Genomic DNA, 52,756 nt, shown 5'->3' with positions numbered 1-52,756 from the left:
GTTCAAGCGCGCTGACCAAAGAGCGGGAGACCTGGCGGCAGATGCTGATCAAGGCCGGGGTAGGGGGGTGACGTGTGAGCAGGCGTACCACGGACTTGGGATATAGGGATTGCGTTCGGTCGGCAGGACGCCGGAGGAGGGTGGTACAGCCACGAGGATGTGGACCAAGTGAAGTCCGTGCATAACGCCGGAGAACGCTTTAAAGGGCTCGCACTATTTTGAGTAATGGCAACTTGATATCACCTTGCCAGCATCTACTCTGATACAACCACAGACAGTGAGGTGACTCCCATGCATAAGGCTCTAGCGATTTTCCCGTCCTGCTTGCCGCTGGCTGTGCCAGCGTTTTCTCGGTAACGAGTGCCGGCTAGGAGCAATAGGGGCTCGAGGTGCTGGAAGCAAAGCCGTGAAGGTTCTCGCCCACTTCCGCCGAACAAGCTGATGAGCACCTCTTCGATGACATAATTCAAAACATGGAGTGTTTATGTTTGACTGGATTCGCAACATTCGCGTCAGCGCAAAACTTGCCTTGGGCTTTGGCCTAGTGTTGGGCTTAACGTCTTTGATTGCTATCACGGGCTGGATAGCGATCAACGCTCTCACCGACCGTAGCGATAAATTAGCGAGTATTTCTAGTGTCGGTGATCTGACAAGAGACCTACGAATTAATCGTCTGACAATTGAGCTACACCCAGATGGCGCAGCTGGGAAATCGGTAATCGTTGTTCTCAACGAACTCGATAAAGTCTTGGAAATCGCTCGAAATCAGCTGGTAGAGCTTGGTGATATCGCGCTGGTTGAACAACAGCGATCTGCCGCGCGCGACTATCGCGATGCTTTTAGCGATATGGCTAGTGAAAAGAGCATGAGTAAGGACGGAGCTATTTCGACTCAGGTACTTGCGCGCTTGCAAAAACAGGGTGATGTCCTGCTTGAGGCAGGTGATCAGCTGATGTCTTCGCAAATCGCCAAGCGCAATGCGGACTCGTCTCGAGCAAAATCCATGCTCGGTATCGTTACGGCGCTGGCTCTGCTGTTAGGCACTATTGCTGCCTGGTCCATCACCCGGCAGATCGTTATACCGTTGCAGCAGGCTCTTAAGGATGTTGATCGTATTGCCGCCGGTGACCTTAGTCAGGATGTTGACGTGGGGCGCAGCGATGAGCTGGGTAAACTGCAGGCGAGCATGCAGCAAATGACCATTAGCTTGCGTGAGCTGATTGGCGGTCTTGGCGCTAGTATCACTCAGATAGCCAGCGCCGCTGAAGAATTGTCGGCGGTGACCGAGCAAACCAGCGTCGGCGTCCACAGTCAGAAGGTCGAGACCGATCAGGTAGCTACCGCTATGAATGAGATGGCCGCAACCGTGCAGGAGGTCGCGCGTAATGCCGAAGAAGCCTCAGTAGCTGCTGTTGCTGCGGATCAGCAAGCCCGCGAAGGAGACCAGGTGGTCTGTGAGGCGATTGCTCAGATCGACCGTTTGGCTGCCGAAATCGGCAACTCCACTGAAGCCATGAACCACCTGAAAGATGAAAGTGACAAAATCGGGGGTGTGCTCGATGTGATCAAATCGGTCGCGCAACAAACTAATCTATTGGCCCTCAACGCGGCTATTGAAGCTGCTCGCGCCGGCGAGGCAGGTCGTGGTTTCGCCGTGGTCGCCGATGAAGTCCGCAACTTGGCCCTGCGTACTCAGAAATCTACTGAAGAAATCGAAGGCTTAATTGTCGGCCTGCAAAACGGTACTCAACAAGTGTCCGAGGCGATGGAAAATAGCCGCACCCTGACGGACAGTAGCGTTGAGTTGACACGTCGCGCCGGGGCATCACTGACAAGTATTACTCGCACAGTGTCGACCATCCAATTGATGAACCAGCAGATTGCGACCGCCGCCGAACAGCAGAGCGCAGTTGCTGAGGAAATCAATCGCAGCGTGCTAAACGTACGCGATATTTCTGAGCAAACTGCCGGCGCCAGTGATGAAACGGCCGCCTCTAGCGTAGAGCTGGCTCGCTTGGGCAACGAGCTTCAAGTCATGGTCAGCCGCTTTCGAATGTAAAGCGCCCCTGATCGTGCGCCAGAAACCTAACCATTCCTTCCAGGCGCCGGCTTATGGCTGCGCCTGTCATTCGTTATGAGTGCCTGCAAAGGGTCGTTTACTGTCCTTTCAGGGCAAGCACTGACGCTGAAGATCGGCAGGACGCCAGGGAAGGCGTGCGACCCTGCCTGTACTCCCTGATTAAATAGTCGGCAACGGAGGCTGGCATGGGAGATCTTGACGAGAAGATAGCTGCAGGGGAGCCGCTAATGCAGCAGGCCCTGCAGGCGTTGCGCCGGTACAACGACGCAAGAGGCGTTAAGCCGGCCGAGGAGATCGAACGCCTGCGCCTCGAAGCGGAAGCACTCATGACGGCGATGTCGGAGTATGTATCTCGGTCGCTGGTCGGTCCGGATCGGATACTTCATTGAGGTGCTTTTTTGAACTGCTCCCATCCTGGCTGGTCAACCTCGAGAGGGCTCATAGACAGGATGGTAGTGTGGAAGACGTAGTGTTGGGGCCAAAAACGAAGCTGGAAGCTGACCGGTTGCTGGCGCAGATCGGGTGGGCTGATTCCATGATTGTCGCGGTGAAGGCCGGTGTGCGAGCCGAGGGCTTTGTGCTGGGGCTTGAGGCGGCTGGCGCGCTGAGGGCTGGTGATGCCGAGAACCTCTATGTGGTGTTCGAGTCGGCGCTTGAGGAACGATTGAAGATTCTGGCTTCCTGAGTGCCGGCAATCATTTCACCCAAGCTCTGGTCTTCCTCGCTATCCCTACCCCTATCCCTATCCTTACTCATCGAATCCACCATTTCCTTTCAAGTTTTCAGCTAACCCTTCCAATCACGCCCGTCTTGAATCCCGGCGTGCCATTAGGATGGCATCATGAGGTACGCATTGTCGTTGCGCTGCTCATATCGAATGACGGCTTCTGGCCAGACAGCGACGGTCTAGCATCGACCGTCGCAGAGGGTGATCAGACTTCCGTCTGTTCCGCTATTTCCAGGGCGTCATCGACCTCGATTCCCAGGTATCTGACGGTGCTTTCAAGTTTTGTATGACCAAGCAGGAGTTGGACAGCTCTCAGGTTCTTCGTCCTACGATAGATCAACGATGCCTTCGTTCGCCGTAGCGTGTGAGTACCGTACATGGTTGGGTCAAGGCCAATGGCTGTCACCCACGCTTTGACTATTCGAGCGTATTGCCTGGTGGAGAGATGATCTGAACCATGCAACCGGGTCGGAAACAAGAAGTCCTCACCATAGAGGTGGGCCTGATGCATCCAAGCCTCCAGAACCGTTCGGGTTTGCTCAGTGATTTCAAATTGCACTGGGTGCTGAGTTTTCTGCTGCATCACGATGGCCCGTGACGACATAAGTTCTCCATGGGCTATATCTCGTCCTCGCAGCTTGGTTAAGTCACAGGCACGCAGCTTACTGTCGATAACCAAGTTGAAGAGAGCCAGATCCCGTGTCTTCTCCGCGAGTTGAAGTCTGACCCGGATGGCCCAGATATCTCTGACTCGGAGCGGGGCTTTCTGCCCGACAAGCTTTCCCTTGTTCCAAGGTTGATGGCTGTATGTAGCAGTAGTGTTCATGGCTTGTCCTCCACGTTGAGGGAGGACAAGGGTGGATCAGGCACCGTGCGTGGTGGTCGCGATCCCGACCCAAAGCGGACAGAGCTGTCCATCAGGCGGTGTCGAGAGTCTTCGGAGGCTGCTTGCTGTGGCAGCTCATACAGCGGCTTCCGAGGATTAATGTTGAAAGCCTACCGGCTAGGTTGATGCCGAAGACTGAATGAAGCTTAACCGCCTTGCGGTACCACTCGGGCATCATTACCTGAGCCTTGGATATATACGTTCATGCCTTTACCCAAGGAGGGATTGATCGGCTGGGTAACCGATACCAGCACGCCACTTTTGACCCTCACGATGATCTGTTGCGCTTCTACCGGTTGGTCGTACTTTTTCTTTTCTACGTAATTACCACCTACCGCACCGGCGAGCGCACCGGCAACCATGGCGACATCGCGTCCCGTGCCCTTGCCGATCAGGCTGCCGATACCGAGACCGCCAAGGCCTCCGAGTACGGCACCGACGCCACTGTCGTGATTAGTCTGCATCTGCGTCAGCGATATCTGCTCGATCTTCCCGGAGCGAATCTCGGTTTCACCAGCACCGCCATCGGTCGATCCCACAGCGGAGCAGGCACTGATCAACACAGTCGCCAACGTGAGGGTCATCCAGGACAGAATAGCTTTCATGCTGTGTACCTCTTTATTGGTAGTTGATTACTGGTACTTGATGGCAATGCCTTTGAGCTTGCGCCCCTGGATTGTTTCTATGTCACGGCTCCATCGTGGGCCGGACACGTAGGCCGCTACGGGCTGGATATGGTCGTAAACCACGACGACTGCGTCTGCGCCAAGCTTGGCGCCTTCTTCACGCAGTTTCTGTTCGACCTGGGTGATGGGGGGCGCCGGGTCGACACTGGCATCGATCAGGATTTCACCCAACCGCACATGGGCGCGCGTCGGCTCTGTGCGTAACACCTGGACTTCGCTGGGCAGCGTCGGCGCAGGATGCTCGACCCCGACGTAAGCGGTCGTCTGGGCATCGACCGTCGCGCAGGCACCTAGCGCTAGCACACTGGCGATGAGCGCGGCGGTGAGTAACGGCCTCAGCAATCTTGAAAATAGAAACGAACAAGCCCACATAGCAGCGGTCCTCTTTTGAGGTTTATTCAACCGACAACCTGGGTTGGCGGTTGAGACGGAGCTCAACTGCGGATGAACGCCCAGAGATCAGCATTCAATTTATCGATTGCGGCTTTGAAGTCCTGCGTGGTGATTGTCTGGCTCTCGTTCGACAGTTGGGTGCCAAACACCTTGCGTACCACTTTGGCCACGGTCTGATTGGTCTTCGCGTCGATGAACTCGGCTTCGATGAACAGATTAGTGTCCTGATCACGGTGACCGGTCGCGGCTTGCGTCGCCCCGACCACGGCCGCGATCGGCACTACTTCCTACCACTTCATGCCTTCGTTGGAAGCACTCACCCCGGTGATCGCTGCGCGAAGGATCAGGGGTTTTGACCCGGCTGGTACGGCGGTCGTATTGGACACTACCCGATATTTCTGACCCAGCACGCCTTTGGCTTTGCTGGTCATGTAGTTCTGCAACTCATTCAGCGTCTGCTGGTTGACCCGTTCGTTGGGTTTGGGCGCCGGATAGAGTTCCAGCTTGTTGAACACCACCGTGTCATAGGCATTTGCGTTCCACGACGGACTCACCCAGCGCATGGCCTTCTCGCCACTGGTGGTCGTTACTTCTTCCAGGTTCTTGTAGTTGGGCAGGAAGCCTGAATATTGGTCCTGTTCAGTGATTTTCGAGGTACAACCGCCAAGCAACAGACCGGCCAGTGTGGCGCCGACGAGCAATTTTCGGGGCAAGTTCATAGTGGTTGGTGCTCCTTGGTTGAAGTTTCTATTTCGTAGGCTGGACATCAGAATCGCCATGTCATGTTTCCGGTCAAGGCTTGAATCCAGGCGTTGTCGAACTGGCCGGAAGTTCGATTTCCCGACAGGGACTTGGTCTGGTCCACTGGCATTTCGCCGAGCCAAATCATGGCCCAGCTGACGTTGACATCAGTATCCTTGTTCACAGCGTAGGTGGCTCCCGTCGCAATGCGCCAGGATTCGCCCATCGGCACGGTGAAGGTGCGATTGCTGTCCGAAACGGCGCTGCTGTCGTAAGCCACGCCGACATTCCACAGCAGTTGTTCGGTGGCCTGGTATTGCGCGCCAAGGGAGAGATGCCAGGTGTCTTTGAAGCCAGCGTCGACTGTTCTCGATTGCGATCCGAACGCCGTGGTATCGACCTCTACGGCGATGTCACCGAACTCCGACCAGTCCTGCCAGTTGACCGACGCCAGTAACGCCCATTGCCGGTCGAGTTGCTGGAACAGACTCAGGGTCACGGTTTGCGGCACCGTTATATCGAGCTGGGTGTTGGTGCCGTTGACTCGCTCCAGCAACCGGCCATCGCCCTTGACGTCCAGCCCGTCTTCGAATTCCAGGTCGACCTTGCTGGTGTAGGTCAGGCCAATGCGAGTTCCGGTTTGCGGGACGTAAATCACCCCGACGTTCGCGCCAAAACCCCAATCCTGGTCTTTGTACTTGAACTGGCCGTCGCTGCGGTCAGTGAAGCCGAAAGGCGAGCGGTCGATGGCAGTCTGCGCTTCCAGCATGCCGTACATGGCTCTCACGCCCAGGCCGACCGACCATTGCTCATTGAAGCGGTAAGCCACGCTGGGTACCAGGGACACACCGAGGAGGCTGGCGTTCTGCGCGAAGTAGCGCCCGGACCAGTCGTTGTCGTAATTGACCGCCAGCCCGAAGTCGCCGTACTGGCCGAAGCCGACACTCCAGTGGTCATCCAGTTCATGGCTGATGAAGAAGCTGCCGCCGGGAATCGGGTCCAGCGCATTGCCACTACCGCTGCCCGTGCCGTTGGTATCGGAATCGCGGTCGAAGGTCAGGTCGCCATAAAGCACCTGTAAACCACCGGTGATTTGCGTGCCCGGCAGATAGCTCATGCCCGCCGGATTACTGGCGATGGTCGATGGGCCCTGGGCGCGGGCGGCTGCACCGGCATTGGCTAGGCCGGCGTTATCGGTGCCGATTTCGTAGAGCATGATACCGCCGGCCCAGGCTTGCTGGCAGCACAGCGCGAGGAGTGTAAAGGCGGGCAGGGCAGTGGTTCTGGTTGGCATGGTTAACCTCGGTACTATCCATTTTCGAATTAGCGTAGCGGGTCATCAACCCATGAGCCTGCAAGCAGGCCCGCGCTACTGGGTTGATAGCCCGAAAGATGGCGCGGAGGGCTGGGGATTTCGGGTAGCATTTACGCTGTTGTTTCCCAAGTGATTCCAACCCCGCTTCTCCATCTCCACACAGTCCATTACTTCGCCACGATCGTGACTCGTGAAATTGTGTAAAGAACCGCCAAAGCCCATGCCTCAGTGGCGATATAGAGGCGCTGGTTTCAAGGTGCCGCACTATCAAAAGGGTAGATTTTGCGCCACTCCTTGGCCATATCCACCACCGTCCAGTTCTGCGCCCGGGCTTCATCCAGGGCTTTGTCCAGCTTGCCGATCTTCGACTCCCGGTCATAGGCCCATTCACGCTGTGCATCGGTATGATGCACGAGGCCCATGAAGCGCTTGCCGTCGCCCGAAGCGGTCCACTGCAACATTTGCTGATCGCCATCGGAGTTACCAAAAGCGAGGATCGGTCGACGGCCTATCACGCCTTCAATACTGACGGGTTTGCCTGGGCCATCGTCGTAATGGGCGAGCTTGGGCAGGCGCATGATCACCGGCTTGCCCGCGTTATATTGATACTCACCGGTGAACGTGGTGCCGATTACCTGCTCCGGTGGAACGCCATACACTTCCTCCGTCCAGGCGCGCATGAACTCCACTTCGCCTCCAGACACGATGTAGGTTTTGAATCCATTGGCGCGCAAATAGGCGAGCAGTTCGAGCATCGGCTGATAAATCATCTCGGTGTACGGCTTATGGGTTTTGGGATGAACGGCCTTGGCCAACCATGCCCGGACATTGGCCAAAAAGGCTTGAGTACTGATCTCGGTATGGGTGGCATCGATGATCTTCATCAGCCCCTCCATACCGCTGCTTGCCAAGGTTTTGTGGTCGTTGTCCAGCACTGCCTTGAATGGCTGCTGCTGTTGCCATTCTGGATGCTGTGGCGCCAGGCGCTTGACCTCCTCAAGGGCGAACATCATTTGAAAATACAGGGGCTGTTCGCTCCACAACGTTCCGTCGTTATCGAACACTGCAATGCGTTCTGCCGGCGGCACAAAGTCTTTGGAACTCTCAGTCGTCACTGCCTGGACGAATTCTACAATGGCGTGTCTGGAAGTGCCCTCTTGCCAGGAGGGTAAGGGTTCGGCTGCTTGCAGCAGCAGCGGCCACAACAGGATAAGCCAAAGCCAACGCATTGACGGACGAACCAACGAGATGTCGTTCATAGATTTACTCCCCTTAAAAATCGGGCGAGAAGTTGGACCATTAAATATTCACGGCCTTGCTGGTCACGAGTGGTGGATACCCGCCCACCTCAAATTGCGAAGTGGCGACCTCTGATGAGACCGCCTTTTTTCGGCTGATCAGTTGCCGGCTGGCATCGGCAGGTTAATGCCTTCTTTTTTCAGGACATCACGCACGTATTGGAATTTCTGGTACTGCGACAGCTCGATCGGCCCGTCATAACCCATGCTTTGCAATTTGCGCGGTGGGTAATCGACGTAGGTTTTCATCAGCTTCATGATCGCGCCCGTGATCGGCACCATTGTCCAGGTACGCTCGGTAAAGTTGTTCATGAAGAGGTCATAGCGCTCTTGCGGGTCTTGCCACAAGTCAAAGACTTGCGGCACGGTGGCCACGTATTTTTCTGCGCCTTTCCATCCCAGGTTGGTGTCCACGGCCAGACCACCGGTTTGCGCGCCATCATCGCCCCGCAGGTTGAACACGGCCTTATAGTTTCCAACACGGGCCGCACCCGGGGACAATTCGTTTTCGGTAAAGTAGAACCACTCTTTGCGCGGAGAAGGGCCACTGCCGGTGAGCACGGGCGTCATGTCGTAACTGTCGAAGATGATCGGCTGACCCTCGCGATCTTTCTCGGGCAGCTTCACGCCAGCAACAGAGGCGAACGTCGCCATCAAATCCAGGCCACCGAGAATCTCGTGATTTTTCGTGTCCGCCTTGATCTTGTCTGGCCAGACGGCAATTGCCGGTACCCGGTTACCGCCTTCACGGACGGTGCCCTTGGTCCCGCGGAACGGCGTATAGCCCGCATCCGGATAAACATCCTGCCAAGCCCCGTTGTCAGTGGTGTAAACCACCAGGGTGTTCTTATCCAGGCCGAGTGCCTTGAGTTTGTCCATGATGCGACCGATGTGGGTGTCGAGTTCGACCACCGAGTCGGCGTACTTGGACTTGGACATGGACTTATGAATGAACTCCGGTGCCGGCATGTTCGGCTGGTGGACTTTCATGAAATTGACGTTGATGAAAAATGGCTTGTCCGATTTGGCCGCTGTGTCGAGAAACTCCAGTGCGGCTTTCTCGACATAGTTGTCAAAGAATGGAATGCCGACCACGCCGGGTTTGCCATTTACGACAGGCGTGTCCACGTACTGGCCATTGACCTTGAATTCTTCGACCGGTTTTTCGCCCGCCTTGCCGGACAAAGCGCCCTTGGTCACGCTTTGAAACATCGCGCGGGTCTCCGGGTCCATGTCCGGGAACCACTCTGGGTCCGCATAGGTGTAGGCATTGAGGTGGTAAAGACCGACGTATTTCATCACGTCATAACCTTGCGCATTGGGAAGCGCATAATCAGCTTCGCCCAAATGCCATTTGCCAGTGAAGTAGGTATCGTACCCACCGGTTTTCAACATCGATGCCAGCGTCCACTCAGCTGCCGGCAAGCCACCGCCCTGGCCCTGGAATGCCACGGTGGTCATGCCGCTACGATTGGGGATCCGACCGGTTTGCATGGCCGCCCGACCAGGCGTGCAGCTTGGCTGGGCATAAAAAGAGTAAAAAGTGACCCCTTCTGCCGCCAGCTCATCGATGCTGGGCGTGGGCATGCCTCGACCGATCCCACCTCCATAGGGGCCGAGGTCGCCATAGCCAGTATCGTCGGAGACGATAAACAGAATATTGGTCTTTTCCGTTTGAGCCGCGTGGGCAAGTCCGTTCAATGACAAAAGTGCAGCAAACACTATAGATAGCCTGAAACGATCCGATAGCTGTTCCATACCAGGAATCCTCGTTGTTTCATGGTGTTAGCAACCAGGTGATGAGTGCACATCAACATTGTCCCTTGGTGCATTGACCACCGAGTCATTAGCCTAAGGTACTGCGTACAGAATCACTTCCCCTTACTGCATGACCATGCACGGGTTAAGGCGCAGGAAAGAGTCTAGTGCGGTTTTGTCAAGTGAGCGTGGCGATTGTAATGTTTTCGCTGGTGTATGTAACGCCAGGATTACAAACTGTATGTGCACCCATCATCAATACGATAAACAGCAAGGCAATCGCCAGATATGGTGCTTCTCGATTCACATATAATCAGGGCCATTCATCGAGTCGCTTGCGCGATATCGCCGCAGAAAATATCGACGTTGCCATCCTCGGGTGAGGTACGCACGACAACGGAGTACTTGCCGGAGAGCAGGTCTGACATGGGCATCGGCGCGCTTCTGTAAAAGGTCCAGCCACCGGTACCCGCATTGGGTTCAGTGTTGACCTTGTCGTTCATTGCGTAGGCGTCTGGTCCGGGTTGCTGGCAGCTGCCTTTATTGATGAACGTGAATAAACGCGGGGGTAAGATAGTCCCGGTTGGAACCCCGCTAATGTAGAAGTCAAAGTTGGTCTGATTGCCCGCGCCGGTCAACGTGGTATTGGCAATTCGACCCGGATTTTTGTGGGTCGCTGCCAAAGGAAAGTTCATTGATTGGTTTGATGAGTTGGTGCAGCCAAAGAGACTCGCGGTGATCAATAGCGTTGCCATGGGGATACAGGGTTTCATTGCCAACCTCCAATAATGGAAGAAGTGCGGTGGGGGACTATTGGGTATAGCTTATTAACACGGCGTTGCGCATCCTTAATGATGACGCTGTAACCCTTCTTGGTCGCTAAGGCATCGATTTCCTTTCGATGAAATGGTGGCACTGACTTGTATCACTGCTTGGTGGACAATGAGCGAGTCCAGTTCAGTATGAGTTCTGCCCAGTATCACCAGAACATCGACTCACTGATTGGCTCAATCAGCTCCGACCCAAGATTTCGCACATTACCCACCGCCCGATCAACCTTAAACCACTCGAAAGCCTCGGCCGACTCGCCCTAGAGAAGTACCATTTGTTCAGCGCGCTCCTTCGGTGTAGCGGGGGCCAGCCATTCCCGGGCCAGTTCCGGTGACAACGCCACTGGACGACGGTCGTGGATGTCGACCATGCCGCCGACGCTGTATGACTCGATCCCGATTAGCTGGCCTGGCATGCGAGGCTGCTTGCTGACTGCACAGGGCACACAGGGTAATGGCGGGCAGGGCGGATGTTTTTATCTGCATGGGGTCACCTCAGCAAATGTCCGTCATGAACGCGGGTGGCGAGCGCTGGCCACCCGCGAATTCAACTGCTTACTTGCCCATGGCCGCCCGGGCCGCTTCGATCTTGGCTTTGACTGCTTCGAGGTTGAAGCTCGCGCCTTTTTGCATGGGCGGGAACTCAACCGCGGTTTCAGCCAGTTTGACCACCTGCTGCTGCACAAACACAAATCGCCAGAACTGGAATTTGAACCACTCGAAATACTCCAACGAGCCATTGGCCGCCATGTTTTCCGGCCATCCGGCGCGTTCGAACGGGTCGAGACGCAGGTTGGTCAGGATCGGCATGTCCAGCGTGGTTTTTGCCCCTAGCCAGCCACCAGGCTGGTCAATGAAGCGGTACTTGAAGTCATCGATACGGATTGCGCCCAGCGTGCTTTCGCCGAAGTAGAAGATCTCATGGCGGTTCGACGGACCTTTGCCAGTGATCATTGGTGTTTGGTCATAGCCGTCCAGGTGCACTTTGTAAGTGGTATCGCCCAGTTGTTTACCCTTGAGCAGTTCGGCGCTGATGTTCGGGTTGCCGGCCGCCGCGACGAAGGTCGGGAACCAGTCCATTCCGGACATGATGCCATTGGCCACCGTGTTTGCCGGTACTTTGCCCGGCCAACGAACGATCGCCGGCACCCGGAAACCACCTTCCATTACCGTTCCTTTACCCATGGCAAACGGCGTGGTGCCGCCATCCGGCCAGGTGAAGTTTTCCGCGCCATTGTCAGTGGTGAACAACACAATGGTGTTGTCATCCATGCCGTCTTTTTTCAGCTTGGCCATCACGTCGCCGACGATGTCGTCGAGCTGCGCCATGCCGGCTTCCTGCTCCGACCAGCCATTTTGCGCGTTGCGCATGGCTTCGTACTTGTCGGACAGGTGCGTGACGATGTGCATGCGGGTCGGATTGAGCCACAGGAAGAACGGTTTGTTGTCCTGCTTGGCCTTGTCGATGAAGGTGAAAGCTTTGTCGCGAATCTCGTCGTCGACGGTTTTCATCCGCTCCGGATAGAGCGTTCCGGCGTCTTCGATTTTCTGTTTGCCGACCTTGCCCCAGCGGGGCATCACGGTCGTATCGTCAGTCGTCGTGGCCCAGCTGTGAACCATATTCCGCGGGCCGACGGTGGGTAGAAGATCTTGCGGATAATTGGGGTGCGCCGGATCTTCCATGGCGTCGAGGTGATAGAGATAACCGAAGAACTCGTCGAAACCATGCACGGTCGGCAGGAATTCGTTCAAGTCGCCCAAGTGGTTCTTGCCGAACTGACCGGTGGCGTAACCCATGGACTTGAGTGTGGTGGCGATGGTGACCGCTTCGGCGGGAATACCAATGGGAGAGCCGGCCTGCCCGACAGTGGTCATCCCGGTACGGATCGGCAGTTCGCCGGTAATGAAGTTGGCCCGCCCTGCGGTGCAACTGGCCTCGGCGTAGTAGTCGGTGAAACGCATGCCTTCAGCCGCGAGCTGGTCGAGGTTGGGGGTTCGACCGGCCATCATGCCCTGGTTGTAGACACCGATGTTGGACCAGCCAATATCGTCACCCATGATGACCACAATGTTGGGGACTGTTTTGTCGGCTGCTTGAGAGAGGCCGGGGAAAACCATTGCAGACAACAGTACTGATACAACGAACGCCGTTGATAACTTTGTCCGGTTCATGTCGAGCTCCTGCGCACTTGCGTGAGTACCCTGAGACGAGCCCCCGACCGTCCTTAAAAATTGGATCCCCCGCGAAGAGCGTAGGTACAAACTGTAAAATATCCAGTAATTGATGTTCTTATGTAAGCCGTTGTTTCATGGGGTTTACAGCCTGCTCGGCTTTTCAGATGGTGAGTAACATCTCATCCAGATAAGGTCCGCGCGTGTCTAGATTTTGAAATTCCTAGAGTGGCATTGCATTTGAAGAGCTGTGGCGATGGCCGTCTCTAACTGATCCAGCGTGTAAGGCTTATGCAGACAAATCGTCGAGGGCGGGATCACCTGCTCATCGATGAGATAACCAGAGGTGCGTGCGCAAAACCACCGCTGCAGGCCACGGTTTACCGTTTGCATAAGCGCAAAAAAGCGTATGGTTTTCCACCCGGTATAGGATATGTATCCTTTATAAAACAATAGGTTAGGTGTGTTTAGCCCCCAGCATGGGGTGCAACTGCTCTGGCGGGACGGCGGGATGATGTTTTCTAGAGAATATCGCAGCGTGCGCTATGCCGATTATGCATAATAATGAAATATTCCGGAGCTGGGTCAGGCTGCGAATTCGTTGGATTTTTCGTTCCGCAATTATTTTGAGGGTCTTGCAAACAAAGGCTCACATGGAAGCAGAAAAGCAAATATTGCGGAACGCGAACACCAGTCAGAGCCTTCTATTTCCTCGGTTTGTCGGAGGACTTAAAATCCCCCGCTCGTAAGGGCGTGCCGGTTCGATTCCGGCTTCGGGCACCATCTAAAATCAAGGGTTTGCGAGCGAAAGCTAACGCAAACCCTTGTTCGTTTCTGGTCCGCAAAAGTAGAGTCATCTGCCAAGGTAAAAATAACTCGATGACCCCAAGCAACCCGACTGGGAGGCAATCGAACGCGCCTACCGGACTGGATTGCTCTGCGTTAATTGACGCGCAAGCTCGACGGCTGCGGTGATAGCTGCTCTGGCTTGAGGGCTGTTCTTCCAGCACGTCGAACCTAATGCTGCGGATGCTTGGGCCAAGATGTCACCAACATCCGATTTTCTGAGTTCAGTCAGCGATTCGATGCCCATCTGCTCTAACCGAGTAATGACGGTAGGGCCTACACCCTTGAGCGCGAGCAACGCGGTTCTTTCTTCCAATGAGAATGGCATCCGTAAATTCCTTTTTTAAATAGTCCGTGGAAGTGTGCCCGACGCGAGAGGGGGCCTCAATAGACCGGTGTCATCGTTTTTCCAGCGGTCGCAATGGTGGCCACTTGCCTTTATCTGGGCGGGCATGTATTAAGTGCGAATTGTCGACAGTTCGGCTCGCCCTCTCGACGTTCCCTGATTTTTTTGACAAGTATGGGAAAGCAGGGTTGGGCCCCTAATTTATAAAGCAGGCAGGCCTCCCTTGATTCCAATGAATAGCGCACCCAAGTTCGCAACATTGTCGACCACCACCCAAGTCTCCGTTTACAGCCAACCGAATCTCAACGGTTCGGATGCCATACCGGGTGTTGGAACTGAAAACGCCAACCTGGCCAGCATCATTCAGTCGGTCATCAATAAGGGCGGCCACTATAACCTTGATACGTCCATCAAGAGCTTTGCTGATCCGGATTTCGCCACCAAGCTGGCCGCCAGCGGGTTTTTCTTCATGACCGACATGGAGGCTGGTAATCCTTCCAGTCTCACATTCCTGCCGGCAGATGCCAAAGCCGCCCTCGAGAATTGGGTGAGCAAAGGCGGCGTGATCATGATGACAGGCACGAGTGGTTCCCCAGACACCGTCTTCCTGAATTCAGTTTTCGGCTGGGATCTGACCAGCCAGAGCGGTAGCAGTTGGTCGCTCAACATGGCCAATGCATCAGGTACGCCTTTTGCCGGAGGACCGGCCACGTTGGGCAATACGGATGCGACTGACTCTATCGGCAGGGGCACTGTCTCCAACTTCAAGGCCATTTACGGCAAGGACGACAACGCCGTGGTTGCGGTGATTACTCATGGCGCCGGCAGTGTCATTGTCCTCGGCTTCGATTACTACGGTGCCGGCATCGCCGGCACTGGATTCCAGACTGCAGCGCCCCAGTATTTGCAAGATGTGACGACTGGCTCAAGCAGCACGAACGCTTGGGTCACCGACATCATCCCGCGTGCTATGCAGTACTCAACTCAACTGTCATCCGGCTATACCCTCAATCAGGGCAGTACCGGCCTGCAATCGACCAACAAACTGGCGATTTCCGATGCCGACCGCGACATCGTCACCGTTACCGCAACGGCACTGACGATCGAGCAGAAAGACAGCAGCGGCGTGGTAGTGACCTCCAACAGCCGACAGCCGACCAACAGCGATATGCTGGCGATGATCAGCCTGTCGCCGACGCCAGCGCTCGATGGTACGCAAACCCAGGGAAGCCTGACCTGGTCGTTCAATTCGGGCAGCGAAACCTTCAAGTACCTCAAAGCCGGCGAGCAACTGGTCCTGAGCTACACCCTCAATGCCGATGACGGAAACGGCGGCAGCAACCAGACCATCCTGCAGCTGGTCATCAACGGCAGTAATGACTTGCCGACGATTCAGGGCGTGCCGGGTTCGCGTCAGGTCATTACCGCGGGTAGCACGGCGGCCCTGGATAACTTTACCGTGCGGGACGTCGACACCACCGATCTGACGGTTAGCCTCACTGCCGTCAACGGGCAGATTGGTGGCCTCAACGGCTGGACCCACACGGGCAGTGTCTGGTCCAGGATTGCCACTGCCGATGTACTTAACGCGGATTTGGCGGGCGCCACATTCGTCGCGACTAAAGAGGGCAAAGCCAGTATCAAGGTCAGTGTTGCCGACGAAACCAACACGGCGGTCAATACGCTGTACGAACTGACGGTTAACAAGGCGCCAGAGGCTTCCTCGGCAGTCTCGATCGACGGTGTCGCGGTTTCTACCTCGGGTACCGGGTTGCCCGGCGGCGGTCTGGGCCAGCAAATCAACATTCCCGTGGTCAGCGACGGTCGCGTCGAGCAAACCGGGGCTGCCGGGGTTGCCGACATTCCGTTGGCGCAGAACGGCAACACGACGCTGCTTTCCGCTCAGCTACCGATCGGTTTCGGCCTTAAAGCGCAGGGTGGCGCCAATAGCACAGCCGGTAACTCTCTGGCGTCCCTGATCGAGTCCATCAAGGCCGTCAGCGCTGGCAACAACAGCCACGATCAGGCGCACTTGACCGGTAACGGCTTGGCGTTTCTCACCGGTCTGGTGGGCGATGCGGCGCTGATGGTGCAAACCCTCACGCCGGTGACCGCCAGCGGCAGTGCGCCGACGGCCCCTTTGGTGATCAATGGTTCAGCCGATGCTAGCCAGCACACGGCCCTGGTCATCGATGCCAGTTCTTTGCCGGCCGGCAGCGCGCTGCAACTGAACCATGTTGACTTTGCCTCGGTTGTGGGCGCAGTGAAGGTGATTGGCAATCAGTCCGGGCAACTGCTCAGTGGTGATGCCGCGAACCAGACATTCGTCCTGACGGGTAATAGCCACAGCCAGGTTTACGCTGGTGGCGGCAATGACACGATCGAAGTCCACGCCGCTGCGGCTTCCGGCGGCACAGCGGGCCAGCTCAACCTGATTCATGGCGGTACGAATGCCGACACCCTGGTGTTCAGCGGCGCGCGTTCCGACTATGTCATCAAGCAAAAAGACGGTCACACGCTGGTGACGCGGGTCGATGATCCATCGCAACAGACCCGCTTGATCAACGTCGAAACCCTTCAGTTTGGCGACGGCAACGTCAGCGTCGAGTCACGTTCAGAACTGAGCGTACTCGCCGGTCTTTATCAGAACATTCTGGGTCGTCAGGCCGACGTCAGCGGTTTTGAGTACTGGGGGCAACAACAAAGCAGCGGCATCCAGAACCTGGGCCAGATCGCCTTGAACATGATCGCTTCTACGGAAAACACAGCCCATGGCAATGTCATCACCAATGACATCGGCAACAATGTTGAAGTGCTGTACCACGCCATCTTCAATCGCAACGCCGAAGCCGCTGGCAAGGCGTATTGGATCACGCAGATTCAAGACCATGGCATGAGCCTGAAGGATGTGGCGAGCGCGTTCGTTGCCGCCATCGAAATGAGCGCAAACGTACAATCGGCAGCGCAGTGGGATTTCATCGTTTAATCAAAAGCCAGGTTCAGAAGAAAGGTCTCGAAAGAGGCCTTTTTACTGAAGGGAGCAGGTCTGAATTGGGCGCCGCAAATCCTCGGTTATGAGGTCAGCGTAGCAGCGGGAGTTTGAGGTCGGTAGAACGCCGTAGAAGGGGAACTACTGTAGCAATATACAACGCTAAGTTATTGACGGGATTGAGCCCTATTACTTTTCGTCGCCTTCGAAGAGCGTCGTAATCAGCTGTTTGATGTCCTCCTGCACGTCTTTCGGCAGACCATCCAGCTCATGCAACACCTTTGTGTCCATTTCACTGATGCTGTCAGCTGCGAGGACCTTCTTGACTCCTGTCACCACGTACAAAATGTCCACTCCCGCCTTGGCGATTGAGGAAAGGTAGGTGGCATTCGGGAACCGCGTTCCGCGCTCATACATGCCTTGGGCGTTCGCCTCGATTGCCCCAAGAGCCCCTAATTCATGCTGCGAAAGCCCGAGGCGTTTTCGTTCTTCCTTCAATCTGGCACCCATATCGCTCATATAGCCTCCTTTTTTCTGAGGGTTGATTAATTTGAGTGTACAGCCTCATCAAAATGCTGCGCGCCTGTATACCGCGGGCTCTCAACAATGTCGTGGAAGGCTTTAGTGTCTTGGTCTGTCTCTGTGCGGGGCTCTATCGCCGATCAAACCAATCTGCTGGCACTGAACGCCGCTATTGAAGCGGCCCGTGCCGGTGATGCGTGGTGTGGTTTCGCGGTGGTTGCCGATGAAGTGCGTGCTCTGGCCTACCGAACCCAGGAGTCGACCAAAGAGATAGGGCCGATGATCGCGGGCATACAATCGGGTGCGGTGCGTGCGGTCAATGCCATTCATAGCAGCCAAAGCCGGGCCAACAACACTCCAGAGGTGGGGTGTAGCTCTTGGCCCGCGCAGACAAACGCTCTTTTGAGGTAGACACTCTGACCTTGGATCATGCCTGGTTCTGATGGGCTTCGGCGAGAAAGCTCCAGACAGATGGGTTCTCGCCGAAAGCCACGTTGAAACGCAGCCAAGGCGTGGCTTGCAGGGAAGGGCGGAAGATACAGCCGGGTGACAGCAGGATGTTCTGCTTGAGTCCGGCACGCGTCAGAGCCACTGGATCAAAATCGGCCTTGCTACTGCCGATCCACAGGTAAGGAGTGGGGGCGGCGGGCGCCCAGCATTGCCAGCCGAGTTGTTGCAGTTGCAGTCGCGCGGACAATTGCGCGTTGAGCAGCCGAGCGCTCAACTTCTGGCAGCGTTTGCGCTGGGTGCCGTCGTTGAGCATCTGCAGGGCTAATTGTTCACTCAGTTGCGAACTGTACAGCCCGGTGGTCATCTTGTAATGCAGCAGGGCTTCGGCCACCGCCGGTTCCGCAGTGATGAAGCCGACGCGTAGCGAGGCGGCCAGAGTCTTGGAGAAGCTGCCGATGTGGATAACCCGCTGCAGATTGTCCAGGGCCGCCAGCGGTGCCTGATTGTCGCCGACCAACTGACCGGACACATCGTCCTCAACGATCCAGCAGTCATGGGTGTCGGCCAGTTGCAGCACACGATGCGCCACGGCCGGGCTGTAACTGGCCCCGGTTGGGTTCTGCAGCCAGGGATTTGTGAAGAACGCTTTGGGTTGATGCAGCGCCAGTAGCTCGTCGAGTTTTTCCACATCCGGCCCCTGCGGTGTCCAGGGTACACCGATGGCTTTGACCTTGTGATCGCGCAGGTTGGCCAGCAGGTTGATGTAGCCGGGGTCATCCACCAGCACGCAGTCTCCGGGTTGCAGCAGGGCGCGGACCACCAGATTGAGCGCCTGGCTGGCACCGTTGGTGAGCACAATATGGTCTATGTGCGCGGGAACGCCGCGATCACTCAGGTAGCGCTGGATCCAGCTTCGCAAACCAAGGTTGCCACGGGATTCACCATACTCGGTAATTAGCCCGCTGGAGCGGCCCAGGGCGCGCATCGCCAGGTGCAGGCCTGGCTCATCCAGCCATGTGTGCGGCAGACCGCCGCTGCCTGGTTGCAGGGCATCCGCATCTGGGTGAAAGGCGTCATCCAGCAGCCAGTAAACATCGCTGAGCGGCGCTGTGATGCGCTGCTGCTCGACGCTAAGGGTGGTTTGCGCGACAAAGAAACCATCGCCTTTGCGCGCCTCGACATAGCCCAAAGCAACCAGGCGGTCGTATGCCTGAACCACGGTGAAGGTGCTGACATCGAACTCCTTGGCCGCGGAACGGATAGACGGCAGGCGAGTGCCCTGGGCCAGTTGGCCGTGTTCGATGCGCTGGGAAAAGTGCTCTACCAGTTGACCGATGAGTGAGGTTTTACGAGCAAGTTCCATTGGCTGGGGGAGGCTTCCGCTGACTGAGGGGCAATGGCCGCCATTTTAGGAGCGCTGGCCCTGGAAAGGAAGTTGCCGGTGCAGTCGCCAGGGGGGCTACCTGCCTGTGCAGGGTAGTCGTGCGCCCCGATTTTTCGTCGCCCCCTGTACAGGTATTTCAACCGATACAGGTGCGGTCCATTTAGGGTCTGCTGTGTATGGAGCCTGAACGCAGAAGAGATAACGTGGAGGGGTGTTACCAGCACTCATCAGAGGAACACCCCAGATGCGCACAATAAAAAGAATACTCATCGGCTCTTTCATCTTCGCCAGTTGCAGTTTTGCCCAGGCACAAACCCCAATCGTCCGGATTGCCATTGAAGGGGCCTATCCTCCGTACAATTTCGTCAATCCGGACGGCAGCCTCGGTGGCTTCGATGTCGACATCTCCAACGCCCTGTGCGCGCAGATGAAAGTCCAGTGCAAGCTGATCAAGCAAGACTGGGACGGCATCATTCCCGGGTTGATGGCGAAGAAGTACGACACCATTGTCTCCTCCATGGCGATTACCCCGGAGCGCGAGAAAAAAGTCGCATTCTCGGACAAGTATGAGGGCGGCTACTCCATGCTGTTCGGCAACAAGAGTCTGACCGACAGCAGCCCCGCGGCCCTACAGGGCAAGATCATCGCCGTGCAAAAAGGCTCGATTCAGGAGAGCTTCGCCAAGGATTACTACGAGAAGGCCGGCATCCGGGTACAGCGCTACCCGGATACGCAGACCGCGCTGATGGATCTGAACGCCGGGCGGGTGGATGTCGTGGTGCTGGAAGTCGGGATTATCTACGACACCCAGAAAGACCCGAACCTGGGCGCCTACCATGCCTTCGGCGAGAAGTTCAATGATCCCAAGTACTTTGGCACAGGCTCCGGGATTGCCATGCGCAAGGGGGATCAGGCCCTGCTTGGGCAATTCAATCAGGCGCTCAAGACCATTCTCGCCAATGGCACCTACAAGCAGATAAACGACAAATACTTCCCGTACAACCAGTACGAGTGATGCCTCACCTGGCGTCGGCTTTGTCACGCCAGGCGGATTTTCAATTTGGATATCCCCATGCAACAGCAGCAACATGCGCTTGTAGTGCAAACCGTGGGTAGCCCGCGCGAAATCATCAGCCTGCACTTCGGCCCGCAAGGGCAGGGGCGCAAGGCTTACCTGCAGGCTGGCCTGCATGCCGACGAACACCCCGGCATGCTGGTGCTGCATCACTTGAAACTGCGCCTGCTGGAACTCGAGGCCGCTGGCCGGCTAACCGGTGAAGTGGTGCTGGTACCGATCGCCAACCCGATTGGTCTGAGCAACTACGTATTCGGCCGCCAGTTGGGGCGTTTCGAGCTGTCCAGCCGGGAAAACTTCAATCGTCACTACCTTGACCTGGCCGAACTGGTGCGTGAGCAGGTGGCCGACGAGTTAGGAAAGGATGTCGACGCCAACGTGGCACTGATTCGCCAGTGCATACGCAGCAGCCTGCAAGCATTGCAGCCCCTCACCGAGCTTGAATCGATGCGACTGACCCTGCTGCGTCTGGCCTGCGATGCCGACTGCGTGCTCGATTTGCACTGCGACAGCGAGGCCATGATGCATCTCTATGTGCACAGCGAGCAGCAGGCCGATGCCCGCGTGCTGGCGGGACTGACCGGCGCGCATGCGACTCTGCATGCCCTGAAGCAGGGCGGCAGTTCCTTCGACGAAACCTTCACCGCTGCCTGGTATGACCTGCGTCAGGCGTTTGCGCAGCAGCCGATTCCCATGGCCACCTTCGCTGCCACGGTCGAGCTGCGCGGCACCAGTGATGTCAGCCATGAACTGGCTCAGGCCGATGCCGAGGCGCTGCTCGCCTACCTCGGTCACCTGGGTCTGATCGCCGATGCGCAGCCGGTGGTGCCGCCGCCAATGCACGAGCCGACGCCGCTGGCCGGGGTCGAGGTGCTAAATGCGCCGCACTCCGGGCTGGTGGCTTACCGTGCGCCGATCGGCAGCTGGGTCGAGCCGGGCACCGTTTTGGCCGAGGTTATCGATCCGCTGACTGATCGGGTCAGCACCCTCACCAGCAATATCTCCGGCGTGTTCTACGCGCGGGTTCTAGAGCGTTTCACCGAAGCCAATACCGAGCTGACCTTCGTCGCAGGGCAAGTGCCGGTGCGTAATGGATGTTTGCTCGGTGCCTAAGGATTAATCCCTCAGTCAAGCAGGGCAGGTAACAGGAATAACAATAAGATGACCATGAAATTACGTTTCCCGTTGGTACTGATCGGCAAGCACATGCTGGCGGACACCCGCACTGGCGAAGACTTACGCGTCAGCACGCCCCGGAGGAAACATGTTTAACGGATACCTCCCGGCGATTCTCGCTGGCGTGCTTACAACCCTTGAGGTGGCGCTGTTGGCGTTGCTGCTAGCCATTTTGCTGGGGTTGACGGGTGCCTGTCTCAAGCTCTCGCCATTCGCCTGGCTGCGCTGGCCGGCGCATCTGTACACAACCATCATGCGGGGCGTGCCAGACCTGGTGGCTATGCTACTGCTGTTCTACGGCATGCAGATTTTCTGCAACGTCTTCACCGAGACTTACGGTTTGGCGCAATGGGATATCGATCCCTATGTTGCCGGAGTCATTACCTTGGCGCTGATTTACGGCGCGTACTTTTCCGAAACCTTTCGCGGTGCCTTTCTTGCTGTGCCGGCAGGCCAGCTGGAAGCAGGGGTTGCCTATGGCATGAGCCGCGCCCAGGTGTTTCGCCGTGTGCTGTTCCCCCAAATGATGCGCTTTGCCTTGCCCGGTCTGAGCAATAACTGGCTGGTGCTGCTCAAGAGCACTGCAATCGTGACCATGATCGGCCTGCAGGACATGACCTGGATGGCAGATCAGGCGGGTCGGGCCACTCGTCAACCGTTCCTTTTCTACATGCTGGTGTGCCTGCTCTACCTGACCCTGACGGCCTGCTCTCAATATGCTCTCGGCACCTTGAGTAAACGTTATTCCCTTGGCGTTCGGCACGCGGAGATTTGATCATGATCGACCTGCAACCGCAGATCATCCTCGACAACTTGCCACTGTTTTTTGCCGGTTTGCTCATGACCCTCAAACTCACCGGCTGCTCCTTACTGATTGGCCTTCTGTTGGCCATGCCATTGGCGCGCCTGCGAGTGTCGCGCAATCGCTGGTTGAGTCAGTCAGTCTGGGCCTACACCTACTTTTTCCGCGGTACGCCAATGCTGCTGCAATTGCTGGTGCTGTATTACGGTTTGTCACAGTTCGAATGGGTACGGAACAGCCTGTTCTGGCCTTACCTGCGCGAGCCTTACTGGTGTGCCTTGATTGCCTTTGCGCTGAATACCTGCGCTTACACCACTGAAATTTTTGCCGGTTCCATGCGCAACATTCCACAGGGTGAGATCGAGGCCGCGCGTGCCTACGGGATGAGCCCTATGACACTGCTGTGTCGGATAATCCTGCCGTCGGCCTTGCGGCGCGCCATCCCGTCCTACAGCAATGAAGTGATTTTGATGCTGCAGGGGTCATCCATCGCCAGTGCGGTAACCCTCATGGACCTCACAGGGGCAGGCCGCAGTGTCTACTCGGACTACTACGCACCGTTCGAGGCGTTTCTCTTTATCGGCCTGGTTTACATGGTCATGACCTTCGCTCTGGTAGGCCTCTTCAGGTTACTGGAAGTGCGATACCTGGCTTATTTGGCGCCACGCACGGCCAATTGAGTCGTCCTATACCGTTCAAGAGGAATAACAATGACAACCCTCGTCGTAGAAAACATTCACAAGCGATACGGTAACAAGGAAGTCCTCAAGGGTGTTTCGCTGACTGCGCAAAAGGGCGATGTGATCAGCATCATCGGCTCCTCGGGTTCGGGTAAAAGCACCTTCCTGCGTTGCATCAACTTCCTGGAAAAACCCAATGCCGGGGCGATTCGCCTAGGCAGCGAAGACATTCGCCTGGGCACTGATCGCCGCGGTGAGTTGCAGGTGCTCGATCACCCGCAACTGCAACGCATGCGCACCAAGCTGGCCATGGTGTTTCAGCACTTCAATCTGTGGTCGCACCTGACCGTACTTGAGAACGTTATCGAGGCGCCCATCCATGTGCTTGGCCTGAGTCGCGCCGCAGCATTGAACCGTGGTCAGAAGTATCTGCAGCAGGTGGGGCTTGGTGAGTTCGCCAATGTCTATCCGGCGCACTTGTCCGGCGGCCAGCAGCAGCGGGTGGCAATTGCTCGCGCGCTGGCCATGGAGCCGGACATTTTGCTGTTCGACGAGCCGACTTCAGCCCTAGACCCGGAACTGGTCGGCGAGGTGCTCAAGGTTATGCAGGGCCTGGCCGCCGAAGGCCGCACCATGATTGTAGTGACCCATGAGATGGCCTTTGCCCGTGAGGTATCGACTCAGGTGGTCTTCCTGCACAACGGCCTTATAGAGGAGCAAGGTACTCCCCAGCAAGTTTTCGGCCAGACCAAAAGTGAACGCCTGCGCCAATTTCTCTGCGGTGCTCTGAAGTAAGCAAGTGAACAAGAATCAAAGATGAACACCAAAGAAAGAAATCCGCTTGTCCCCTATGCGCTGGATCGTATCGACCAAGCCATTTTAGAGGTGTTACGCCATGACGGTCGGATCACCAATGAAAAGCTATCGACCTTAGTGCATCTGACGCCCCGACCTTGCCTGGAGAGAGTACGCAAGCTTGAGCGGCAAGGGTTTATTCAGGGCTACAGCGCGATCATCAATATGCAGGCGGTCTCGCCAGGGTTATCGCTGCTGGTGCTGGTGGCATTGTCCAATCAAAGCGGACGCAGCGCCCAGAAAGCCTTCGAAAAAACCGTAAAAACGAGTGCACAAGTGCTCGATTGCCAATTGATCACGGGGCCGTTCGACTACAGTCTGCGTATGCGTTGCAAGGATATGGAACACTACCGTGTTGTGACGGAGACTTGGCTGAACAACGACCAATTGCATATTGATAAACTTGTTGCTCACCCTGAACTGGCGATTGTCAAAACCAGTGTAACAAGCCACCTTTAGATCAGTACCTTGGTATCGGTAGCGCAGCTTGGAGCCTGCTGCAACTTCGCGGCGGAGTAATCCAGGGAACGCCTCTTGGCTTCTGTAATCCTCTAAAATCAAGGGTTTGCGGGCAAAAGCTAACGCAAACCCTTATTCGTTTCCGGTCCGAAAAAATAGAGTTGGTCGGCAATTCACTTTGTTGGCGATACTTTTTCGTGACTGATCAAGCCTGTGCCCAGTAGCGAAACCCACAACGCCAGATCAATTCTTGCACTGCGCCAGCACTACCTTGCAGGTATTGGGCGTGCCACCGGATCGGCCTGCATAACGTCGGCAATTATTGATTGAAGAGCTGCGGACCCTTTGCAGATTGGGACCCCATGCCAGGCTTCCCTCTCCGAGAGTGGGCATTGCCTTGGCGAAGCACCTGGAGCCCCCGGTGGGAGTTGAAGAGCGCCCCTCGCCATGTTTATTCGCGCAGCCAGCAATAAACGAAAGACTGACAGCCAAAACGGAGAGAAAAACCAGAAGCCTGGTTTTTCGTGGTGCTTGTCTGGACATTCCATTTCCCCTGTTCATGAGGTTTCTGGCTGTCGTCCATGGCAGTCCTGTTGACAGCAGAGAGCTACACTTTCTTGAGAGTGCCAGATTTATATTAGTAGGGATTGTCCCCTGCGCTGGATGGAATCGTGTTCGGTCGGCAGGATGCCGTGGCAAGTGCTCCAGGTACTAGGTATATCAATAACTTGCAGGGCGAATTTCCTGCTTAACATTATGTTCCTGGTGTGCAGTCATGACGTGTCGATGCCTGCAGGATTGCAGCGCCTACGTCCATTCGTCAGCCGTTTTGCACTCTTGAGCCCGCCCAGGATCTTACATACAAACCCAAACACTTGGGTCGCAGGCAAGAGGTGCATATGGTTAAAACTCCGGATCTCCCAAAAGACCCACGACCCTCTGAACCACCGTCCGCCGCAGAGGAGCTGGGTTTCGATCCTGACTCGCCGGACCTCGCAGATCCGCAAGTCGATCCCATAGGGCCGGCGAAAATCCCCGGCAAGGATCACGGTGCCGATGGGCAGAGACCCGTGCCTAAACCCTATGATCCACTCGCCAATCTGCGAAATGATTAGTCAGCCTGGCCGAGAAGCCCTGCAGGTATATCCATGCAGGGCTTTTTCATTCCAGTCAGGCATGGGTGTGCTCAATACATTGGAAAAAGCTGGTTTTCGATCAACTTGGCAAGGTGAACGGCAATGACTACCGAAGACGAGTTCAGGATCAAGGCGCACAGGCTGCTAGTCGAGCTGGATGCGGCGACGTCAGAGATGATGCAGCTGATATCGGCGCATCAAATGAGTGGGCCGGAGTGGGACGAAACCAGCAAGCGGCAACATGAGGCTTATGAGCGCTGGGTGGAATATTTGAATGAGCGCTCGTAGCTTGCGTGCTGCAATGAATGCGACCTGAGTACATCGAGGCCCTATCAAGGCCAGCCCTTATCGGCGATCCGGCGCTACACCGATCTATCAGATAGCTTGCCGGTGGGGCTGGGCCAGTTCAGAAGTTTCCTCTCCACCAGGATATTTTCAAGTGCCTGGCGGGCTGAAGGGGTCAGCTGATGTTCACGGGCCTTGAGTTCGAGCAGGATCGGACTGGACCAGTTGCGATAGGTCTGTTCGGCGATATGTACAGCGCTCATTGATTTCACCCTCACTCAGGTGTCGGCCAATAAACAGCGGCAAGTTTCCAGGTGGTGAAGAGGCTAATAGAGAAAACCGAATGCCGCCAATCAGCAGAGTCTGGATGAGCTTTATGACGAGCGTGTTTCAAAAAAAACCATGCTCAATGGGTTTCATCGCAGAGCCAGTCAGAACTGTGCAGGGTCTTGGATTTACGTTAGGCAAATGACCGTTCGCGACCACTGGCAGGGTCTCAGTGCATGGGCTATTTCTATTATCCCGGCGCGGGGCCGGATCAAGGAGATCTCCATGCATTTGGCTGTGGAAAGACCTTATCCCGTGGATTACATCCATCCAAACGGAGTGCAGGCAAAGATTGATTTCTTATGGGGGGATCCCGAAAACCGGTCACCTGTCGGAATTGTCATCTGGCTCAAGGAAGGCGATGGACGGGTCAAGCTCGGCGAGGAGTTGGGCGAGTGGAACAGTTATGGCGACGCACTGCGGTTCGGTATTGCCCTGGCGAGCATTTGCCTTGGCCGGCTGCGCTGATGGGCCGGGCATTCAGAACAAAAACAAGTGGATTGAGGAGGCTCTCATTTCCAGCTGATGCGGGAAACGCTATGGCGCAGCGATGTTGACGCCAGGGTGTGGCGTGACTGCTGGTTTTAAACTAATGCTTAAGTCAGGGCACATCACTGGATATATCAGGGAGAGCGAAATGGCATCCGTAGACAGACCGCAACCGGTTAATTACGTCCACCCGGACGGCAGAGAGGCGACTATTGATTTCGAATGGGGCGACCCGGCTGATCCGACCCCGAAAGGGCTTCGTATCAATGTGAAGCACTCCGCAGACTATGTTCAGAACCTGCATGAAGTGGCCAATTACAAGAGCTTCGACGATGCCAAAAACCAGGGCCTCAAGCTGGCGAAAAATATGATCGAGCAAGCGGACCGATTGTAGCCAGTCATTCGAGCACCTGGTGTTCGTAAAAGATCGCAGCCTGCGGCAGCGCCTACAGTTTTTGCGTCCCGATCGGCGTAGGAGCTGTCGTAGGCTGCGATCCTGGCAATCTCATAGGCGCCGAAACGCTCTGGCTAGCATCGACGCTATCAATAAATCCAAGGTATCAGCCGCCAGGTGCTCGCGCAGTACGCGTCATACTCGCTGCCGAACTGCGCGCGTAACAGCGCCTCTTCGGCGCGTATGCGGGCAATCAGCGGAACCAGCGTAAGTGCCGTGAGCAACAGCCCGACCACCGAACGAAAGGCCAGGGCCCAGCCCAGGGAATTGACCAGCAGTCCCAGATAACTCGGGTTACGCAGGATCTTGTAGACGCCATCGGTGACCAGCGTATGCCCAGGCTGGATGGCAACCAGGCCACTGAAACGCTTGCCGAGCACAAAGACTGGCCAGATCCGCAGTGCACCACCGGCGATGAAGAGGACGACGCCGACCCAGCGCAGCCCCTCGCCACCCACTGTCCAGAAGCCGATCCGGTCGGTATAGGCCGGTAGAAAGGCGCTCAGCAGGCCGATCAGGCCAAAGACCGGAAGAACCCAGCGGTTGCCCCTGTCTTCACGTTCTCCCGGACTCAGATTGCCCTCGGTGAACAGTGCGACGATCGCCATCGCCAGGGTCGAAATCGCAATGACCACCAGTGCCGGCCGGGAAAAGAAGGCGACGCCCCAGCCCAGGATCGCCAGCCCGAGATAGGCAAGGGTCGCCGCCACACTGATAAAGGCCATTCTGGCTGTGAATTTCATGGCTTTCACTGAGTACAGTCGCTCTGCGTCAGTGTAGACAGTCGTGGTTTGCGACTCGGAGCCGATTGCGGCAGCGGGGCATCCTTGCAAGATGAAGCCCTTGGCCTCGATCGAATGTATCTGTTCGTTGAGATGCCCGGCAGTCAGGCCGTTCGTCTACTTGATAGCACCTTGGCCCGGGGCCAACTTCCAAACGATAAGGCCCAGATTCGCTGGACCTCATTGCGAGGTGAGTATGTCTACCGATTCGAGTTTTGAAGACGAAACCCAAGGCAGTGTTCCATCCAAACCTGAACCCGGCACGGACGAACCGACGATGGACCCCGATGCCCCAGGCGAATCCGATCCGCTGGCCAGGCCGGACGTAGTCACCCGGGAGCACCCGCAGGAGCGCAAGGACCGCAGTGCCGGGGACGGCATTCCAGATGACGAGGATATGCCGCTGCCAAACGATTGACATCGAACGGACCCAGCCTGCGCGGGTACGGGTAGTTCTTGTGATCCAAACCGAACCGATGAGTTTGTTCTATCCTTAAACAGCGAAGACCAATTCTTAAGGATGGAAGGTGGGCATGGCAACTGAACGAAAACCGCAGAATCAATCAGATACGGAAGACGAACCTACGCCGGAAGAAATCGAGGAAGAGCGGCATCGTGCACAGACCTGGAAACATCCGGACGATGGCAAAGAGTTGTCCGAGCGCGATGAAGATCGGCCACTGAAGCCCTGACACTCATCAGCCCCGCCCTTGTGCGGGGCTTTGTTACTCACAGCACCCGGACCGGGAGAACCTCGGTTGCCGGCCATCTGCGCAAGGGTCGTCATCAAGGGCGGGCAGGGTGTATGGTGGTTCGGGCAACCCCTGGATCATCGCTAGCGATAGGGAGGTGTTTATGAGCGTTCCGATGCTGAGCAAGTTTCAAGTCAATGGTTATGAGTTGATCAGCGTAAACAGTGGCCCGTGGAAAGTGTGTACCAAAGGTGACCGATTCGGCTCCTTCGGCACTCGGGAGGAAGCGGTGGCTTATGCGGCCACTTTGCCCGTTTACAAAGCCAGGTCGAAACCCCCGACCACCAGCCAATAGCTCGACTTTCAAAACACATTCCAGCCTTGGCCATGCCGGGGCTTTTTTTTGGTTCGCCAGGCATGGCGCGATGCGCGCAATCGCAACAGCTTGGCTGTGGGTGGCCATGTTCTTATGAACGGATGGGTTTGCGACCACGGTCGAGACGGGTCAGCTGGAAACGACAGACCTCACCACCACGCACCATGCATTCCAGGTGATCCACATCGCCGCCGCCCAGTGCGCCGATCAGGGCCAGATCAAGCTCGCAGACCTGCGGATGAGTGCTGGCGGTTATGGCTGGATCGAGCTAGAGGTTTTGTGCCAGCTCACGTCGGTGACCCCGCTACGCCCGACATAGTCCTGCATGGAGCGGAATTCACCCGTGCAGGCCATGCCCTGTTCCGGAATGCAGCCCGCATGCAGCAGTGCCAGGTAGCAGGCATCAGTGTCAGTGAGGCTCGATGATAAGTAGCTGAATATAAAACGGGCGCCCTGGAAGCTGTAGCCAATAGTAAATGCTGCAGGATCCATGGTTTCGCTCCCTAAGCCACTGGCTAGTGGCCACTAACCCTAATCCGGATAAGGAGTAATAGCTGTAGCCGTCGGTCTGAATGATTTGATTCTCGCTGGCAGTCCCTTGGCAGGCCCTGAATTTGCTGGGCATAGGGTTATTTCCTGAACGTATATCCCTAGGACAAAACGTTACTAGACCACCAAGGGAGGCTTTGCTAGAACTGTAACTGCACGGCTCCCACCTTGAAGGAAACAGGCTGGGGTGAGAGCGGGCTGCAAGACCTCCATTAATAAAATGGAAACAGTCCAACATTGAGTTGGGCAATGATCAATGAGTCTGATGCCGACCTTCGGGTAAAATCGCTGCGCCATCTGGCCAACTGCTCGCGCACCTGTGCATAGGGCTCATTGATCGCTTTTATCCTTCTTCCTTTTCTTGTTTCCTGATAGCGTTGCGCGATTATGCGTCGGCTCGTTCGTGGGCTTTGATTTAATACCTCGTGTGCATCATTCGAGGCGAGTGGCGTGCTTGCTGGCCTGGGTGTACGCATTCCTCCGTAGGAGCTGCCGCAGGCTGCGATTTTTTGATCTTTTGGGGCACTGTCCAGAACCGCTAAAAGATCGCAGGCTGCGCCGACCCAAGCCATTGGTCGGGCTTTCCCTTCGCACCCCCACAGCGGCAAATATCCAGCTAGGCTCAAGCATCTTGATGGTCAATATTTCTTGGGCAATCAGGCGCTTGCTGGTATTGATCAGCTTTCAGAGGGGAACCAATTGATGAGTGAACCGTACATTGAGGACAATGGAGACGAGTATCCGATCAACAGCTGCATAGGGTGCGGTCAAACGCCTTACAAGGTTGATTTCGAAGGCGCGACAATCGACGATTTAGCACGCAAGAACAAGTCTGGTAAGACGCCGGGAATTGGTAAAGCGAAGTTTCTTCCGAAGATAATCGACCGTCGAAAAGACGGTTGAATCGCCGACAGGCCTCGTCACAGCACGAGGCTTTTTCATCTCTGGCTTTGATCCGCGAAGCTACTCAGGTCAGAAAAATCCTCGACTACCGAGCCTTGGTTTTTGTCAGAAAGATCCGTTCAACGGCTCGCTCGGTACGGCGCATGTCTTCGAAAACCAGTCGGGCGCAGTGTCTTCGAGAAGCCGAATCCGCATCAGGCATTGCTGCCAATCGCTCATCCGCGCCGGCCTGGTGGTACAGTCGCCTTTTTTCAGCTTGAGGCTAGGTCATGCGGATTTTGATAGGGGCTCTTGGCCTGATGCTGTTGGCAGGGTGCACGACGCCCGCGATGAACGAGGCTCGCTCGAAAAGCCCATACAAGACCCTGAATTCGAACAAGCCGGACAAAGTCATTGCCCAGTGCACGCAGGCAGCCTGGCAGGAGGAGGCGGTGTTCGGTGTCGACGCCGGGGCGTTCCTGCAGCCGGGCAACACTGCCGGCTATACGGTTTACACCACCGCAGCCGAGTACTTTGTCGATGTGCAGAGTACTGACTCCGGAACAGTCGCCACTTACTACGCCAAGTCGGATACCGCGGTCGCCAGGCGAAGACTTGCCGCACTCGCTACTTGCCTGTAATCCGCTCGAGCACCCGCTGACGGCGCGGTGGGCAACACCAGACATGACGCAGGTTTTTACTCGCACCGTCGGCATTTTTGGACGGGATGCGGATTGTCGGCTATGACTTGTCCCAGTTGAAACCGTTGCCCGGGGGTGAGCATGAACGGGTTGATCAAGATGGCTGTCGTGGGTTCTTTGCCGCTACCGAGGGTCACGACATGCGTGTCACTGCTGGGCTGGGTCGATCATTTCAGAACTGAAGGGGAGGCCGAATACTAGAAAGGCCTGGGTGAGATACTCACTCAAGCCTTTAGTGTGTTTTCGGCATAATGGACTTCTCCGCGATCAATCATAGTGTCGGCGCAGCGAATTCCCTGGCTCTCGCAATCCTCATCAGGCCCTTGGGTCGATTCGGGGTGCTTGCCGCTATCTGAATCGAGGAAGAGGCGGCTCGACAGGCTTCAAAGAGGTCAACGCACTTTTAACCAGCGGCTCTTCGGTCTCTATCTCTCTCAGGCGGTCACGTATGCGCAGTGCGGTGGGATGGCCACCTTGATGGTCGACCCAGTCTGCGATTTCCTTGCAGGCAGCGGCCAGTCGGACCTGGCGCGAGTCGAGGAGTGTCAGCAGTGTGGTGATGGACTCTTTCTCGGACATGTGGAACACCTCCATTGAGTGAGAATCTGCCTGGACTAACAAAAAGCCCGCGAGGAGCGAGCTTTCTGCCGATGGGGCTGATCCTTCAGCTGGAATCAGTATAGACCCGGTAAACGCCAGTGGTTCACCACTGACGAGATGTAACGCGCTTGCTGACCGCATTCAGTCGCTGGCACTCACGCTCGGCTTGCGTTTGGCGATCATAACCATCGCCTATGAAACCGCCGGTGCGGGTGTCGGCGATCCGGTACCAGTCGGTTGCCGGAACCCTATGGGAAACTTCGCCCTCTCTGCGGCCCTGGATAATGATCTTATTGCAACGCTTCACAACGAAAATGTCTTCCATGGCGTCACCGGTATGATTTGTGTCAGGACAACTATAGAAGCAAGTATGAATCCTGCAAAACCCGGCGCCGGGCGGTCTTGTCATTGAAGCGTCGAGGCTATTCATGCAGCCGTTGGAAACACCATCGCGCCGCCTCCCACTTCAAGCAGTGAGTGGGCTCGAGCGCGGCCAGAAAGTCGGCATCATGGGAGGCTACCACCAGGGTTCCCGGAAAATCGCGCAATGCACGCTCGAAGGCCTGCACTGACTCCAGATCCAGGTGATTGGTCGGTTCGTCGAGCAATAGCAGCTGCGCGGCAGGCGCTTTCCACAGCGCGACGGCAATCGCCGCCTTGAGACGTTCGCCACCGCTCAGCTGGCCACTGGGTTGAACCACCCGCGAGGCGTCAAGCTGCAACAAAGCCAGGCGGCCGCGCAGTTCAGCTTCGGTCAGCGGTGAGTCGAGCAGACCCAATTGCTCGACGATCGAACGTTCATCGTCGATCAGTTCAAGACGCTGATCCAGATAGGCGCAGGGTACGTGAGTTGCACAGATGCCACTGCGGGGAGTCCAGGCGGGATCGCCTGCGAGCATTTTCAGCAGGGTCGATTTGCCGCAGCCATTGGGTCCAATCAGCGCGATACGCATCGGTCCGATTGCCGAGCAGCTGACGTAGCTGGTCGGTTCGTCGGGGGGCAACCAGGGCAGTTGCGCATCAACCAGGGTGAAGACTTGCCGATTGGCCGGTACGGCGGTTCCCGGCAGCGATACCAGGGTCGGACGGTGTGCCAGCACCCGCCCATGGGCATCACGCACCTGGGCATCGAGCTCGGTCTTGCGGGTTTGATGGGCCTGACGGACATGCCCCATTATTTGCGTTGCGGCACCTTTCATGTCGGCGCGCTCGAAGCGCGAAACGTTGGCGGTATCAGCGTTTTTACCTGAGGCGGCGGCGCGGCGCTGGAGGGTGTCGTGTTCGCGTTGCTGGCGTTTTCGTTCGCGAGTGCGTTCGCTGCGGGCGTGTTCGAGGGCGGCCTGGGCGGCGTTCTGCTCGGTCTGGCGTTGAGCACGGTAGGCTTGATAGTTACCGCCATAGACGCGGGGACCGAGGGCGGTCAGCTCGACTATTCGCTGCATGCGGCTGAGCAACTGTCGATCATGGCTGACGACAATCAGGCCGCCGCGCCATTTCTCCAGCCTGTTCAGCAGCCAGGCCCGACCTTGCTGGTCCAGATGATTGGTGGGTTCATCCAGCACCAACAACGCCGCGCTTGCCAGGAACGCACCGACTAACGCCACGCGGGCCAATTGACCACCGCTGAGTCGAGCTGTTGGCTGCTGCGGGTCAAGGTCTGGCAGACCGGCTTCGTCCAACAACGTGCGCAGGCGTTCGGCCAAATCCCAACGCCCATCCACCCGCTCCAGATCTTCGGCTGAGGCGGTGCCCGACACCAGTCGCTGCAAGGCATCGAGCGCCTCGGCGACGCCGGCGGCCTGGGCGACGGTTTGCCCGTTCAAGACGAAGTGATCCTGGGCGACGTAGGCGACATCGGCAAAGCGGGTGATTGTCCCGAATGACGGCGCCAGTTGGCCGGCAATCAATTGAGCGAGGAGGCTTTTGCCCATGCCATTGCGGCCGACGATGCCAGTGGGGCCATGATCAAAACCGAGGGTGAGTGAATCGAACAGTGTTTCGCCATTGGCGAACTGCAAGCCCACCTGATTCAGGGAGACGAGTGCGGGTAGCCGGGTGACGTGAGTCATCAGCACCTCCAAAAAATGTCGGAAAGGCCAACAAGCGCCGATGGCGGCTTGTTGCGAGTACATTCTGGAAGGCTTAGTTGTTCACTTCGGCGGTCGTCCGGCGTAAGGGGGCGTCGGCTAGCCTAACCCATGATGCTTTTTCAGTCCAAGGATCCACGATGTATCCAGGGGCATGCCTTCAGGCGCTCGGTGCAGCGTTCGCCCATTGTTCGAGAAACATCGCCAGCCTGACTTCTTCGGCTTTCAAACCTTTGCGCACCCTGGGCCGGGGCAGATCGGCCAGCGCACCCAACAGGAAACCCTCCAGCAGCGCCGGGTGGATGTAGCATTTTCGGCACACGGCCGGGGTATTGCCGAGCTGTCTGGCGACGCTTTTGACCATTTCGACAATATGCTTTTTCGCATCCGATTCGGGCTGCCAATGCAGTTTGCGCAGTACCGCCAATGCCTGGGCGCTGCCGGCCCAGGTGCGATAGTCCTTGGCGGTGAAATCGGCGCCGGTGAGTGTCTGCAGATAGGCATTGACGTCTGAGGAACTGACGCTGCGCCGTTCGCCATTCTCGTCCAGATACTGGAACAGGTTTTGCCCTGGCAGCTCCAGGCAGCGCTTGATGATACGCGCCACGCGCGGGTCCTTGAGCGTGATCTGGTGTTCGATGCCACTCTTGCCGCGGAACTGGAAAAGAATCGCGCTGCCTTTGATTTCAACATGCCTGGTGCGCAGGGTGGTCAGCCCGTATGAGCGGTTGTCGCGGGCATATTGAGTGTTGCCGACGCGAATCAGCGTGACATCGAGCAAGGTGATCACGGTGGCCATGACCTTGTCGCGGCTGAACCCCGGGGCGGCCAGCAGCGCTTCAAGCTGTCTGCGCAGTTTTGGCAAAGCCAGGCCGAACTCGAGCAAGCGTGAATACTTGTCGGCATCCCGTATTTCACGCCAGCGCGGGTGATAGCGGTACTGTTTGCGACCGCGGGCGTCGCGGCCGGTGGCTTGCAGATGTCCGCACGGGTCGGCGCAGATCCAGACATCGGTGTAGGCGGGTGGTACGGCCAGGGCGTTGATGCGTTGGATTTCCTGCGGGTCGCGGATGCGTTGGCCCTGGGTGTCGAAGTAGCTGAATTTACCCCGCTGCAGTTTTCGCCGAATGCCCGGCTGAGTGTCATCGACATAATGCAGGTCACGAGGTAGATCGAGCAGAAAATCTGACATGGCGGTCATCCGGAGCAGCAAATCAGGGCCTGTTATGCCATTGACCGCACGGGGTTGCAGACGTGCCCGCCATTCAAGCGAGGACCGCCACCGCCTTGATCTGCGCCCAGAGTTGCTGACCCGGTTGCAGGTCCAGCTGGTCGCGGGAATAACGGGTGATCCGCGCCAGTAACGCGGTGCCCGCGGCGTCCAGGCGTACCAGCACATGGGCGGCGTTATCGGCGGGGATCTGGCTGATCACCGTGACCGGCAAGCGATTGAGAATGCTGCTGTGCCCGGCATCCTGCAGGCTCAGGCTGACGTCCCGCGCCTGGACCTTGAAGCGCAGAGTCCTGGTGTTGGCCAGCGGCGAATGAGTGACTCGAACGTTCAGCTGGCTGTTCGGCAATTGCAGGGTCAGCAGTTGATAGTGGGCATCGTAGGCACTGACCTTGCCTTCGATCACCACGCCGGCATCGTCACCCAGCGCCAGGGGCAAATCGAGGCGCGCCAGGGTTTCGCCGATCGGGCCGCTGGCCAGGGCTCTACCCTCGCTGAGCAGGACGATGTGATCGGCCAGCCGCGCGACCTCATCCTGCGAGTGACTGACGTACAGCACCGGGATTTCCAGTTCGTCGTGCAGGCGCTCGAGGTAGGGCAGGATTTCGTTTTTACGCTGAGTGTCCAGTGCCGCCAATGGCTCATCCATCAGCAGTATTTTGGGGCTGGTCAATAGGGCGCGAGCCATGCCGATGCGTTGACGCTCACCCCCCGACAAATGCTGCGGGTGACGGTCGAGCAAATGGCCGATCCCCAGCAGTTCAGTGGCATGGGCCATGTTGACTCGCCGTTGCTGGCGCGGGATGCGCTTGAGGCCGAATTCCAGATTGGCCAGCACCGACAGGTGGGGAAACAGACTGGCTTCCTGGAATACGTAGCCGAGCGCGCGTTTATGCGGGGCGAGGAAGATTTTTTTGCTGCTGTCTTGCCAGACTTCGTCGTTGATCTGGATAAAACCCTGGTCGGCTTTTTCCAGGCCCGCGATACAGCGCAAGCAGGTGGTTTTACCCGATCCTGAGTGGCCATACAACGCCGTGACCCCGCGCCCCGGTAGCTGCAGGTCGAGGTCCAGCGAGAAGTCGGGATAGCTCAGTTGCAGGCGAGCGTGAATCAGGGACGTCATCAATCAGCTCCAGCCGGCTTGGGTTTTTCGGCTCGAATAGAGCGCGAGCAGAATCAGGAACGAGAACACCAGCATGGCGCCGGCCAGCCAATGGGCCTGCAGATATTCCATGGCCTCGACACGGTCGTAGATCTGTACCGAGACCACCCGGGTTTTTTCCGGGATATTGCCGCCGATCATCAGCACCACACCGAACTCGCCCACGGTATGGGCGAAACCGAGGATCGATGCGGTGATGAAACCGGGTCTGGCCATCGGCAGAATGACACTGAAGAAGGTATCCCAAGGATTGGCGCGCAAGGTCGCGGCGACTTCCAGTGGCCGGCTGCCGATGGCGGAAAAAGCGTTCTGCAATGGCTGCACGACAAAGGGCATCGAGTAGATGACTGAGCCGATCACCAGGCCGCTGAAGCTGAAGGTCAGAGTGCCCAGCCCGAGAGACTCGGTGAAGCGCCCGACAAAGCCGTGAGGACCGAGGGCCAGCAGCAAGTAGAAGCCGATCACGGTCGGTGGCAACACCAGGGGCAGGGCGACTATCGCGCCGATTGGCCCGCGCAGCCACGAGCGGGTGTGCGACAGCCATAACGCAATCGGAGTGCCGATCAGCAACAGGATGACCGTGGTCAGGGACGCCAGTTTCAGGGTCAGCCAAATAGCGGAAAAATCTGCACTCGATAGCGGCATTTAGAGTTGGTAACCGTAGGATTTGATGACGGCTGCGGCTTTCGGCGCCTTGAGGTAGTCAACCAATGCCTTGGCGGCGGGGTTGTCTTTGCCTTTGTTGAGGATCACCGCGTCTTGTTTGATCGGCTCGTGCATTTCTGCTGGAACGATCCACGCGGAACCGCTGCTCACTTTGCCGTCTTTATAGATCTGCGACAAGGCGACGAAACCCAGTTCGGCATTGCCGGTGGAGACGAACTGATAGGCCTGAGTGATGCTCTGACCTTCGACGATCTTGGCTTTGACCTTGTCGGTCAGTCCCAGCTTCGCCAGGACCTGAGTGGCGGCCAGGCCGTAAGGCGCAGCTTTCGGGTTGGCGATGGACAAGTGCTGGTACTGGTTGTCGGTGAGCACTTTGCCCTTGGCATCGACGTAACCGTCCTTGGCCGACCACAGCGCCAGGGTGCCGATGGCGTAGGTAAAGCGCGAGCCTTTGACGGCCTCGCCTTCGCTCTCGAGTTTCTGCGGCGTCGTGTCATCGGCGCTGAGGAACACTTCGAACGGCGCGCCGTTCTTGATCTGGGAATAGAACTGTCCGGTCGCCCCATAAGCGGCGACCAGTTTGTGCCCGGTGTCTTTTTCGAAATCGGCGGCAATCGCCTGAATCGGCGCGGTGAAGTTGGCCGCTACCGCCACCTGGACCTCATCGGCCTGAGCCGATCCGAAAATGCAGACGGCGAGCAAGGATGCCAGGCAGGCAGGGGCAAAACGTGAGGCACGAATAGTCATGTAGCGGCTCCGTTGGGACGAGTGTGGTGGGCTGGTTGTTATTGGAATTCGACTGGGCCAGGGCAATCAGACATGGCGCAGAACCCTGTGGGAGCGAGCTTGCTCGCTCCCACATTGGGGCATGGCTTGAACGCTATATAGTTGAATATATAGCGAATCGCCAGCGAACGGAACTGGAAGCATTGACGCAGGGGTGGAGGCTCTTAGCGTTGCGCGGGATCTAGGGGATCTAGGGGATCTAGGGGATCTAGGGGATCTGGGGGCCTGGGTGGCGCCGGTGTCGTTGGCAAACAGCAATGTCCACTGGCATTGGCTGTGGACGCCGGGGAGGGTGATGACGCAGTAGCCGCTGTTGCTGCCGATATCGCACCGGCGAGCATGGGTGAAACAAAACCAATTTTCATAAGCAGACAGTGCTTATCGCAAATAGTTATAGCTGGCTGTCATTTATGACAGTAGGCGAGCGTGGGAGGGGCAGGTATTTTGAAATTGTGCACGGGCGTGCCAGTTCCGGCTGGTGGTTTCCAGGCATTCTTCAAGACGGGCATAAGGAGGTGAGGATGGACGACATCGAAGAGCGCGTTAAAGGCATTGTCATCGAATATCTGGAAGTCGAAGCGCGATGGGTTGTCGAGCAGGCGTCCTTGGCTGATCTGGGGGCGGACTCCCTGGATGCGGTCGAGCTTGCAATGGCCTTTGAGGAGGAGTTTGGCATTGAGATTCCAGATGAGGACGCGCAGTACATTCTCACCATCGGCGATGCTGTGGAGTTTATAGCGAGAGCACAAGCAAAGCAGTGTTGGTCTTGAGCAGTGGAGGGCTTCTCGTTACTTCAGCCAGCGAGGTGGTCAAGATGAGTCATATAGAAGTGCGTGTTAAAAAAATAATTGCCGAATTTTCGGGTTTGCCAGGACGTGACCTGGGTAATGATGAAGTTACCAATGATTTGAAACTTGATGTGGATCTTGGACTGGACGCGGTGGATGCAGTGGATCTTGTAAGGTCTCTTGGAGGCGCGTTCGGTATTGAGCTTCCAGCTGAAGCTGCCGAAGATGTCGCTGATCGCATCTTTACCGTTGCCGATGCTGTTCGTTTCATAGAGAACACCCAAGTAAGGGCACGCCTGTCTTGAGGGCAGGGAGGCGGTGTAGGGTTTTCGCGAAAGGATTCAGTCAGCGAGGTGGTCAGGATGAGTGATATCGACGCGCGTGTTAAAAAAATGGTTGCCGAACAGCTGGGCGTGGAAGAGTGTCAAATCGCGGGCGAAATGCCACTTGTTGAGGAGCTTTACGCGAACTTCCTGGATGGGGTGGACCTTGCAACCGCGCTGGAGAATGAATTTGGCATCTTCATTCCAGGTTATGTAATTCCGTACATGAATACCGTGCAGGATGTTATCGCTTATGTGCAAGCGAACCATAAGGCCCAACGGCGCCCTCGACGCCGTTATGCTTTTTCCTGGTGATCATCGTGCTGCAACAACCCGGTGCTCACAGCGCACACCGAATTAATGCACGCTGCCGACCAGGTTTAACGCGCAGTCAATTTAGCCAGCGCCTGCGCGGCCAATAGTGTGGTCAACTCCGCTGTCGGCAGTTCAACGCCCAGGCGTAGCGCCTGGCCCGACCAGAGGGTGCTGAAGTCGGCCTCGCCCTTGGCGCGCAGCGGCATCAAGGCACCGCCGGCCAGCGGGAAGGCCGGTGCCGCCGGGCTGATCGGGCCGAGTTCGCGCATGACCCGGTTGAGAATCCCCCGCGCCGGGCGACCGGTGAAGAGATTGGTCAGTGCCGTCTCGCTTTCCTTGGCGCTGCGCAAGGCTTTATGGTGAGACGCTGTCACTTTCGCTTCCGGGGTAAACAGATAGGCCGTACCCAATTGCACCGCCGAGGCGCCGAGCAGAAAAGCCGCGGCGATCCCTCGGGCATCACCGATCCCGCCCGCCGCGATGACCGGAACGCTGACGGCATCGACGATCTGCGGCACCAGGGCCATGGTCCCGACCTGAGTGTTGAGGTCATCGCTGAGAAACATCCCTCGATGGCCACCGGCTTCATAGCCCATGGCGATGATCGCGTCGCAACCGTGCTGTTCCAGCCAGATCGCTTCATCGACGCTGGTGGCCGAGGAAAGAATTTTTGCGCCGGTGGCCTTGACCCGCTCCAGCAGCGACTGTTCCGGCAGGCCGAAGTGAAAGCTGACGACTTCCGGGCGAAAGGCTTCGAGCACCTCACAGGCGGCGTTATCGAAGGGCGCGCGGTTGGAGACGGGTGTGGGTGCGTCGAAATCGACACCCAGTTCACGGTAGTAGGGTTCCAGCAGGTTCTTCCAGTCGCGCTCGCGACCGGTATCGGCGGTCGGTGGCTGATGGCAGAAAAAATTCACGTTCAGCGGGCGCTGGCTGTGTTGGCGGATAAACGTCAGCTCCTCGCGCAACTGCTCGATGCTCAACATCGCCGCAGGCAAGGAACCCAACCCCCCGGCATTGCTGGCGGCGATGACCATGGCTGAAGTGGTCGCGCCTGCCATGGGCGCTTGAATGATCGGCAGTTCGATGCCTAGCAGGTCAAGAATTCGGGTATCAGGCCACTGGCTCATTTCTGGATGTTCTCCGGCGTCAAACACGATTAGGACGGCAACAGGACGTTTGTATCAGGAGTGATTGGCCCAGGGCCACTCGACTTTGCGCTGGGTTGTCGATTATGCCTTTGACTCAATTGACTTGAGAGATGAAAAGTCTAATGTCCCTGTCATGACGATGAATGCTACATCAGCCAACGCGTTCGTCACCCACCATCGCTCTACCGGGAGGCGCTATGTTCAAGGGTATTTTGATCGAAAACGATGAGCAGGGTTATCGGGCCAATCTGGCTCAAATCAGCGAAGATCAGTTGCCTGAAGGCAATGTCACGGTAGATGTGGCCTATAGCACCTTGAACTTCAAGGACGGCCTGGCCATCACCGGCAGCAGCCCGGTGGTGCGTAAATTCCCCTTGGTGCCAGGGATCGATCTGGCCGGGACGGTAGAAATCAGCAGTCATCCCGATTACCAGGTCGGGGACAAAGTACTGCTCAATGGCTGGGGTGTCGGTGAAAGCCATTGGGGTGGTCTGGCGCAGAAGGCCCGACTTGACGGCGACTGGCTGATTCCCCTGCCGGCAGCGTTCACTCCGGCCCAGGCCATGGCGATCGGCACCGCCGGTTATACGGCGATGCTCTGTATCCTGGCGCTGGAACGCAATGGCGTGACCCCGGAGCAGGGCGAAGTGCTGGTCACCGGTGCCAATGGCGGAGTCGGCAGTTTTGCCATCGCCTTGTTGCACCGGCTTGGTTATCGGGTCGTGGCGTCCACCGGGCGTGTTTCGGAGCATGCTTATCTGCAACAACTGGGCGCCGACGAAATCATCGACCGCGCCACCCTGTCCGCACCGGGCAAGCCGTTGGTCAAGGAACGCTGGGCGGCGGTGATCGACTCGGTGGGCAGTCACACCCTGGCCAATGCCTGTGCCAGTACGCGCGCCAATGGCACCGTGGCGGCCTGTGGTCTGGCCCAGGGCATGGATTTCCCGGCATCGGTGGCGCCGTTCATTCTGCGCGGCATCACCCTGGCCGGAATCAATAGCGTGACCCAACCCAAGGCCAACCGCATCCTTGCCTGGAATCGCCTGGCCAGGGATCTGGACTTCGGCTTGTTGCCGCTGATCAGTCATGAAATAGCCTTGAGCGAAGCCATAGAGGCTGCGCCGCGGTTACTCGCCGGTCAGTTGCGGGGGCGGGTGGTGGTGGATGTGAATCGTTGATCGAGAAATTGCGGAGCCCGGGCCAGGATTTTGAGGCGAGCATCGCACCCCTGTGGCGAGGGAGCTTACTGTGGCGAGGGGGCTTGCCCCCGCTGGGTCGCGCAGCGGCCCTAAAACCTGCAATCACATTTTGTCAGGCAAACCGCATTCACAGGTTTTGCGGTTGCTGCACAACCGAACGGGGGCAAGCCCCCTCGCCACAGTAAGCCGCTCATCACACATGATCGTCCGGCCACAGGACCTTTTAAACCTGGCTCTCCCGCTCCAGCAACTGGCGTTTGCGCTCCACGCCCCAGCGATAGCCCGAGAGGTTGCCGTCGCTGCGCACCACCCGGTGGCAGGGGATCGCCACTGCCAGACTGTTGGCGCCGCAGGCCTGGGCCACGGCGCGGAATGATGTTGGTGCGCCGATGCGCTGGGCGATTTGCGCGTAGCTGGCGGTGCTGCCTGGCGGAATCTCCCGCAGCGCCATCCACACCCGCTCTTGAAAGGCCGTGCCGCGCAAGTCCAGTGGCAGGTCCAGGCCAATGGCCGGTGCTTCGATAAAACCCACGACCTTGGCGATCAGTTGTTCAAAATCATGGTCGGCGCCAATCAGGTTGGCGCGGGGGAATTTGTCCTGCAGATCGTGGACCAGGGCATCGGGATCATCCCCCAGCAAAATTGCACAGACTCCGCGGTTGCTTTGTGCGACCAGTATCGCGCCCAGCGAGCACTGGCCGACGGCAAAGCGGATGTCGGTGTTCTGCCCGCCGGCGCGGTAATCGCTGGGTTTCATGCCGAGCAGGTTATCGGCTGACTCGTAGAAGCGGCTGTTGGAATTGAAGCCGGCGTCATACAGCGAGTCCGTCACCGAGCTGCCGCCTTCAAGTTGCTCGCGGACCTTGCGTGAGCGGTGACCGCTGGCATAGCCCTTGGGGGTCAATCCGGTCAGCGCCTTGAAGACCCTATGAAAGTGAAAACTACTCATCCCCGCCACCTGTGCCAGTTCTTTCAGGCTGGGCAGGGTTTCGGCGCACTCGATCTGCCGACAGGCTGTTGCCACCAGCGCCGCGTGTTGCGCCGCGACCTCCGTCTGGTCCTTTGCGGCGCGTTTGCTCGGGCGATACCCAGCGGCCTGCGCCTGTTCGGCAGTGTCGAAGAATTCAACGTTTTCCGGCTTGGGCAGACGCGCCAGGCTGCTTGGCCGGCAATAGATTCCGGTCGTTTTCACCGCGTAGACAAATTGACCGTCCGCGCGCGGATCGCGGGCCAGCACCGCTGACCAGCGTGGATCGTTCTCTGTGGTGGTTTTTGCGCAAACGCAGGTCATGGTATTCCACTCGGTACGGGTTCAGCTCAGGTTAGCCAGCAAGAAAGGTAAAGGCACTCCGGGTCTTGCGGTCAAATTCCTGTCGGTTTTTTCAACCAGCGGTGCGAAAGGTAAAATTGATCCGTTGCGCGCCAAGTTGCGAGTGCTGGCCGTCCTTGAGCGGCAGTATGCCGTGATAGCGCAAGCGATCCACGCCGCTCCAGACCACGATGTCTCCATGAAACAACGGCACCCTCTGGCTTTTCTCACTGCGTTGATGCCCGCCGAACAAGAATACCGCTGGTAAACCCAGGGACACCGAAACGATCGGAGCACTGTAGTCGCGTTCGTCCTTGTCCTGGTGCAGGGACATTTTCGCCCCCGGCACATACCGGTTGATCAGGCAGGAGTCCGGCATGAAGTCAGAAAATCCAGCGGCCAGTGCCGCGGCCTGGGCCAGTTCGAGGAACACCACCGGCATTGCCGGCCATGGGCGGGCGGTTTGCGGGTCGGTAGGGGTGTAGCGGTAGCCGCTCCGATCGGTGGTCCAGCCGAGCGCACCGCAACTGCTCAAGCCCACCGACATGGTAAAGCCGCCAGGGGTGATCATCTGTCGAAACGGCGCAGCCCGCAGAACCGTTTCCAGCGCCGGCAACAAGCGATCCAGCCAGGGCAGGGCAAAGCCTCTGAGCACGAAGGACTGCTCGCCGATCTGTTGGCTTGTGGCGGGTTGCTGAACCTCTGCATCGGCAAACAGATCCAGGGTTATCGGCTTCATGTCATCACTGCGCATCGTGAAATATGACTCCAAGGGTATGCCGTTTTCCAGAATGCAGTCGACTTACGCCGTGCCGCAAGGTGACTCGGTAGAAGCCCCGAACACCTTGTACCGGCCGCTGATTCACGGCAAAAATCACTGCGTCGCCTTTATTCAGACCCATAACCTGCGGCCGCGACTGCATCCGTGGGCGCTGTTCGGTGATGACAAACTCACCACCGGTGAAGTCTTTTCCAGGTTCGGACAGCAAGATCGCCACCTGCAACGGGAAGACATGCTCGCCGTACAGGTCCTGATGCAGGCAGTTGTAGTCTTGCGGCCCATATTGCAGCAACAGCGGCGTCGGTCGTTGCTGTCCGGCTGCATGGCAGCGTTCGAGGAACGCCTGGTGCTCCAGCGGATAGCGAACGGGCAGGTTCATCTGTTCATTCCAGCGGTTGGCCAACCCGACGAGCCGTGGATACAACACGCCGCGTAAATGCGCCACCAGGTCCGGCAGTGGGTAGCGGAAATATTTGTATTCGCCCCGTCCGAATCCGTGGCGAGCCATCAGCACATGGGAACGGAACAGCGCCTGCTGTTCATACAAGGCACTCAGATTGTCGCAGTCAGTGGCGTCGAGCAGTTCGCTGAGGATGGCGCTGCCGTCGCGGTCCAGGCTTTGCTCGACAGCGGTCCAGTCCAACGCCGCAAGACGTTGCGCAAGAAGCTCCGGGCTCATCGCCGCGCCTCGCGTTCCAGCAGCGCCCGTTTGCGCTCGACGCCCCAGCGGTAACCGCTGAGACCACCGTCCAGACGCACGATTCTGTGGCAAGGGACTATCACGGCCAGGGGATTGGCGGCACAGGCCCTGGCCACCGCGCGAAAGGCGTTTGGCTGGCCGAGACGCTGAGCGATTTCGCTATAGCTCGCCGTTTCACCGGAGGGTATCTGGCGCAATGCCTGCCAGACGCGCCGTTGAAAAGCGCTGCCGGCCAGATCCAGCGGCACATCGAAAGGGCGGTCCGGGTGCTCCAGGTGTTGCACTGCCCGGGCGAGTTGCGGGCGCAGGCGGTCATCGCGTACCGGACGAGGCAACCCCGACAGGCGTTGGCTCAGGTCGGATTCGAGAGTTGCCTGGTCTTCGCCAAGCAGCAAGGCGCAGACTCCGTGCTCGCTATATGCCAACAGTACCAGGCCCAGGCTGGACGGACCGCAGGTGTAACGAACAGTCGCGAGGGGGGATGTTGAGGTGGTATGTGCAAGGGACATGTCTGACTCCTGAACCAGAGGTTGAGGTTTGCCAGTCTAGGGAGCGTTGCTGCTGCCGACACTCCGGCGCTTGCGGTCGAACTTGTGGGTGAATGCGCGGGAGTGATCGATCAAACAATCTGCAGGAGCGTCCCTGTTGCTCCAGTGTGCTTTACAGCGCCTTGCTCACATTGATATCGCTGATGACGTCGTCGGTTTGGCCATGAATGGCCTCCAGCGCGGCCTTGGCTTCATCCACGGTGCCAGACTCAAGCTGAGCGAATTCGAAACGACGCTCGCCATTGAGTTTGTATTTGATCACGTACTTGGTCGTCTGGGTCACGGTCGTTTCCTGTTCCTGTAGTCGTGGGGTCGGCGGTATGGGGCAGGTTTCAGCGCAGTTTCGAGCTGGAGCGGCGGATGATCTTGATCGAGTGGGTCAGGGTCGGTTTACGGGTCACGCTGATGGCGCGGTTGTTGACCGTATCGATGGTGATGTTCCAGAAACCGGTGCTGGGTGCGGTGATTTTCGCCGGAAACTTGTCGAACGCGCCGCCGTGATAGGTGTGACGACCGCCATTTTTGAAACTGCGAAAATTGGCATCGTTCATCAGCCGGATGTTGCATACCTGGGAGCATTCGATGACGACGATATCGTCTTCGTTGAGGTGCTCGCGCTGGTGGATAAATTTCATGGGCGCCTCCAGAAGGGCTTTTTCTACAAAATCAAAACGATAGCATGGGCTATGGGGCAGTTTATCAGCCCGAACGGATTATTATCGGGCCGACGCCGGGGGCTTTGACAATAAAAAACAATTATTCGGTTTTTTATACGAGATAAACCCATGCGCCCCGGAGAAAAACCGTATTTGCGCTGTCGGAGGGTCTTTATCGGAGGTTTTATATGAAGCGAGTCGTGTGGGTGCTGACCTTGGCCATGAGTGGTTGTGCGACCGTCTCGGATATCCGCCAGACACCGCCGACCATGAGCGTGATCTCGGGGAAAAATCCGCAGGACTATGCCCAGTGTGTGGTCGATAAACTGGCCAGTAGCCGTGGCGCCTTACAGATCGAGCCAGTCAAGGAGGGAGTGCGGGTGATTGTTCCGCAAAAGCTCTCGTCGGGCCCGGCCGCTATTTTTGATATCGACGAACGCTCCGGCGGCAGCAGCATCAAGCTGTATGAGCGGATGGGCCACATGCCGCTGCGACCCGCGGATGTGGGCAATGCCGCCAACGAATGCATTTCCGGCGGATTGTCACGCAAACTGGCGGCGTCCGAGGTTTTTACTGCCTGAAGCGCTACAAAGACGCCTGATTGTAGCTCGGCAGGCGTTTGGTTTGCGGCGGATTTCTGGCGAGCCCGATGGGCTGCCGGCAACGTCGAGCCCCGCCAGGCCAGGACATCCGATAAACTGCCGCTATAGAACACCGATGCCCTCAACTCTGGCAGTGGTGTTGCACAGTTATTTCGGGAGTCATTAATGAAGCGTGAACAGGTCAGGGAGCGGCATGCCGAGGGGCATATCTCGGCGACCCATGTGATTCAGAATCCGGCCAATCCGGGGGAGTGGATCGTGTTCTTCAAGAAGAGTGCGGGGCGCAGCTATTTCCTGGTGGATGACAGCGATGAAGTCGAATCATTCGGGCGTCTGGATGATCTGGTCGAGACCGTGCGCGGGCTCGGGATCAAATTTGCGGAAATTCATATGTAATCACGCCGAGCCTGGGTGCGTGCTTACTTGCAGACCACCACCACACTGCGGCTCTTGTAGTTGCCCACATCGGCCCCCAGGGTCTTGTCGCTTTGCGTGAGTGCTGGCGTGCCATCGGTGCCAATGATGTTGTAGCCGGTGCCGGCACATGAGCTGTCGGCTTTTTCATAGCAGGTGGCCCAGGAGTTGGCCTCCCCGGAACAGTCAATCGTCAGGCCTTGTTGGCCGTCGTTCAGATAAATCTTTTCGGCACTGGCACAGCCGCCGAGAGCGGCCAGTGCCGCGCTGATGAAGAGGATTTTTTTCATGTGGGTTGTCGTCGTCGAGGTGTCGAAATAGAGGGCGGTACGGTCAGGCCAAGGCCGAGAGATTATATCGAAAGGACATTTTCGTACAGATAAACACCCCAAAGCCCTGCGCTAGAGCTACTACCGCAGGGTCAGTGAGGTTGGATATTGCTCAGGGCTTGGCGTTGCGTCGCCGGGCGGGGGGCGCCGGCTGGTCCTGCAGCACCTCAGCCACTTCGCAGGCCAAGGCTTCGGACGGGAAAGGTCCGGCGACGTTTTCGCCGCTGGCGCTGTCTACCCACCATTGGCCATCTTTTGCCTGATTGATCAGGTAACCGTTCACGCTTTTTACTGCCGACATCTATCTGTCTCGTTGGCTGGGTCAAGGGGCAATGATAGCGCCAAATGCCCTTGAATAGCGTGTTTGGCTGTTTCTCGCCATTTTCCAGGTAAATCCGCTCAATAGCCTCCATCCGCTTTAAAAGCGGGGCTGGAGGCAAGAAGGTGATTTACGCCGGGCTCGATATATAAGATGCTGCGGAACTATCGGTCTTAATATTTCTCTATGATGGCATCGGTTAGCCCGTGGCGGGCATTGAAAGGTGTCCGCCGCCTGATTAGACTGCGCCAAATTCGTACGTACAGCCCTTTTAAGGACTCATATGATCAAGAAATGCTTGTTCCCAGCAGCCGGTTACGGCACTCGCTTCCTGCCAGCGACCAAGGCCATGCCTAAAGAAATGCTGCCGGTGGTGAACAAGCCACTGATCCAGTACGGCGTAGAAGAAGCGCTGGACGCTGGCTTGACAGAAATCTCCATCGTTACGGGTCGTGGCAAGCGTGCCCTGGAAGACCACTTCGACATCAGCTACGAGCTGGAAAACCAGATCAAGGGCACCGACAAGGAAAAGTACCTGGTCGGCATCCGTAAACTGCTCGACGAGTGCTCGTTCTCCTACACCCGTCAGACTGAAATGAAGGGCCTGGGTCACGCGATTCTGACTGGCCGCCCGTTGATCGGTGACGAACCGTTCGCGGTAGTGCTGGCGGACGACTTGTGCGTCAACCTGGAAGGTGACGGTGTGCTGACCCAGATGGTCAAGCTGTACAAACAGTACCGTTGCACGATCGTGGCGATCCAGGAAGTCGACCCGCAGGAAACCCATAAATACGGGGTGATCGCCGGCGATTTGATCGGCGATGACCTGTACCGCGTACGGAACATGGTCGAGAAGCCAAAACCTGAAGATGCGCCGTCCAACCTGGCGATCATCGGTCGTTACATTCTGACTCCGGACATCTTCAAGTTGATCGAAGAAACCGAGCCAGGCAAAGGTGGCGAGATCCAGATCACCGACGCCCTGATGAAACAGGCGCAGGATGGTTGTGTGATTGCCTATAAGTTCAAAGGCACGCGTTTCGACTGCGGTGGTGCTGAAGGTTACATCGAAGCCACCAACTTCTGCTTCGAGCACTTCTACAAGACGGGCAAGGCTTACTGATAGCGCTTCGCCGTTCTTGTACTGAAAAGCCACCTTCGGGTGGCTTTTTTATTTTCCGCCCCCATGGGGTTCGCAGCGCTGCCCAAAAAAGCCGAAGCGGTTATGCTTGTGGCCTGCCGAGGAGATTGAAATGGCCTACGATTTTGACCTTTATGTGATTGGCGCCGGTTCCGGCGGTGTGCGTGCTGCGCGATTTGCCGCAGGGTTTGGCGCGAAAGTGGCTATAGCCGAGAGCCGCTATCTGGGTGGCACCTGCGTCAATGTCGGTTGCGTGCCGAAAAAGTTGTTGGTGTACGGTGCGCATTTCGCCGAAGACTTTGAGCAGGCCAAGGGTTTTGGTTGGTCGCCCGGCGAGGCCGAATTCGATTGGCCGACGCTGATTGCCAACAAGGACCGCGAAATCAATCGATTGAACGGCATCTATCGCAATCTGCTGGTCAACAGCGGGGTGACCTTGCATGAAGGCCATGCCACGCTGACAGGGTCGCACCAGGTTGAAATCAATGGCGAGCGCTTCACTGCCAAACACATTCTGATTGCCGTCGGTGGCTGGCCGCAGATTCCGGATATTCCGGGTCACGAGCATGCCATCAGCTCCAACCAGGCGTTCTTCCTGAAAGCGTTGCCCAAGCGCGTTATGGTGGTCGGTGGTGGTTACATCGCCGTCGAATTCGCCGGAATCTTCCATGGCCTGGGTGCGGAAACGACACTCTTGTATCGCGGCAATCTGTTCCTGCGCGGCTTCGACGGCGCGGTGCGCACGCATTTGCAGGAAGAACTGACCAAGCGTGGAATGAATCTGCAGTTCAATGCGGACATCGAGCGCATCGACAAGCAGGCCGATGGCAGTTTGAAAGTGACGCTCAAGGATGGTCGCCAGCTGGAGACTGATTGCGTGTTCTATGCCACGGGTCGCCGGCCGATGCTGGACAACCTGGGGCTGGAAAACACCCGGGTGAAGCTCGACAAGCGCGGGTTCGTGGAAGTCGATGAGCAGTATCAAACCAGTGAGCCGTCGATTCTGGCGATCGGTGATGTGATTGGCCGCGTGCAATTGACACCGGTCGCACTGGCTGAAGGCATGGCCGTGGCGCGCCGCTTGTTCAAGCCGGAGCAGTACCGTCTGGTGGATTACCGGATGATCCCGACGGCGGTGTTCAGCCTGCCGAATATTGGTACGGTTGGGCTGACGGAAGAGCAGGCCAGGGAAGAAGGCTACAGCGTGCAGATCTTCGAAAGCCGCTTCCGGCCCATGAAACTGACAATGACCGAGTGTCAGGAGCGCACGCTGATGAAGCTGGTGGTCGATGCCAAGACCGACAAGGTGCTGGGTTGCCACATGGTCGGCCCGGACGCTGGTGAAATCGTTCAGGGGTTGGCGATTGCCTTGAAGGCAGGCGCGACCAAGCGCGACTTCGACGAAACCATCGGCGTGCATCCGACGGCCGCCGAAGAATTCGTCACCATGCGCACGCCGGTCGCCAGCTAATCCTCTTTGCCTGGTTCGGCAACTGGCTCCGTGATCGCCGCGGACGCCAGGTGCAGGGCCAGGGCGGCTTCGGTTGTTCTCAGGGAAAGCTCCAGCGCCTGGTTGATTCGGGCCTGCTCGTCGACGGTATGCTGGAGCTGGCCGTACTGCGTCGATGCTTGGATGCTCGCCACGGGCGAGGATTGCCAGAGGTGCCGTTTGCACCACCGCTTTGTTTGCGCCACCACGTGCGAAGCTCTCTCCGTTGATTTCGTACTGTGGTATGTACCATGTATATACATACTGTATTGCGGGTCTATTCGCCCGGCGTAGGAGCGAGCTTGCTCGCGAAAAACCCGAGAGCACCGAGGTCCATCTGGCTCCCCGCGTTATCGTTGGGTTTCGCCACCTGGGCCCACCGCAGCGGCTGGGACTTGAAGTCGTTGATGAGTTATGTCGGCTGAAAGGAAGCCTGTTGCTTAGAGCTTTCCTCTATTAAAAGTATCTGCTAATAGCCAAAGCCAATCGGTTGCATGAGCTTTGCCAATGAGCCATCAGTGGTTTGAATGGGTAGGATTCTCCCCATCAACTTTACAACCACTGACGGAGAGTCATCGATGCCTATCATCAACAGCCAAGTTAAACCATTCAAAGCTGACGCCTTTAAAAATGGCGACTTCGTAAAAGTGTCGGACGCTGACCTGAAAGGCAAGTGGTCTGTCGTATTCTTCTACCCGGCTGACTTCACCTTCGTTTGCCCGACCGAACTGGAAGACCTGGCTGACAACTACGCCGAGTTCGAGAAGCTGGGCGTCGAGATCTACAGCGTTTCCACCGATACCCACTTTGCCCACGCTGCCTGGCACAACACGTCGCCAGCCATCGGCAAAATCCAGTACACCATGATCGGCGACCCGACTCACGCTATCTCCCGCAACTTCGACGTGCTGATCGAAGAAGCCGGTCTGGCTGACCGTGGCACCTTCGTGATCAACCCTGAAGGCCAGATCAAAATCGTCGAGCTGAACGACGGCGGTGTGGGCCGTGACGCTTCCGAGCTGCTGCGCAAAATCAAGGCTGCCCAGTACGTCGCTGCTCACCCGGGCCAGGTTTGCCCGGCCAAGTGGAAAGAAGGCGAGGCCACCCTGGCTCCGTCCCTGGACCTGGTCGGCAAGATCTAAGTCTGTGACGCGCTACATCAGGGCGGAACTGCGCACCTGCTAAGTAAGCTGCACCGCCCTTGAAAAACGCCCGGGCGAGATTCGCTCGGGCGTTTTTTTATGATTCGACTTTCTACACAATCAAGGAAATCGCCCGTATGTTGGACGCCAATCTTAAAGCCCAGTTGAAGTCATACCTGGAACGGGTCACCCAGCCGATCGAGATCGTTGCCTCCCTCGACGACGGTGCGAAATCCCGGGAAATGCTCGAACTCCTGAAAGACGTTGCCAGTCTTTCCAGCCAGATTACCTTGCTCGACAACGGTGACGATGCACGTAAACCATCGTTCTCGATCAACCGCCCGGGAAGCGACATCAGTCTGCGTTTCGCCGGCATCCCGATGGGCCATGAATTCACATCGCTGGTACTGGCCTTGCTGCAAGTCGGCGGCCACCCATCGAAAGCCAGTAGTGACGTGATCGAACAGATCCGCTCGCTCAAAGGCCAGTTCAGCTTCGAGACTTACTTCTCGCTGTCCTGCCAGAATTGTCCGGACGTGGTCCAGGCGCTGAACCTGATGGCGGTGCTGAACCCGAATATCCGCCACGTCGCTATCGACGGGGCGCTGTTTCAGGCCGAAGTCGATGACCGCCAGATCATGGCCGTGCCAAGCGTCTACCTGAACGGGGTGAACTTCGGCCAGGGCCGCATGGGCCTGGAAGAAATCCTCGCCAAAATCGACACCAGCGGCATCGAGCGTCAGGCCGAAAAGATCAGCGCCAAAGAAGCCTTTGACGTACTGGTCGTCGGCGGTGGCCCGGCCGGTGCCGCGGCGGCGATCTATGCCGCCCGTAAAGGCATTCGCACCGGTGTCGCCGCTGAACGTTTCGGCGGACAGGTGCTCGACACCATGGCCATCGAGAACTTCATCTCCGTGCAGGAAACCGAAGGGCCGAAACTGGCCATGGCGCTGGAAGAACACGTCAAGCAATACGACGTCGACATCATGAACCTGCAACGCGCCGATAAATTGGTGCCGGGCAAGAACGGCGAGCTGCACGAAATCAAATTCGCCAGCGGTGCTTCGTTGAAAGCCAGGACCGTGATCCTCGCGACCGGTGCCCGGTGGCGTGAAATGAACGTCCCGGGTGAGCAGCAATACCGCAACAAAGGCGTGGCGTATTGCCCGCACTGCGACGGTCCGCTGTTCAAGGGCAAACGCGTGGCGGTGATTGGCGGCGGTAACTCCGGCGTTGAAGCGGCCATCGACCTGGCCGGTATCGTGTCCCACGTGACACTGCTGGAGTTCGACGTGCAGTTGCGCGCCGACGCGGTGTTGCAGCGCAAGTTGCACAGCCTGCCGAATGTTACGGTGATCACCCGTGCGCAAACCACTGAAGTCACCGGCGACGGTCAGAAGGTCAACGGCCTGCGCTACAAGGATCGCCAGTCGGACGAGGAGCGCGCTGTAGAACTGGAAGGGATCTTTGTGCAGATCGGTCTGCTACCCAACACCGACTGGCTCAAGGGCACCCTCGAGCTATCGCCGCGCGGCGAGATCATCGTCGATGCCCGAGGCGAGACTTCACTGCCGGGGGTGTTCGCTGCCGGTGACGTGACCACCGTGCCGTACAAGCAGATCGTGATCGCGGTGGGCGAGGGCGCCAAGGCTTCCCTCAGCGCATTCGATCACTTGATTCGGACTTCTGCGCCGGCGTGATCCGATAGCGCAAAAAAAAACAAAACCCCATGAGCGATCGTGGGGTTTTGTCGTGTGCAGCTTGTGAAAGCAGGCATGTACGGGAACCCGCTTTTGTGGGAGCGAGCTTGCTCGCGAATGCAGTGTATCAGGCGACTCAAGGGGTGAATGTGAGTCCGCATTCGCGAGCAAG

At 57.4% G+C, this 52,756-nt stretch carries 61 protein-coding genes and 6 pseudogenes (1 of these 67 cut by a window edge); 32 read left to right on the top strand and 35 right to left on the bottom strand.

The window, feature by feature from the left end; genetic code table 11:
- From F8N85_RS22780 to F8N85_RS22765, 4 genes are all read left to right on the top strand, one after another.
- A protein-coding gene (locus tag F8N85_RS22780) for a DUF2514 family protein (RefSeq protein ID WP_150805771.1) crosses the window boundary here: on the top strand, window positions 1-106 show its final stretch. It extends 407 nt beyond the left edge of the window; only the last 106 of its 513 coding nucleotides appear in the window; its start codon lies off the left edge, out of view; its stop codon occupies window positions 104-106.
- 378 nt (window positions 107-484) lie between these two features.
- The gene (locus F8N85_RS22775) at window positions 485-2,059 is read left to right on the top strand and encodes a methyl-accepting chemotaxis protein (RefSeq protein WP_150805770.1); all 1,575 of its coding nucleotides are present in this window, start codon (window positions 485-487) and stop codon (window positions 2,057-2,059) included.
- Between the two features lie 206 nt (window positions 2,060-2,265).
- Window positions 2,266-2,469: a hypothetical protein gene (locus F8N85_RS22770; RefSeq protein ID WP_150805769.1), complete on the top strand. Its 204-nt coding sequence runs from the start codon at window positions 2,266-2,268 to the stop codon at window positions 2,467-2,469.
- Window positions 2,470-2,537: 68 nt separating this feature from the next.
- Window positions 2,538-2,765 carry a hypothetical protein gene (locus tag F8N85_RS22765; protein WP_150805768.1) on the top strand — a complete coding sequence of 76 codons (228 nt, stop codon included), beginning with the start codon at window positions 2,538-2,540 and terminating at the stop codon, window positions 2,763-2,765.
- A gap of 247 nt (window positions 2,766-3,012) precedes the next feature.
- Here F8N85_RS22765 and F8N85_RS22760 read toward each other — a convergent pair whose 3' ends face one another.
- From F8N85_RS22760 to F8N85_RS22740, 5 genes and pseudogenes are all read right to left on the bottom strand, one after another.
- Window positions 3,013-3,633, bottom strand: coding sequence for a tyrosine-type recombinase/integrase (locus F8N85_RS22760; protein ID WP_150805767.1), 621 nt, complete (start codon window positions 3,631-3,633; stop codon window positions 3,013-3,015).
- Window positions 3,634-3,839: 206 nt separating this feature from the next.
- Window positions 3,840-4,298, bottom strand: a complete 459-nt coding sequence (locus F8N85_RS22755; protein ID WP_150805766.1) for a glycine zipper 2TM domain-containing protein — start codon at window positions 4,296-4,298, stop codon at window positions 3,840-3,842.
- 27 nt (window positions 4,299-4,325) lie between these two features.
- On the bottom strand, window positions 4,326-4,751 hold the full coding sequence (locus F8N85_RS22750) for a hypothetical protein (protein ID WP_150805765.1): 426 nt from the start codon (window positions 4,749-4,751) through the stop codon (window positions 4,326-4,328).
- 62 nt (window positions 4,752-4,813) lie between these two features.
- Window positions 4,814-5,491 (bottom strand): annotated as a pseudogene (locus tag F8N85_RS22745) (DUF3313 domain-containing protein).
- 47 nt (window positions 5,492-5,538) lie between these two features.
- Complete coding sequence (locus F8N85_RS22740) at window positions 5,539-6,807, bottom strand: OmpP1/FadL family transporter (protein WP_150805764.1); 1,269 nt, start codon at window positions 6,805-6,807, stop codon at window positions 5,539-5,541.
- A gap of 40 nt (window positions 6,808-6,847) precedes the next feature.
- Here F8N85_RS22740 and F8N85_RS35855 point away from each other — a divergent pair.
- A pseudogene (locus tag F8N85_RS35855) lies at window positions 6,848-6,961 on the top strand (transporter); the annotation flags it as partial.
- 118 nt (window positions 6,962-7,079) lie between these two features.
- Here F8N85_RS35855 and F8N85_RS22735 read toward each other — a convergent pair.
- The 6 genes and pseudogenes from F8N85_RS22735 to F8N85_RS22710 form a co-directional block, all read right to left on the bottom strand.
- Window positions 7,080-8,087, bottom strand: coding sequence for an HAD family hydrolase (locus F8N85_RS22735; RefSeq protein ID WP_150805763.1), 1,008 nt, complete (start codon window positions 8,085-8,087; stop codon window positions 7,080-7,082).
- A gap of 138 nt (window positions 8,088-8,225) precedes the next feature.
- On the bottom strand, window positions 8,226-9,884 hold the full coding sequence (locus F8N85_RS22730) for an arylsulfatase (RefSeq protein ID WP_150805762.1): 1,659 nt from the start codon (window positions 9,882-9,884) through the stop codon (window positions 8,226-8,228).
- 323 nt (window positions 9,885-10,207) lie between these two features.
- Window positions 10,208-10,657: a hypothetical protein gene (locus tag F8N85_RS22725; RefSeq protein ID WP_150805761.1), complete on the bottom strand. Its 450-nt coding sequence runs from the start codon at window positions 10,655-10,657 to the stop codon at window positions 10,208-10,210.
- A 206-nt stretch (window positions 10,658-10,863) separates the two neighbouring features.
- Window positions 10,864-11,100, bottom strand: a pseudogene (locus tag F8N85_RS22720) (SOS response-associated peptidase family protein); the annotation flags it as partial.
- 169 nt (window positions 11,101-11,269) lie between these two features.
- A complete protein-coding gene (locus F8N85_RS22715; protein WP_150805760.1) occupies window positions 11,270-12,886 on the bottom strand; it encodes an arylsulfatase in 1,617 nt (538 codons plus the stop codon).
- 919 nt (window positions 12,887-13,805) lie between these two features.
- Window positions 13,806-14,060, bottom strand: coding sequence for a helix-hairpin-helix domain-containing protein (locus tag F8N85_RS22710; RefSeq protein WP_150805759.1), 255 nt, complete (start codon window positions 14,058-14,060; stop codon window positions 13,806-13,808).
- A 250-nt stretch (window positions 14,061-14,310) separates the two neighbouring features.
- Here F8N85_RS22710 and F8N85_RS22705 point away from each other — a divergent pair, with 250 nt between their 5' ends.
- Window positions 14,311-17,064 (top strand): DUF4214 domain-containing protein, encoded by a 2,754-nt coding sequence (locus tag F8N85_RS22705; protein ID WP_150805758.1) that lies wholly within the window; start codon window positions 14,311-14,313, stop codon window positions 17,062-17,064.
- Between the two features lie 192 nt (window positions 17,065-17,256).
- On the opposite strand, the gene F8N85_RS22700 is transcribed toward F8N85_RS22705, so the two are convergent.
- Window positions 17,257-17,586 (bottom strand): helix-turn-helix domain-containing protein, encoded by a 330-nt coding sequence (locus F8N85_RS22700; protein ID WP_150805757.1) that lies wholly within the window; start codon window positions 17,584-17,586, stop codon window positions 17,257-17,259.
- A 132-nt stretch (window positions 17,587-17,718) separates the two neighbouring features.
- Between F8N85_RS22700 and F8N85_RS22695 the strand changes: the two are divergent.
- A pseudogene (locus F8N85_RS22695) lies at window positions 17,719-18,000 on the top strand (methyl-accepting chemotaxis protein); the annotation flags it as partial.
- A 16-nt stretch (window positions 18,001-18,016) separates the two neighbouring features.
- Here the strand turns inward: F8N85_RS22695 and F8N85_RS22690 are convergent.
- Window positions 18,017-19,402 carry a PLP-dependent aminotransferase family protein gene (locus tag F8N85_RS22690; RefSeq protein WP_150805756.1) on the bottom strand — a complete coding sequence of 462 codons (1,386 nt, stop codon included), beginning with the start codon at window positions 19,400-19,402 and terminating at the stop codon, window positions 18,017-18,019.
- 265 nt (window positions 19,403-19,667) lie between these two features.
- Between F8N85_RS22690 and F8N85_RS22685 the strand changes: the two genes are divergently transcribed.
- From F8N85_RS22685 to F8N85_RS22645, 8 genes are all read left to right on the top strand, one after another.
- Window positions 19,668-20,438, top strand: coding sequence for a transporter substrate-binding domain-containing protein (locus tag F8N85_RS22685; RefSeq protein WP_150805755.1), 771 nt, complete (start codon window positions 19,668-19,670; stop codon window positions 20,436-20,438).
- 57 nt (window positions 20,439-20,495) lie between these two features.
- Window positions 20,496-21,611, top strand: coding sequence for a succinylglutamate desuccinylase/aspartoacylase family protein (locus tag F8N85_RS22680; protein WP_150805754.1), 1,116 nt, complete (start codon window positions 20,496-20,498; stop codon window positions 21,609-21,611).
- A 151-nt stretch (window positions 21,612-21,762) separates the two neighbouring features.
- Window positions 21,763-22,449, top strand: a complete 687-nt coding sequence (locus F8N85_RS22675; RefSeq protein ID WP_150805753.1) for an ABC transporter permease — start codon at window positions 21,763-21,765, stop codon at window positions 22,447-22,449.
- Window positions 22,450-22,451: 2 nt separating this feature from the next.
- A complete protein-coding gene (locus tag F8N85_RS22670; protein ID WP_150805752.1) occupies window positions 22,452-23,156 on the top strand; it encodes an ABC transporter permease in 705 nt (234 codons plus the stop codon).
- Window positions 23,157-23,186: 30 nt separating this feature from the next.
- Entirely contained in the window at window positions 23,187-23,951 is a 765-nt protein-coding gene (locus F8N85_RS22665) for an ABC transporter ATP-binding protein (RefSeq protein WP_150805751.1), read from the top strand.
- 21 nt (window positions 23,952-23,972) lie between these two features.
- Window positions 23,973-24,470 (top strand): Lrp/AsnC family transcriptional regulator, encoded by a 498-nt coding sequence (locus F8N85_RS22660; RefSeq protein WP_150805750.1) that lies wholly within the window; start codon window positions 23,973-23,975, stop codon window positions 24,468-24,470.
- Between the two features lie 899 nt (window positions 24,471-25,369).
- Window positions 25,370-25,585 carry a DUF6021 family protein gene (locus tag F8N85_RS35090; RefSeq protein WP_150805748.1) on the top strand — a complete coding sequence of 72 codons (216 nt, stop codon included), beginning with the start codon at window positions 25,370-25,372 and terminating at the stop codon, window positions 25,583-25,585.
- A 123-nt stretch (window positions 25,586-25,708) separates the two neighbouring features.
- Window positions 25,709-25,894 (top strand): hypothetical protein, encoded by a 186-nt coding sequence (locus F8N85_RS22645; RefSeq protein WP_150805747.1) that lies wholly within the window; start codon window positions 25,709-25,711, stop codon window positions 25,892-25,894.
- 74 nt (window positions 25,895-25,968) lie between these two features.
- On the opposite strand, the gene F8N85_RS22640 is transcribed toward F8N85_RS22645, so the two are convergent.
- Window positions 25,969-26,154: a hypothetical protein gene (locus F8N85_RS22640; RefSeq protein WP_150805746.1), complete on the bottom strand. Its 186-nt coding sequence runs from the start codon at window positions 26,152-26,154 to the stop codon at window positions 25,969-25,971.
- 205 nt (window positions 26,155-26,359) lie between these two features.
- On the opposite strand from F8N85_RS22640, the gene F8N85_RS22635 reads away from it, so the two are divergent.
- Window positions 26,360-26,686 carry a hypothetical protein gene (locus F8N85_RS22635; protein WP_150805745.1) on the top strand — a complete coding sequence of 109 codons (327 nt, stop codon included), beginning with the start codon at window positions 26,360-26,362 and terminating at the stop codon, window positions 26,684-26,686.
- A 169-nt stretch (window positions 26,687-26,855) separates the two neighbouring features.
- On the top strand, window positions 26,856-27,101 hold the full coding sequence (locus F8N85_RS22630; RefSeq protein ID WP_150805744.1) for a hypothetical protein: 246 nt from the start codon (window positions 26,856-26,858) through the stop codon (window positions 27,099-27,101).
- Between the two features lie 149 nt (window positions 27,102-27,250).
- On the opposite strand, the gene F8N85_RS22625 is transcribed toward F8N85_RS22630, so the two are convergent.
- Window positions 27,251-27,904, bottom strand: a complete 654-nt coding sequence (locus tag F8N85_RS22625) for a methyltransferase family protein (RefSeq protein WP_150805743.1) — start codon at window positions 27,902-27,904, stop codon at window positions 27,251-27,253.
- A gap of 235 nt (window positions 27,905-28,139) precedes the next feature.
- On the opposite strand from F8N85_RS22625, the gene F8N85_RS22620 reads away from it, so the two are divergent.
- The 3 genes from F8N85_RS22620 to F8N85_RS22615 all read left to right on the top strand — a co-directional run bounded on the left by F8N85_RS22620 (window position 28,140) and on the right by F8N85_RS22615 (window position 28,990).
- Complete coding sequence (locus F8N85_RS22620) at window positions 28,140-28,361, top strand: hypothetical protein (protein ID WP_150805742.1); 222 nt, start codon at window positions 28,140-28,142, stop codon at window positions 28,359-28,361.
- Between the two features lie 115 nt (window positions 28,362-28,476).
- Entirely contained in the window at window positions 28,477-28,635 is a 159-nt protein-coding gene (locus tag F8N85_RS34615) for a hypothetical protein (RefSeq protein ID WP_191636239.1), read from the top strand.
- A gap of 163 nt (window positions 28,636-28,798) precedes the next feature.
- Window positions 28,799-28,990: a DUF2188 domain-containing protein gene (locus F8N85_RS22615; RefSeq protein ID WP_150805741.1), complete on the top strand. Its 192-nt coding sequence runs from the start codon at window positions 28,799-28,801 to the stop codon at window positions 28,988-28,990.
- A 112-nt stretch (window positions 28,991-29,102) separates the two neighbouring features.
- Here the strand turns inward: F8N85_RS22615 and F8N85_RS35085 are convergent.
- The 3 genes and pseudogenes from F8N85_RS35085 to F8N85_RS22600 all read right to left on the bottom strand — a co-directional run.
- Window positions 29,103-29,261 (bottom strand): annotated as a pseudogene (locus F8N85_RS35085) (MarR family transcriptional regulator); the annotation flags it as partial.
- Window positions 29,262-29,263: 2 nt separating this feature from the next.
- Window positions 29,264-29,503, bottom strand: coding sequence for a DUF6555 family protein (locus tag F8N85_RS22605; RefSeq protein WP_150805740.1), 240 nt, complete (start codon window positions 29,501-29,503; stop codon window positions 29,264-29,266).
- A 269-nt stretch (window positions 29,504-29,772) separates the two neighbouring features.
- On the bottom strand, window positions 29,773-30,132 hold the full coding sequence (locus F8N85_RS22600; RefSeq protein WP_150805739.1) for a hypothetical protein: 360 nt from the start codon (window positions 30,130-30,132) through the stop codon (window positions 29,773-29,775).
- A 130-nt stretch (window positions 30,133-30,262) separates the two neighbouring features.
- On the opposite strand from F8N85_RS22600, the gene F8N85_RS22595 reads away from it, so the two are divergent.
- Window positions 30,263-30,463 (top strand): hypothetical protein, encoded by a 201-nt coding sequence (locus F8N85_RS22595; RefSeq protein WP_150805738.1) that lies wholly within the window; start codon window positions 30,263-30,265, stop codon window positions 30,461-30,463.
- Between the two features lie 269 nt (window positions 30,464-30,732).
- Window positions 30,733-31,083: a hypothetical protein gene (locus F8N85_RS22590; protein ID WP_150805737.1), complete on the top strand. Its 351-nt coding sequence runs from the start codon at window positions 30,733-30,735 to the stop codon at window positions 31,081-31,083.
- Between the two features lie 408 nt (window positions 31,084-31,491).
- Here the strand turns inward: F8N85_RS22590 and F8N85_RS22585 are convergent, their stop codons facing one another.
- From F8N85_RS22585 to modA, 7 genes are all read right to left on the bottom strand, one after another.
- Window positions 31,492-31,722, bottom strand: a complete 231-nt coding sequence (locus F8N85_RS22585) for a hypothetical protein (protein ID WP_150805736.1) — start codon at window positions 31,720-31,722, stop codon at window positions 31,492-31,494.
- A gap of 124 nt (window positions 31,723-31,846) precedes the next feature.
- Window positions 31,847-32,068 (bottom strand): hypothetical protein, encoded by a 222-nt coding sequence (locus F8N85_RS22580; RefSeq protein WP_150805735.1) that lies wholly within the window; start codon window positions 32,066-32,068, stop codon window positions 31,847-31,849.
- A 97-nt stretch (window positions 32,069-32,165) separates the two neighbouring features.
- A complete protein-coding gene (locus tag F8N85_RS22575; protein ID WP_150805734.1) occupies window positions 32,166-33,812 on the bottom strand; it encodes an ABC-F family ATP-binding cassette domain-containing protein in 1,647 nt (548 codons plus the stop codon).
- Between the two features lie 178 nt (window positions 33,813-33,990).
- The gene (locus F8N85_RS22570) at window positions 33,991-35,022 is read right to left on the bottom strand and encodes a DNA topoisomerase IB (protein ID WP_150805733.1); all 1,032 of its coding nucleotides are present in this window, start codon (window positions 35,020-35,022) and stop codon (window positions 33,991-33,993) included.
- 73 nt (window positions 35,023-35,095) lie between these two features.
- Window positions 35,096-36,184, bottom strand: a complete 1,089-nt coding sequence (gene modC, locus F8N85_RS22565) for a molybdenum ABC transporter ATP-binding protein (protein WP_150805732.1) — start codon at window positions 36,182-36,184, stop codon at window positions 35,096-35,098.
- A gap of 3 nt (window positions 36,185-36,187) precedes the next feature.
- Complete coding sequence (gene modB, locus F8N85_RS22560; protein ID WP_150805731.1) at window positions 36,188-36,868, bottom strand: molybdate ABC transporter permease subunit; 681 nt, start codon at window positions 36,866-36,868, stop codon at window positions 36,188-36,190.
- Window positions 36,869-37,636 (bottom strand): molybdate ABC transporter substrate-binding protein, encoded by a 768-nt coding sequence (modA, locus tag F8N85_RS22555; RefSeq protein WP_150805730.1) that lies wholly within the window; start codon window positions 37,634-37,636, stop codon window positions 36,869-36,871.
- Between the two features lie 560 nt (window positions 37,637-38,196).
- On the opposite strand from modA, the gene F8N85_RS22550 reads away from it, so the two are divergent.
- From F8N85_RS22550 to F8N85_RS22540, 3 genes are read left to right on the top strand one after another with little or no spacing between them, the layout of a single operon-like run.
- On the top strand, window positions 38,197-38,445 hold the full coding sequence (locus tag F8N85_RS22550) for an acyl carrier protein (protein WP_150805729.1): 249 nt from the start codon (window positions 38,197-38,199) through the stop codon (window positions 38,443-38,445).
- Window positions 38,446-38,489: 44 nt separating this feature from the next.
- Window positions 38,490-38,768 carry a phosphopantetheine-binding protein gene (locus F8N85_RS22545; protein ID WP_150805728.1) on the top strand — a complete coding sequence of 93 codons (279 nt, stop codon included), beginning with the start codon at window positions 38,490-38,492 and terminating at the stop codon, window positions 38,766-38,768.
- Between the two features lie 57 nt (window positions 38,769-38,825).
- On the top strand, window positions 38,826-39,101 hold the full coding sequence (locus tag F8N85_RS22540) for an acyl carrier protein (protein ID WP_150805727.1): 276 nt from the start codon (window positions 38,826-38,828) through the stop codon (window positions 39,099-39,101).
- 65 nt (window positions 39,102-39,166) lie between these two features.
- On the opposite strand, the gene F8N85_RS22535 is transcribed toward F8N85_RS22540, so the two are convergent.
- Window positions 39,167-40,231, bottom strand: coding sequence for an NAD(P)H-dependent flavin oxidoreductase (locus F8N85_RS22535; RefSeq protein WP_150805726.1), 1,065 nt, complete (start codon window positions 40,229-40,231; stop codon window positions 39,167-39,169).
- Between the two features lie 218 nt (window positions 40,232-40,449).
- Between F8N85_RS22535 and F8N85_RS22530 the strand changes: the two genes are divergently transcribed.
- Window positions 40,450-41,433 (top strand): MDR family oxidoreductase, encoded by a 984-nt coding sequence (locus F8N85_RS22530; protein WP_150805725.1) that lies wholly within the window; start codon window positions 40,450-40,452, stop codon window positions 41,431-41,433.
- A 244-nt stretch (window positions 41,434-41,677) separates the two neighbouring features.
- Here F8N85_RS22530 and ada read toward each other — a convergent pair whose 3' ends face one another.
- The 6 genes and pseudogenes from ada to F8N85_RS22505 form a co-directional block, all read right to left on the bottom strand.
- A complete protein-coding gene (ada, locus tag F8N85_RS22525) occupies window positions 41,678-42,745 on the bottom strand; it encodes a bifunctional DNA-binding transcriptional regulator/O6-methylguanine-DNA methyltransferase Ada (RefSeq protein ID WP_150805724.1) in 1,068 nt (355 codons plus the stop codon).
- A gap of 91 nt (window positions 42,746-42,836) precedes the next feature.
- Window positions 42,837-43,517 (bottom strand): DNA oxidative demethylase AlkB, encoded by a 681-nt coding sequence (gene alkB / locus F8N85_RS22520; protein ID WP_150805723.1) that lies wholly within the window; start codon window positions 43,515-43,517, stop codon window positions 42,837-42,839.
- Window positions 43,507-44,223 carry a 2OG-Fe(II) oxygenase gene (locus F8N85_RS22515; protein WP_150805722.1) on the bottom strand — a complete coding sequence of 239 codons (717 nt, stop codon included), beginning with the start codon at window positions 44,221-44,223 and terminating at the stop codon, window positions 43,507-43,509. The genes alkB and F8N85_RS22515 overlap by 11 nt, the downstream gene beginning before the upstream one ends.
- A pseudogene (locus F8N85_RS35850) lies at window positions 44,220-44,495 on the bottom strand (methylated-DNA--[protein]-cysteine S-methyltransferase); the annotation flags it as partial. The pseudogene F8N85_RS35850 and the gene F8N85_RS22515, both read right to left, overlap by 4 nt.
- Before the next feature lie 409 nt (window positions 44,496-44,904).
- Window positions 44,905-45,075 (bottom strand): hypothetical protein, encoded by a 171-nt coding sequence (locus F8N85_RS34610; RefSeq protein WP_191636238.1) that lies wholly within the window; start codon window positions 45,073-45,075, stop codon window positions 44,905-44,907.
- 49 nt (window positions 45,076-45,124) lie between these two features.
- Window positions 45,125-45,427 (bottom strand): DUF1883 domain-containing protein, encoded by a 303-nt coding sequence (locus tag F8N85_RS22505; RefSeq protein WP_150644638.1) that lies wholly within the window; start codon window positions 45,425-45,427, stop codon window positions 45,125-45,127.
- Window positions 45,428-45,636: 209 nt separating this feature from the next.
- On the opposite strand from F8N85_RS22505, the gene F8N85_RS22500 reads away from it, so the two are divergent.
- Both F8N85_RS22500 and F8N85_RS22495 read left to right on the top strand, forming a co-directional pair.
- Window positions 45,637-46,029 carry a hypothetical protein gene (locus F8N85_RS22500; protein ID WP_150805720.1) on the top strand — a complete coding sequence of 131 codons (393 nt, stop codon included), beginning with the start codon at window positions 45,637-45,639 and terminating at the stop codon, window positions 46,027-46,029.
- A gap of 186 nt (window positions 46,030-46,215) precedes the next feature.
- On the top strand, window positions 46,216-46,446 hold the full coding sequence (locus F8N85_RS22495) for a hypothetical protein (RefSeq protein WP_150805719.1): 231 nt from the start codon (window positions 46,216-46,218) through the stop codon (window positions 46,444-46,446).
- Between the two features lie 23 nt (window positions 46,447-46,469).
- Here the strand turns inward: F8N85_RS22495 and F8N85_RS22490 are convergent, their stop codons facing one another.
- Window positions 46,470-46,754, bottom strand: coding sequence for a hypothetical protein (locus F8N85_RS22490; RefSeq protein WP_150805718.1), 285 nt, complete (start codon window positions 46,752-46,754; stop codon window positions 46,470-46,472).
- A 151-nt stretch (window positions 46,755-46,905) separates the two neighbouring features.
- Window positions 46,906-47,094, bottom strand: a complete 189-nt coding sequence (locus F8N85_RS22485) for a hypothetical protein (protein WP_150805717.1) — start codon at window positions 47,092-47,094, stop codon at window positions 46,906-46,908.
- Window positions 47,095-47,395: 301 nt separating this feature from the next.
- Between F8N85_RS22485 and galU the strand changes: the two genes are divergently transcribed.
- Both galU and gorA read left to right on the top strand, forming a co-directional pair.
- Entirely contained in the window at window positions 47,396-48,235 is an 840-nt protein-coding gene (gene galU / locus F8N85_RS22480; RefSeq protein ID WP_095108460.1) for a UTP--glucose-1-phosphate uridylyltransferase GalU, read from the top strand.
- A gap of 130 nt (window positions 48,236-48,365) precedes the next feature.
- Window positions 48,366-49,724 (top strand): glutathione-disulfide reductase, encoded by a 1,359-nt coding sequence (gene gorA / locus F8N85_RS22475; protein WP_150805716.1) that lies wholly within the window; start codon window positions 48,366-48,368, stop codon window positions 49,722-49,724.
- Here the strand turns inward: gorA and F8N85_RS34605 are convergent.
- Window positions 49,721-49,897, bottom strand: coding sequence for a hypothetical protein (locus F8N85_RS34605; protein ID WP_191636237.1), 177 nt, complete (start codon window positions 49,895-49,897; stop codon window positions 49,721-49,723). The genes gorA and F8N85_RS34605 overlap by 4 nt on opposite strands.
- Window positions 49,898-50,320: 423 nt before the next feature.
- Between F8N85_RS34605 and ahpC the strand changes: the two genes are divergently transcribed.
- Together ahpC and ahpF are read left to right on the top strand one after the other, a co-directional pair.
- Window positions 50,321-50,884: an alkyl hydroperoxide reductase subunit C gene (gene ahpC, locus F8N85_RS22470; RefSeq protein ID WP_150805715.1), complete on the top strand. Its 564-nt coding sequence runs from the start codon at window positions 50,321-50,323 to the stop codon at window positions 50,882-50,884.
- Window positions 50,885-51,021: 137 nt separating this feature from the next.
- Window positions 51,022-52,584, top strand: coding sequence for an alkyl hydroperoxide reductase subunit F (gene ahpF, locus F8N85_RS22465; RefSeq protein ID WP_150805714.1), 1,563 nt, complete (start codon window positions 51,022-51,024; stop codon window positions 52,582-52,584).
- The last annotated feature ends 172 nt before the right edge of the window (window positions 52,585-52,756 follow it).

Origin of the sequence: Pseudomonas fluorescens, assembly GCF_902497875.1 — a bacterium.
GTDB classification, from domain to species: Bacteria; Pseudomonadota; Gammaproteobacteria; order Pseudomonadales; family Pseudomonadaceae; genus Aquipseudomonas; species Aquipseudomonas fluorescens_BR.
This window is presented reverse-complemented; position numbering and strand designations above follow the sequence as displayed.

Bases quoted from the DNA above. Each gene is read 5' to 3' on its own strand.
- F8N85_RS22775 (WP_150805770.1), top strand. From the start codon at position 485: ATGTTTGACTGGATTCGCAACATTCGCGTCAGCGCAAAACTTGCCTTG.
- F8N85_RS22770 (WP_150805769.1), top strand. From the start codon at position 2,266: ATGGGAGATCTTGACGAGAAGATAGCTGCAGGGGAGCCGCTAATGCAG.
- F8N85_RS22760 (WP_150805767.1), bottom strand. From the start codon at position 3,633: ATGAACACTACTGCTACATACAGCCATCAACCTTGGAACAAGGGAAAG.
- F8N85_RS22755 (WP_150805766.1), bottom strand. From the start codon at position 4,298: ATGAAAGCTATTCTGTCCTGGATGACCCTCACGTTGGCGACTGTGTTG.
- F8N85_RS22750 (WP_150805765.1), bottom strand. From the start codon at position 4,751: ATGTGGGCTTGTTCGTTTCTATTTTCAAGATTGCTGAGGCCGTTACTC.
- F8N85_RS22740 (WP_150805764.1), bottom strand. From the start codon at position 6,807: ATGCCAACCAGAACCACTGCCCTGCCCGCCTTTACACTCCTCGCGCTG.
- F8N85_RS22735 (WP_150805763.1), bottom strand. From the start codon at position 8,087: ATGAACGACATCTCGTTGGTTCGTCCGTCAATGCGTTGGCTTTGGCTT.
- F8N85_RS22730 (WP_150805762.1), bottom strand. From the start codon at position 9,884: ATGGAACAGCTATCGGATCGTTTCAGGCTATCTATAGTGTTTGCTGCA.
- F8N85_RS22725 (WP_150805761.1), bottom strand. From the start codon at position 10,657: ATGAAACCCTGTATCCCCATGGCAACGCTATTGATCACCGCGAGTCTC.
- F8N85_RS22715 (WP_150805760.1), bottom strand. From the start codon at position 12,886: ATGAACCGGACAAAGTTATCAACGGCGTTCGTTGTATCAGTACTGTTG.
- F8N85_RS22710 (WP_150805759.1), bottom strand. From the start codon at position 14,060: ATGCCATTCTCATTGGAAGAAAGAACCGCGTTGCTCGCGCTCAAGGGT.
- F8N85_RS22705 (WP_150805758.1), top strand. From the start codon at position 14,311: ATGAATAGCGCACCCAAGTTCGCAACATTGTCGACCACCACCCAAGTC.
- F8N85_RS22700 (WP_150805757.1), bottom strand. From the start codon at position 17,586: ATGAGCGATATGGGTGCCAGATTGAAGGAAGAACGAAAACGCCTCGGG.
- F8N85_RS22690 (WP_150805756.1), bottom strand. From the start codon at position 19,402: ATGGAACTTGCTCGTAAAACCTCACTCATCGGTCAACTGGTAGAGCAC.
- F8N85_RS22685 (WP_150805755.1), top strand. From the start codon at position 19,668: ATGCGCACAATAAAAAGAATACTCATCGGCTCTTTCATCTTCGCCAGT.
- F8N85_RS22680 (WP_150805754.1), top strand. From the start codon at position 20,496: ATGCAACAGCAGCAACATGCGCTTGTAGTGCAAACCGTGGGTAGCCCG.
- F8N85_RS22675 (WP_150805753.1), top strand. From the start codon at position 21,763: ATGTTTAACGGATACCTCCCGGCGATTCTCGCTGGCGTGCTTACAACC.
- F8N85_RS22670 (WP_150805752.1), top strand. From the start codon at position 22,452: ATGATCGACCTGCAACCGCAGATCATCCTCGACAACTTGCCACTGTTT.
- F8N85_RS22665 (WP_150805751.1), top strand. From the start codon at position 23,187: ATGACAACCCTCGTCGTAGAAAACATTCACAAGCGATACGGTAACAAG.
- F8N85_RS22660 (WP_150805750.1), top strand. From the start codon at position 23,973: ATGAACACCAAAGAAAGAAATCCGCTTGTCCCCTATGCGCTGGATCGT.
- F8N85_RS35090 (WP_150805748.1), top strand. From the start codon at position 25,370: ATGGTTAAAACTCCGGATCTCCCAAAAGACCCACGACCCTCTGAACCA.
- F8N85_RS22645 (WP_150805747.1), top strand. From the start codon at position 25,709: ATGACTACCGAAGACGAGTTCAGGATCAAGGCGCACAGGCTGCTAGTC.
- F8N85_RS22640 (WP_150805746.1), bottom strand. From the start codon at position 26,154: ATGAGCGCTGTACATATCGCCGAACAGACCTATCGCAACTGGTCCAGT.
- F8N85_RS22635 (WP_150805745.1), top strand. From the start codon at position 26,360: ATGACCGTTCGCGACCACTGGCAGGGTCTCAGTGCATGGGCTATTTCT.
- F8N85_RS22630 (WP_150805744.1), top strand. From the start codon at position 26,856: ATGGCATCCGTAGACAGACCGCAACCGGTTAATTACGTCCACCCGGAC.
- F8N85_RS22625 (WP_150805743.1), bottom strand. From the start codon at position 27,904: ATGAAATTCACAGCCAGAATGGCCTTTATCAGTGTGGCGGCGACCCTT.
- F8N85_RS22620 (WP_150805742.1), top strand. From the start codon at position 28,140: ATGTCTACCGATTCGAGTTTTGAAGACGAAACCCAAGGCAGTGTTCCA.
- F8N85_RS34615 (WP_191636239.1), top strand. From the start codon at position 28,477: ATGGCAACTGAACGAAAACCGCAGAATCAATCAGATACGGAAGACGAA.
- F8N85_RS22615 (WP_150805741.1), top strand. From the start codon at position 28,799: ATGAGCGTTCCGATGCTGAGCAAGTTTCAAGTCAATGGTTATGAGTTG.
- F8N85_RS22605 (WP_150805740.1), bottom strand. From the start codon at position 29,503: ATGGATCCTGCAGCATTTACTATTGGCTACAGCTTCCAGGGCGCCCGT.
- F8N85_RS22600 (WP_150805739.1), bottom strand. From the start codon at position 30,132: ATGGCTTGGGTCGGCGCAGCCTGCGATCTTTTAGCGGTTCTGGACAGT.
- F8N85_RS22595 (WP_150805738.1), top strand. From the start codon at position 30,263: ATGAGTGAACCGTACATTGAGGACAATGGAGACGAGTATCCGATCAAC.
- F8N85_RS22590 (WP_150805737.1), top strand. From the start codon at position 30,733: ATGCGGATTTTGATAGGGGCTCTTGGCCTGATGCTGTTGGCAGGGTGC.
- F8N85_RS22585 (WP_150805736.1), bottom strand. From the start codon at position 31,722: ATGTCCGAGAAAGAGTCCATCACCACACTGCTGACACTCCTCGACTCG.
- F8N85_RS22580 (WP_150805735.1), bottom strand. From the start codon at position 32,068: ATGGAAGACATTTTCGTTGTGAAGCGTTGCAATAAGATCATTATCCAG.
- F8N85_RS22575 (WP_150805734.1), bottom strand. From the start codon at position 33,812: ATGACTCACGTCACCCGGCTACCCGCACTCGTCTCCCTGAATCAGGTG.
- F8N85_RS22570 (WP_150805733.1), bottom strand. From the start codon at position 35,022: ATGTCAGATTTTCTGCTCGATCTACCTCGTGACCTGCATTATGTCGAT.
- modC (WP_150805732.1), bottom strand. From the start codon at position 36,184: ATGACGTCCCTGATTCACGCTCGCCTGCAACTGAGCTATCCCGACTTC.
- modB (WP_150805731.1), bottom strand. From the start codon at position 36,868: ATGCCGCTATCGAGTGCAGATTTTTCCGCTATTTGGCTGACCCTGAAA.
- modA (WP_150805730.1), bottom strand. From the start codon at position 37,636: ATGACTATTCGTGCCTCACGTTTTGCCCCTGCCTGCCTGGCATCCTTG.
- F8N85_RS22550 (WP_150805729.1), top strand. From the start codon at position 38,197: ATGGACGACATCGAAGAGCGCGTTAAAGGCATTGTCATCGAATATCTG.
- F8N85_RS22545 (WP_150805728.1), top strand. From the start codon at position 38,490: ATGAGTCATATAGAAGTGCGTGTTAAAAAAATAATTGCCGAATTTTCG.
- F8N85_RS22540 (WP_150805727.1), top strand. From the start codon at position 38,826: ATGAGTGATATCGACGCGCGTGTTAAAAAAATGGTTGCCGAACAGCTG.
- F8N85_RS22535 (WP_150805726.1), bottom strand. From the start codon at position 40,231: ATGAGCCAGTGGCCTGATACCCGAATTCTTGACCTGCTAGGCATCGAA.
- F8N85_RS22530 (WP_150805725.1), top strand. From the start codon at position 40,450: ATGTTCAAGGGTATTTTGATCGAAAACGATGAGCAGGGTTATCGGGCC.
- ada (WP_150805724.1), bottom strand. From the start codon at position 42,745: ATGACCTGCGTTTGCGCAAAAACCACCACAGAGAACGATCCACGCTGG.
- alkB (WP_150805723.1), bottom strand. From the start codon at position 43,517: ATGCGCAGTGATGACATGAAGCCGATAACCCTGGATCTGTTTGCCGAT.
- F8N85_RS22515 (WP_150805722.1), bottom strand. From the start codon at position 44,223: ATGAGCCCGGAGCTTCTTGCGCAACGTCTTGCGGCGTTGGACTGGACC.
- F8N85_RS22505 (WP_150644638.1), bottom strand. From the start codon at position 45,427: ATGAAATTTATCCACCAGCGCGAGCACCTCAACGAAGACGATATCGTC.
- F8N85_RS22500 (WP_150805720.1), top strand. From the start codon at position 45,637: ATGAAGCGAGTCGTGTGGGTGCTGACCTTGGCCATGAGTGGTTGTGCG.
- F8N85_RS22495 (WP_150805719.1), top strand. From the start codon at position 46,216: ATGAAGCGTGAACAGGTCAGGGAGCGGCATGCCGAGGGGCATATCTCG.
- F8N85_RS22490 (WP_150805718.1), bottom strand. From the start codon at position 46,754: ATGAAAAAAATCCTCTTCATCAGCGCGGCACTGGCCGCTCTCGGCGGC.
- F8N85_RS22485 (WP_150805717.1), bottom strand. From the start codon at position 47,094: ATGTCGGCAGTAAAAAGCGTGAACGGTTACCTGATCAATCAGGCAAAA.
- galU (WP_095108460.1), top strand. From the start codon at position 47,396: ATGATCAAGAAATGCTTGTTCCCAGCAGCCGGTTACGGCACTCGCTTC.
- gorA (WP_150805716.1), top strand. From the start codon at position 48,366: ATGGCCTACGATTTTGACCTTTATGTGATTGGCGCCGGTTCCGGCGGT.
- ahpC (WP_150805715.1), top strand. From the start codon at position 50,321: ATGCCTATCATCAACAGCCAAGTTAAACCATTCAAAGCTGACGCCTTT.
- ahpF (WP_150805714.1), top strand. From the start codon at position 51,022: ATGTTGGACGCCAATCTTAAAGCCCAGTTGAAGTCATACCTGGAACGG.